The organism is Enterobacter sp. 5-4 (genome assembly GCF_000612205.1).
Classification (GTDB): domain Bacteria; phylum Pseudomonadota; class Gammaproteobacteria; order Enterobacterales; family Enterobacteriaceae; genus Enterobacter; species Enterobacter roggenkampii.
Map to the genome: position 1 here is coordinate 1 of NZ_JFHW01000007.1, position 55,476 is coordinate 55,476.

The 55,476-nt window shown below is 54.6% G+C and carries 54 protein-coding genes and 4 pseudogenes (1 of these 58 only partly in view); 35 read left to right on the forward strand and 23 right to left on the reverse strand.

What is annotated here, in order from left to right; genetic code table 11:
- The 3 genes and pseudogenes from AA74_RS1000000123545 to AA74_RS0102610 all read left to right on the forward strand — a co-directional run.
- A pseudogene (locus tag AA74_RS1000000123545) lies at positions 1 to 411 on the forward strand (hypothetical protein); the annotation flags it as partial.
- A gap of 215 nt (positions 412 to 626) precedes the next feature.
- Entirely contained in the window at positions 627 to 1,046 is a 420-nt protein-coding gene (locus tag AA74_RS0102605; protein WP_025910812.1) for a translesion error-prone DNA polymerase V autoproteolytic subunit, read from the forward strand.
- A 2-nt stretch (positions 1,047 to 1,048) separates the two neighbouring features.
- Positions 1,049 to 2,317, forward strand: coding sequence for a Y-family DNA polymerase (locus tag AA74_RS0102610; RefSeq protein WP_025910814.1), 1,269 nt, complete (start codon positions 1,049 to 1,051; stop codon positions 2,315 to 2,317).
- A gap of 376 nt (positions 2,318 to 2,693) precedes the next feature.
- On the opposite strand, the gene AA74_RS1000000123320 is transcribed toward AA74_RS0102610, so the two are convergent.
- Both AA74_RS1000000123320 and AA74_RS0102615 read right to left on the reverse strand, forming a co-directional pair.
- Complete coding sequence (locus AA74_RS1000000123320) at positions 2,694 to 3,032, reverse strand: hypothetical protein (RefSeq protein WP_126296580.1); 339 nt, start codon at positions 3,030 to 3,032, stop codon at positions 2,694 to 2,696.
- A gap of 173 nt (positions 3,033 to 3,205) precedes the next feature.
- Positions 3,206 to 3,433 carry a hypothetical protein gene (locus tag AA74_RS0102615; protein WP_025910815.1) on the reverse strand — a complete coding sequence of 76 codons (228 nt, stop codon included), beginning with the start codon at positions 3,431 to 3,433 and terminating at the stop codon, positions 3,206 to 3,208.
- A gap of 148 nt (positions 3,434 to 3,581) precedes the next feature.
- Between AA74_RS0102615 and AA74_RS1000000123605 the strand changes: the two genes are divergently transcribed.
- On the forward strand, positions 3,582 to 3,746 hold the full coding sequence (locus AA74_RS1000000123605; RefSeq protein WP_213758942.1) for a YnfU family zinc-binding protein: 165 nt from the start codon (positions 3,582 to 3,584) through the stop codon (positions 3,744 to 3,746).
- 248 nt (positions 3,747 to 3,994) lie between these two features.
- On the opposite strand, the gene AA74_RS1000000122620 is transcribed toward AA74_RS1000000123605, so the two are convergent.
- A complete protein-coding gene (locus tag AA74_RS1000000122620; RefSeq protein WP_045370991.1) occupies positions 3,995 to 4,213 on the reverse strand; it encodes a cold shock domain-containing protein in 219 nt (72 codons plus the stop codon).
- Between the two features lie 287 nt (positions 4,214 to 4,500).
- Here AA74_RS1000000122620 and cspF point away from each other — a divergent pair, with 287 nt between their 5' ends.
- Positions 4,501 to 4,713, forward strand: coding sequence for a cold shock-like protein CspF (gene cspF, locus AA74_RS1000000122625; protein WP_071998355.1), 213 nt, complete (start codon positions 4,501 to 4,503; stop codon positions 4,711 to 4,713).
- Between the two features lie 51 nt (positions 4,714 to 4,764).
- Here the strand turns inward: cspF and AA74_RS0102620 are convergent, their stop codons facing one another.
- Positions 4,765 to 5,439, reverse strand: a complete 675-nt coding sequence (locus AA74_RS0102620) for an SOS response-associated peptidase (protein ID WP_023344259.1) — start codon at positions 5,437 to 5,439, stop codon at positions 4,765 to 4,767.
- A gap of 312 nt (positions 5,440 to 5,751) precedes the next feature.
- A pseudogene (locus tag AA74_RS1000000123640) lies at positions 5,752 to 5,841 on the reverse strand (hypothetical protein); the annotation flags it as partial.
- A 151-nt stretch (positions 5,842 to 5,992) separates the two neighbouring features.
- Here AA74_RS1000000123640 and AA74_RS1000000122635 point away from each other — a divergent pair.
- Complete coding sequence (locus tag AA74_RS1000000122635; protein WP_071998356.1) at positions 5,993 to 6,709, forward strand: YnfC family lipoprotein; 717 nt, start codon at positions 5,993 to 5,995, stop codon at positions 6,707 to 6,709.
- Here the strand turns inward: AA74_RS1000000122635 and AA74_RS1000000123325 are convergent.
- Both AA74_RS1000000123325 and AA74_RS01000000121980 read right to left on the reverse strand, forming a co-directional pair.
- Positions 6,674 to 6,915, reverse strand: a pseudogene (locus tag AA74_RS1000000123325) (transposase); the annotation flags it as partial. The gene AA74_RS1000000122635 and the pseudogene AA74_RS1000000123325 overlap by 36 nt on opposite strands.
- Positions 6,916 to 6,969: 54 nt before the next feature.
- A complete protein-coding gene (locus tag AA74_RS01000000121980; RefSeq protein WP_084832007.1) occupies positions 6,970 to 7,338 on the reverse strand; it encodes a hypothetical protein in 369 nt (122 codons plus the stop codon).
- Between the two features lie 286 nt (positions 7,339 to 7,624).
- Here AA74_RS01000000121980 and AA74_RS0102630 point away from each other — a divergent pair, with 286 nt between their 5' ends.
- A complete protein-coding gene (locus tag AA74_RS0102630) occupies positions 7,625 to 8,140 on the forward strand; it encodes a GNAT family N-acetyltransferase (protein WP_025910819.1) in 516 nt (171 codons plus the stop codon).
- Between the two features lie 33 nt (positions 8,141 to 8,173).
- Here the strand turns inward: AA74_RS0102630 and AA74_RS0102635 are convergent, their stop codons facing one another.
- A complete protein-coding gene (locus AA74_RS0102635; RefSeq protein ID WP_021240261.1) occupies positions 8,174 to 8,584 on the reverse strand; it encodes an ASCH domain-containing protein in 411 nt (136 codons plus the stop codon).
- Positions 8,585 to 8,871: 287 nt separating this feature from the next.
- Between AA74_RS0102635 and AA74_RS1000000123330 the strand changes: the two genes are divergently transcribed.
- From AA74_RS1000000123330 to AA74_RS1000000123645, 7 genes are all read left to right on the forward strand, one after another.
- Positions 8,872 to 9,081, forward strand: coding sequence for a hypothetical protein (locus AA74_RS1000000123330; RefSeq protein WP_126287803.1), 210 nt, complete (start codon positions 8,872 to 8,874; stop codon positions 9,079 to 9,081).
- Between the two features lie 203 nt (positions 9,082 to 9,284).
- Positions 9,285 to 10,808 (forward strand): cyclic diguanylate phosphodiesterase, encoded by a 1,524-nt coding sequence (locus AA74_RS0102640; protein WP_025910822.1) that lies wholly within the window; start codon positions 9,285 to 9,287, stop codon positions 10,806 to 10,808.
- Positions 10,809 to 10,903: 95 nt separating this feature from the next.
- Positions 10,904 to 11,257 carry a DUF1294 domain-containing protein gene (locus AA74_RS01000000121985; protein ID WP_032667215.1) on the forward strand — a complete coding sequence of 118 codons (354 nt, stop codon included), beginning with the start codon at positions 10,904 to 10,906 and terminating at the stop codon, positions 11,255 to 11,257.
- A 178-nt stretch (positions 11,258 to 11,435) separates the two neighbouring features.
- Complete coding sequence (locus AA74_RS0102650) at positions 11,436 to 11,885, forward strand: hypothetical protein (protein WP_021240258.1); 450 nt, start codon at positions 11,436 to 11,438, stop codon at positions 11,883 to 11,885.
- Positions 11,886 to 11,924: 39 nt separating this feature from the next.
- A complete protein-coding gene (locus AA74_RS0102655) occupies positions 11,925 to 12,122 on the forward strand; it encodes a hypothetical protein (RefSeq protein ID WP_025910825.1) in 198 nt (65 codons plus the stop codon).
- 2 nt (positions 12,123 to 12,124) lie between these two features.
- Complete coding sequence (locus tag AA74_RS0102660) at positions 12,125 to 12,547, forward strand: GFA family protein (protein ID WP_008501278.1); 423 nt, start codon at positions 12,125 to 12,127, stop codon at positions 12,545 to 12,547.
- Positions 12,548 to 12,615: 68 nt separating this feature from the next.
- Positions 12,616 to 12,693, forward strand: a complete 78-nt coding sequence (locus AA74_RS1000000123645) for a hypothetical protein (protein WP_223239581.1) — start codon at positions 12,616 to 12,618, stop codon at positions 12,691 to 12,693.
- A 338-nt stretch (positions 12,694 to 13,031) separates the two neighbouring features.
- Here the strand turns inward: AA74_RS1000000123645 and ompC are convergent, their stop codons facing one another.
- Together ompC and nifJ are read right to left on the reverse strand one after the other, a co-directional pair.
- Positions 13,032 to 14,192 carry a porin OmpC gene (gene ompC, locus AA74_RS0102665; protein WP_008501279.1) on the reverse strand — a complete coding sequence of 387 codons (1,161 nt, stop codon included), beginning with the start codon at positions 14,190 to 14,192 and terminating at the stop codon, positions 13,032 to 13,034.
- A 388-nt stretch (positions 14,193 to 14,580) separates the two neighbouring features.
- The gene (nifJ, locus tag AA74_RS0102670) at positions 14,581 to 18,105 is read right to left on the reverse strand and encodes a pyruvate:ferredoxin (flavodoxin) oxidoreductase (RefSeq protein WP_025910830.1); all 3,525 of its coding nucleotides are present in this window, start codon (positions 18,103 to 18,105) and stop codon (positions 14,581 to 14,583) included.
- 272 nt (positions 18,106 to 18,377) lie between these two features.
- On the opposite strand from nifJ, the gene AA74_RS0102675 reads away from it, so the two are divergent.
- Positions 18,378 to 18,644 carry a DUF333 domain-containing protein gene (locus tag AA74_RS0102675; RefSeq protein WP_008501281.1) on the forward strand — a complete coding sequence of 89 codons (267 nt, stop codon included), beginning with the start codon at positions 18,378 to 18,380 and terminating at the stop codon, positions 18,642 to 18,644.
- Here the strand turns inward: AA74_RS0102675 and hslJ are convergent, their stop codons facing one another.
- The 4 genes from hslJ to AA74_RS0102695 all read right to left on the reverse strand — a co-directional run bounded on the left by hslJ (position 18,645) and on the right by AA74_RS0102695 (position 21,747).
- The gene (hslJ, locus tag AA74_RS0102680; RefSeq protein WP_008501282.1) at positions 18,645 to 19,082 is read right to left on the reverse strand and encodes a heat shock protein HslJ; all 438 of its coding nucleotides are present in this window, start codon (positions 19,080 to 19,082) and stop codon (positions 18,645 to 18,647) included.
- 126 nt (positions 19,083 to 19,208) lie between these two features.
- Positions 19,209 to 19,337 carry a DUF2474 domain-containing protein gene (locus tag AA74_RS01000000121990; RefSeq protein WP_008501283.1) on the reverse strand — a complete coding sequence of 43 codons (129 nt, stop codon included), beginning with the start codon at positions 19,335 to 19,337 and terminating at the stop codon, positions 19,209 to 19,211.
- Complete coding sequence (gene cydB / locus AA74_RS0102690; RefSeq protein WP_025910833.1) at positions 19,337 to 20,347, reverse strand: cytochrome d ubiquinol oxidase subunit II; 1,011 nt, start codon at positions 20,345 to 20,347, stop codon at positions 19,337 to 19,339. The genes AA74_RS01000000121990 and cydB overlap by 1 nt, the downstream gene beginning before the upstream one ends.
- Positions 20,347 to 21,747: a cytochrome ubiquinol oxidase subunit I gene (locus AA74_RS0102695; protein ID WP_008501285.1), complete on the reverse strand. Its 1,401-nt coding sequence runs from the start codon at positions 21,745 to 21,747 to the stop codon at positions 20,347 to 20,349. The genes cydB and AA74_RS0102695 overlap by 1 nt, the downstream gene beginning before the upstream one ends.
- 391 nt (positions 21,748 to 22,138) lie before the next feature.
- On the opposite strand from AA74_RS0102695, the gene AA74_RS01000000121995 reads away from it, so the two are divergent.
- From AA74_RS01000000121995 to AA74_RS0102740, 9 genes are all read left to right on the forward strand, one after another.
- Positions 22,139 to 22,327: a hypothetical protein gene (locus AA74_RS01000000121995; protein ID WP_008501286.1), complete on the forward strand. Its 189-nt coding sequence runs from the start codon at positions 22,139 to 22,141 to the stop codon at positions 22,325 to 22,327.
- Positions 22,328 to 22,409: 82 nt separating this feature from the next.
- On the forward strand, positions 22,410 to 23,819 hold the full coding sequence (locus AA74_RS0102705; RefSeq protein WP_021240253.1) for a PLP-dependent aminotransferase family protein: 1,410 nt from the start codon (positions 22,410 to 22,412) through the stop codon (positions 23,817 to 23,819).
- Positions 23,820 to 24,090: 271 nt separating this feature from the next.
- A complete protein-coding gene (gene ydcS, locus AA74_RS0102710) occupies positions 24,091 to 25,236 on the forward strand; it encodes a putative ABC transporter substrate-binding protein YdcS (RefSeq protein ID WP_025910840.1) in 1,146 nt (381 codons plus the stop codon).
- 17 nt (positions 25,237 to 25,253) lie between these two features.
- Positions 25,254 to 26,267, forward strand: coding sequence for an ABC transporter ATP-binding protein (locus tag AA74_RS0102715; RefSeq protein ID WP_008501289.1), 1,014 nt, complete (start codon positions 25,254 to 25,256; stop codon positions 26,265 to 26,267).
- A gap of 1 nt (position 26,268) precedes the next feature.
- Positions 26,269 to 27,213: an ABC transporter permease gene (locus AA74_RS0102720; RefSeq protein WP_025910842.1), complete on the forward strand. Its 945-nt coding sequence runs from the start codon at positions 26,269 to 26,271 to the stop codon at positions 27,211 to 27,213.
- Complete coding sequence (locus AA74_RS0102725; RefSeq protein WP_023292290.1) at positions 27,203 to 28,009, forward strand: ABC transporter permease; 807 nt, start codon at positions 27,203 to 27,205, stop codon at positions 28,007 to 28,009. Before AA74_RS0102720 ends, AA74_RS0102725 begins: the two co-directional genes overlap by 11 nt.
- A 24-nt stretch (positions 28,010 to 28,033) precedes the next feature.
- Positions 28,034 to 29,458: an aminobutyraldehyde dehydrogenase gene (patD, locus tag AA74_RS0102730; protein WP_021240249.1), complete on the forward strand. Its 1,425-nt coding sequence runs from the start codon at positions 28,034 to 28,036 to the stop codon at positions 29,456 to 29,458.
- 182 nt (positions 29,459 to 29,640) lie between these two features.
- Positions 29,641 to 29,814 (forward strand): GhoT/OrtT family toxin, encoded by a 174-nt coding sequence (locus AA74_RS01000000122000; RefSeq protein ID WP_013096478.1) that lies wholly within the window; start codon positions 29,641 to 29,643, stop codon positions 29,812 to 29,814.
- 86 nt (positions 29,815 to 29,900) lie between these two features.
- Positions 29,901 to 30,656, forward strand: a complete 756-nt coding sequence (locus tag AA74_RS0102740; RefSeq protein ID WP_025910847.1) for an alpha/beta fold hydrolase — start codon at positions 29,901 to 29,903, stop codon at positions 30,654 to 30,656.
- Between the two features lie 70 nt (positions 30,657 to 30,726).
- Here the strand turns inward: AA74_RS0102740 and AA74_RS0102745 are convergent, their stop codons facing one another.
- Genes AA74_RS0102745 through AA74_RS0102755 form a run of 3 tightly spaced genes read right to left on the reverse strand, consistent with a single transcriptional unit; the run spans position 30,727 to position 37,236 of the window.
- Positions 30,727 to 32,904: a virulence factor SrfC family protein gene (locus AA74_RS0102745; RefSeq protein WP_025910849.1), complete on the reverse strand. Its 2,178-nt coding sequence runs from the start codon at positions 32,902 to 32,904 to the stop codon at positions 30,727 to 30,729.
- Complete coding sequence (locus AA74_RS0102750; protein ID WP_025910851.1) at positions 32,901 to 35,882, reverse strand: virulence factor SrfB; 2,982 nt, start codon at positions 35,880 to 35,882, stop codon at positions 32,901 to 32,903. Before AA74_RS0102750 ends, AA74_RS0102745 begins: the two co-directional genes overlap by 4 nt.
- Positions 35,883 to 35,886: 4 nt before the next feature.
- Positions 35,887 to 37,236, reverse strand: coding sequence for an SrfA family protein (locus AA74_RS0102755; protein WP_025910876.1), 1,350 nt, complete (start codon positions 37,234 to 37,236; stop codon positions 35,887 to 35,889).
- A gap of 283 nt (positions 37,237 to 37,519) precedes the next feature.
- Between AA74_RS0102755 and AA74_RS0102760 the strand changes: the two genes are divergently transcribed.
- Both AA74_RS0102760 and AA74_RS0102765 read left to right on the forward strand, forming a co-directional pair.
- A complete protein-coding gene (locus tag AA74_RS0102760; protein WP_023327585.1) occupies positions 37,520 to 39,118 on the forward strand; it encodes an ABC transporter substrate-binding protein in 1,599 nt (532 codons plus the stop codon).
- 100 nt (positions 39,119 to 39,218) lie between these two features.
- Entirely contained in the window at positions 39,219 to 39,452 is a 234-nt protein-coding gene (locus tag AA74_RS0102765) for a YdcY family protein (protein WP_023292296.1), read from the forward strand.
- 3 nt (positions 39,453 to 39,455) lie between these two features.
- Here the strand turns inward: AA74_RS0102765 and AA74_RS0102770 are convergent, their stop codons facing one another.
- Complete coding sequence (locus AA74_RS0102770; protein ID WP_023292297.1) at positions 39,456 to 39,905, reverse strand: DMT family transporter; 450 nt, start codon at positions 39,903 to 39,905, stop codon at positions 39,456 to 39,458.
- Positions 39,902 to 40,420: a GNAT family N-acetyltransferase gene (locus AA74_RS0102775; protein ID WP_023292298.1), complete on the reverse strand. Its 519-nt coding sequence runs from the start codon at positions 40,418 to 40,420 to the stop codon at positions 39,902 to 39,904. The genes AA74_RS0102770 and AA74_RS0102775 overlap by 4 nt, the downstream gene beginning before the upstream one ends.
- A 148-nt stretch (positions 40,421 to 40,568) precedes the next feature.
- Between AA74_RS0102775 and AA74_RS0102780 the strand changes: the two genes are divergently transcribed.
- The 3 genes from AA74_RS0102780 to AA74_RS0102795 all read left to right on the forward strand — a co-directional run bounded on the left by AA74_RS0102780 (position 40,569) and on the right by AA74_RS0102795 (position 43,174).
- Complete coding sequence (locus AA74_RS0102780) at positions 40,569 to 41,144, forward strand: helix-turn-helix domain-containing protein (RefSeq protein WP_021240241.1); 576 nt, start codon at positions 40,569 to 40,571, stop codon at positions 41,142 to 41,144.
- A gap of 65 nt (positions 41,145 to 41,209) precedes the next feature.
- Positions 41,210 to 42,250, forward strand: coding sequence for an NADP-dependent oxidoreductase (locus AA74_RS0102785; RefSeq protein ID WP_025910883.1), 1,041 nt, complete (start codon positions 41,210 to 41,212; stop codon positions 42,248 to 42,250).
- A 255-nt stretch (positions 42,251 to 42,505) separates the two neighbouring features.
- On the forward strand, positions 42,506 to 43,174 hold the full coding sequence (locus AA74_RS0102795; RefSeq protein WP_021240238.1) for a GntR family transcriptional regulator: 669 nt from the start codon (positions 42,506 to 42,508) through the stop codon (positions 43,172 to 43,174).
- A gap of 119 nt (positions 43,175 to 43,293) precedes the next feature.
- Here the strand turns inward: AA74_RS0102795 and pqqU are convergent, their stop codons facing one another.
- A complete protein-coding gene (pqqU, locus tag AA74_RS0102800) occupies positions 43,294 to 45,408 on the reverse strand; it encodes a TonB-dependent receptor PqqU (RefSeq protein WP_025910885.1) in 2,115 nt (704 codons plus the stop codon).
- Between the two features lie 241 nt (positions 45,409 to 45,649).
- Here pqqU and AA74_RS0102805 point away from each other — a divergent pair, with 241 nt between their 5' ends.
- Positions 45,650 to 46,711 carry a YncE family protein gene (locus AA74_RS0102805; protein WP_025910888.1) on the forward strand — a complete coding sequence of 354 codons (1,062 nt, stop codon included), beginning with the start codon at positions 45,650 to 45,652 and terminating at the stop codon, positions 46,709 to 46,711.
- 92 nt (positions 46,712 to 46,803) lie between these two features.
- On the opposite strand, the gene ansP is transcribed toward AA74_RS0102805, so the two are convergent.
- Both ansP and AA74_RS0102815 read right to left on the reverse strand, forming a co-directional pair.
- The gene (gene ansP / locus AA74_RS0102810) at positions 46,804 to 48,300 is read right to left on the reverse strand and encodes an L-asparagine permease (protein WP_008501774.1); all 1,497 of its coding nucleotides are present in this window, start codon (positions 48,298 to 48,300) and stop codon (positions 46,804 to 46,806) included.
- Positions 48,301 to 48,604: 304 nt separating this feature from the next.
- Positions 48,605 to 49,519 (reverse strand): LysR family transcriptional regulator, encoded by a 915-nt coding sequence (locus AA74_RS0102815; protein WP_008501773.1) that lies wholly within the window; start codon positions 49,517 to 49,519, stop codon positions 48,605 to 48,607.
- A gap of 108 nt (positions 49,520 to 49,627) precedes the next feature.
- On the opposite strand from AA74_RS0102815, the gene AA74_RS0102820 reads away from it, so the two are divergent.
- On the forward strand, positions 49,628 to 50,026 hold the full coding sequence (locus tag AA74_RS0102820; protein WP_025910892.1) for a cupin domain-containing protein: 399 nt from the start codon (positions 49,628 to 49,630) through the stop codon (positions 50,024 to 50,026).
- On the opposite strand, the gene AA74_RS0102825 is transcribed toward AA74_RS0102820, so the two are convergent.
- A complete protein-coding gene (locus tag AA74_RS0102825; RefSeq protein WP_025910894.1) occupies positions 50,023 to 51,558 on the reverse strand; it encodes a methyl-accepting chemotaxis protein in 1,536 nt (511 codons plus the stop codon). The two genes, AA74_RS0102820 and AA74_RS0102825, sit on opposite strands and share 4 nt — an antisense overlap.
- Positions 51,559 to 51,898: 340 nt before the next feature.
- Here AA74_RS0102825 and AA74_RS0102830 point away from each other — a divergent pair, with 340 nt between their 5' ends.
- The 4 genes and pseudogenes from AA74_RS0102830 to AA74_RS1000000123650 all read left to right on the forward strand — a co-directional run.
- Entirely contained in the window at positions 51,899 to 52,438 is a 540-nt protein-coding gene (locus AA74_RS0102830; RefSeq protein ID WP_025910896.1) for an AAA family ATPase, read from the forward strand.
- A 110-nt stretch (positions 52,439 to 52,548) separates the two neighbouring features.
- Positions 52,549 to 53,550 (forward strand): LLM class flavin-dependent oxidoreductase, encoded by a 1,002-nt coding sequence (locus AA74_RS0102835; RefSeq protein ID WP_025910898.1) that lies wholly within the window; start codon positions 52,549 to 52,551, stop codon positions 53,548 to 53,550.
- Positions 53,547 to 54,668: an amidohydrolase gene (locus AA74_RS0102840; protein WP_025910900.1), complete on the forward strand. Its 1,122-nt coding sequence runs from the start codon at positions 53,547 to 53,549 to the stop codon at positions 54,666 to 54,668. Before AA74_RS0102835 ends, AA74_RS0102840 begins: the two co-directional genes overlap by 4 nt.
- 16 nt (positions 54,669 to 54,684) lie before the next feature.
- A pseudogene (locus AA74_RS1000000123650) lies at positions 54,685 to 55,476 on the forward strand (NtaA/DmoA family FMN-dependent monooxygenase); it runs 1,472 nt beyond the window's last position.

Sequence of the window (55,476 nt, forward strand, 5' to 3'; positions counted from 1 at the left end):
AAAATCTTCACTGATGGTAAGTATGAAACTAACGACGAATCAGAAGGCGTCACGGTCACTCGTCTGGATGTCGGGCAATATCTTATTGGAGGCTGTAAAGCACTCAATTCAGACGCTGCATGGGGAGGTATCGACGGAGGGTTTGAGATTCCCACAGACAGGAATAAGCAACCGCTTATATGGCTGGACTACGAGGTTAACGCAGACGGCTCTGTGCTGGTAAAAACCTATCACCGCGAACATCCTTCTGCGCCAGCATTTGCCAGGAATGAGCGTGATGGATTGGCAGATGGCGAGCCGGTTGACATCCCGGCTGACCAGTTCGTCAGCGTTCGTGTAGAAATGCCAGCTGACAGCATCTGGAATCAGAAACAAACGGAAGAGGCTTTAAAGCATGAACAGGGCTCATAAAAAAAACCGCTGTCCATCGTGTGCAAGAATGGGCGGCGGCTTAAATCTGCTCACTAAGAGCCACTGGCATAAAATTTACAAAATTCATAATTCGAATCGGCATAGAAACTTAGAAACGAAACGGCGAAACATTAAGCAGTGATGGGATGCCCGTATCTTGCGGACACTTACAAATAAAACTACTGTATATAAAAACAGTATTTGAGGTGTGTGCAATGGAATTCATCAGGCCAACAGAACTGAGAGAAATTATCGCTCTCCCGCTTTTCAGTGACTTAGTACAGTGTGGTTTCCCAAGTCCCGCGGCTGATTACGTTGAACAGCGTATCGATCTCAATGAGTTACTTGTCGCTCATCCGAGCTCCACCTATTTCGTCAAAGCCGCAGGTGATTCAATGATCGAAGCCGGGATCAGCGATGGTGATCTGCTGGTGGTGGACAGCTCGCGCACAGCTGAGCACGGTGACATTGTCATCGCCGCTGTGGAAGGGGAATTTACTGTTAAACGCCTGCAGCTACGCCCGACAGTCCAACTCATCCCAATGAATAGCGCCTACAGTCCGATTGTTGTAGGCAGCGAAGATACGCTGGACGTTTTCGGCGTTGTTACTTTCATCGTCAAATCGGCGAGCTGAGTATGTTTGCGCTCTGTGATGTGAATTCGTTCTATGCATCTTGCGAGACCGTATTCAGGCCTGACCTGAGAGGGCGCCCGGTTGTCGTTCTCTCGAATAATGACGGCTGCGTAATCGCGCGCAGCGCCGAGGCCAAAGCCGCCGGAATTACCATGGGAGAGCCTTTCTTTAAGCAAAAGGATCTATTCCGGCGCGCTGGGGTTGTTTGCTTCAGCAGTAACTACGAGCTGTACGCAGACATGTCGAACCGGGTAATGACAACGCTGGAGGAAATGAGTCCTCGCGTCGAAATTTACAGTATCGATGAAGCTTTTTGTGACCTGACGGGTGTTAGGAACTGCCGGGATCTGACTGACTTTGGCAAAGAGATCCGCGCTACGGTTCTGAAGCGTACGCACCTTACCGTTGGCGTTGGCATTGCCCAGACAAAAACACTCGCTAAACTCGCCAACCACGCCGCAAAGAAATGGCAGCGGCAGACGGGCGGGGTAGTGGACCTGTCCAATATCGACCGTCAGCGCAGATTGTTGGCTCTGGTACCAGTAGAAGACGTATGGGGCGTCGGAAGGCGTATCAGCAAGAAGCTTAACGCCATGGGCATCAAAACGGCTTTGGACCTCTCAGAACAAAGCACCTGGATTATCCGCAAGCACTTTAACGTGGTACTTGAGCGAACGGTCAGGGAGCTGCGCGGCGAGCCATGCCTCGAGCTGGAGGAGTTTGCACCAGCTAAGCAGGAAATCGTCTGCAGCCGGTCTTTTGGTGAACGCGTCACAGAATATGAGCAGATGCGTCAGGCCATCTGCAGCTATGCGGCCCGTGGTGCTGAAAAGCTTCGTGGTGAGCACCAGTATTGCCGGTTTATCTCTGCGTTCGTGAAAACCTCTCCCTTTGCGCTTAACGAGCCGTATTATGGTAACAGTGCGTCCATCAAGCTTCTTACCCCCACTCAGGATTCACGCGACATCATTAACGCCACGGTAAAGTGCCTGGACAAAATCTGGAAAGACGGACACCGTTACCAGAAAGCCGGCATTATGCTGGGTGACTTCTTTAGCCATGGTGTGGCCCAGCTCAACTTATTCGACGAGAACGCGCCGCGCGCTGGTAGCGATAGGTTGATGGAAGTTCTGGATTATCTGAACGCGAAAGATGGAAAGGGAACACTTTATTTTGCCGTGCAGGGCATACAGCAGCAATGGCAGATGAAACGGGATATGTTATCTCCACGATATACTACGAGGTATTCAGACCTAATAAAAGTCAGATGATTCTTTAAACGGTATATTCATTCGAACCTAATTATCGGCTATGAGTATTAAGAGTAATATGTCTACTACTATGCTTTTGTAATGTAAATAAGCCCCTGCAATTATACAGGGGCTTATGGATATGATGCCGGGTGCCTCCCGGTGAGTCATTGAGCTAACCACTCGTGACTCGCTGCTTCAGAAATTCACGATGAGCCGCTTGATATACAAATCATCAGGTTAGTTAGCCCTGCCGCTGAGGAGGATTCATCATAAAGCCGAATGTAACAGCAATGCTTAGCAAATGATACAAAATTTACTGATGTGCCTCATGATTTTCTTTCGCAGTTTTCACGGTCACGGTATTTTCAGATGGTGAAGGTTAAAATATCGATGTTCATTTTTTTACTTTAAGTCTTGAAACAAAGGTTAAGGTTTTATCTTCTGGGCAAATCATTAGAAAAATTGCTGTGGGAGACTCTTCTAAACGTGTAATTCCATGCAGCATCTGGTAGAGTCTTTTTTTTAGTTTTTCTGCTCCATCTTTTTCAGACTCCCACTCTAAAACTGCCTGACCCTCTGAACCAATGAATGCATGGGATGGTAGTTTAACGCCTCGGTTTGACTTACTTGAATAGTTTCGGTCATGCAAGAGACCTAAGATAAGAGGGTTGATATTATTATCTGAGAATGGGGCTTCAATAACTATTAATACTGTGTAATGTAGGATTTTCATGGAAGCCTTATGGTTGCTTCAGCAATAAAGTCATATTGCCATGGCGTTGGATGTACAAGTCTTAATTATAAATGTTTGTGTGGGGGTAAAAAAAGGCCTGCGTTAAGCAGGCTATAATAATTAAACGTAGTTATAATAATGATTTCATGAATGTTGGCGTTGAATCCCAAGCGTCAAAGATACTTCTGCGCCGCATCTAATATTTCCTGAGAGGTAAGCTCTCGATCTGAAGCCACATAGACCACTTCATGGTCACCTGTTAAAGAAGGAAAACCTGCTGACATTATCTGAAGGTTTATCACTTCTCCATTAGGATATTCTTCGCGTATTGATGTCACACCTTTAAGCACAGTGATAACTTTACTTGGCTTACCATTAAAAAAAATGATTACTTTTTTCATATATCACCATGTATTTTGAAGGCTTTTAGCCCCTGCAGGTGTTCGAAAGGGGGCTGTTTGTTCATTTTTTTTGCCTCTTTCGAAATTAAAACAAGCATTATACTGACTTAACGTGTACTGTAACGGTCCATTTGAACTGGAGAAGTCTATGTCAGCACGTAAAAACACTCAATTCCGCCGAAATTATTTAGTAAAATGCCCTTGTCCAAACTGCTCAAAAGATTCCGAACATAGTTACAATCGTGTACAAAAGGGGGCTCAATTGGTGTGCCCATACTGCTGTGCTTTATTCAAATCTCCCCAGCGCTTCTAAAAAAATTAATAAAAAAATAAGAAGTGATGCTTTTAGAGGCTGCCTAACCTCTTACGCACTTTAATATTTTATAAGCAGTTAGCTTCTGCTTTGAGACTGTTCATGCAGCAGTCCTGCATTTCATCACATCGGTCAGCAAACTTGATGGTAAGTAAACATGCTGGCCTGTTGTAATGATGTGCGTAACCGAACAATCACCTTCCACTGATAAAGTCATGCTGGCTTAAGTTAAGTCAACCATCTAAAAATTATCTATCGCAAAGTGTTACATTGGCAGCGATTGGACCTTTAGTTCCAGCTATGATAGCGAATTTGACTTTTTGTCCTTCAAATAGAGTATTAAATGTTTCTCCCAGCAGGGAAGAAGTGTGAACAACAACATCTTTACTTCCATCGAGTGGGGAGATAAAACCAAACCCCTTATCTTCGTTAAACCACTTAACAAGACCTATGATTTTAGATGACATACAAACTCCGTTTGAACATTTCAACTGACAAGCAAGCTCATGATAAGAAACGTATGCTGGTATATGTATGGACTCAAGAGGAGGAGGTATCAGAGATAACACCTGGTTATGAGAACGGCTTTTGGAAAAGTTAGATTCATCATCGCAACGAATCAGTCAAACCATTAAGGCACGTGTTGAAAGATTAAGCAAATTTTATTTTAGCCTTCCGGAAGGCCAATGAGCTAGGATTAGCTATTATTAACCAATCCTGTATAGTCAAATCTGGATTGCCATTAGGAAAATATTTGTCTCGTAAAATGACAGGAATTGTCAAAAGTTTTGACGTAAAGAGCGGAAAGGGATTGATTATCCCATCAGATGGCAGAAAAGATGTTTTTTTACATATTTCTGCATTAAGAAATAATGAAAGCCAAACGTTAAAGCCTGGCGTTCGTGTTGAATTTTATCGTATAAATGGGCTTAGTGGTCCGATGGCTGCAAATATATTTCTTTCTTAAAGTGAGATAATATTGAACCAAATATAAAGTACACATCAAAAGTACATCAGATTATATATCTATTTGTTCTATCAATTTTCTCCCCTGATTTTTTACATTTCCTACTTCACGGGTCACAGCATGCCAGATAAACATCTCAGCTGGTACAGAGCCGTCAGATACAATCTCTTCCGCTTCTTTCCCTCCAACGTCCTGGCGCATCCATTCCCGGGCCGCTTCTGGCGATAGGACCAGGGGCCGGCGGTCGTGAATATCCACTAGGCCTTTGTCAGCGGCAGACGTTACTATCAGAAAACCTTCTGCCTCATCGCCTCGCTCAAACGGTGTGCTGCCGATAGCCGCCATAAAAATCGGCTGACCGTCTGCCCGATGGATAAAATAAGGTTGTTTCTTGTCACCTTCTTTCTTCCATTCGAACCATCCATCTGCAAAGCAGATCGCCCGGCCATGTTGCCACAGAGGTTTAAACATTCTGCTTGCGGCCGCGGTTTCGACGCGAGCGTTAATCAGTGGCGGCTTATCCCACCATCCGGGCGCATAACCCCAAAAAACCGGATCAAGATGCAGCTGCTCGTCGCGTTCGCTCAACAGCAGCACTTTGGTGCCGGGCGCGACGTTGTATCGGCCAATAGGTTCAGGGTCGTATGCGATGTCGCGATCAGCTTCATCGGACAGGTAAGCCAGGTATTCTTCACGCGTTTGAGCTTGTGCAAAACGCCCACACATAGAAACCTCCAGCCAGATGTCAGACTTAAAGTATAGGGCAGGGAGAAGAAGAGGGCGCACTGGCTAGTGTTAGGGGCAAATTTAGGGGCAAAAATGCGAAATAGGGACAAAAAAAGGGCATTAAAAATGTAGTTCTGGGTAGCTTTAGGGAGAAGTTATTATGCTATAACTAATTGAATTCAATGGTAAAGCAAATGATATCAATGAGTTGGCAAAATCAGCGTAGCTTATTCAGGTTGTATTGCTCTTTTTTGTTAATCTCTTGATTCTGTTGCATTGAATACTACCTTCGGAGCCAGCAGGGGCAAAAATTGTATGCCGCGTATGGTACGGATTCCGGCGGCGAATGCCAGCACGTTTTACTGCTGCGTGAAATCTGGCGCCGATACGTGATAAAGGGTAGCGTTCAGACGTTTGGATACGATAGCGACTTTACGGCAAACGGCGCAGTTGTGGCGCAATCATCTCCGCCAGTATCAATGTTGAAGATTAGCAGTAAGCATGCTGTAATGAGTTTACTTAATTTGAGGGTAACTTGAGCTAAGATTTAAATATGATAAAAACTTCTACTCTTTTCCTTTGTACTTCCTTATTTTCAAGCATGGCTTTTGCAGAAAATCACTACATACCTCTACTTTATAACTTATCGACTATGTTTGATTTCAATCCAGTTAAGGGGACTGTTAAATCCTTAGATACTGATGTTGAGGAGAATGGAAAAATTACTTATAAAATCTCCATCAGACTGAATAAAAATGGTTGTGTTGATAGCTTAAACCTTGATAATGTTTCTTCTGGACATGAAACCATTCTAAAATATACAAATGGAAGTCTTATTGGCCATAGAGATGGCAAGCCTTTCTCAATACAACTTGATGAAAAATGTCACATTTTGAGTAAAAATGAAAACGGTGACGAGTTGCGTTACACTCTTTACCCGAATGGATTAATTAAAGACACCTATTTTTTAGGCAAAAAAATATCTGAACATTTTTATGATGAAGACGATAATTTGACGCGCTCTGAATTTTATAGTTCAGAAAGCGTTATGTCTAAAAATGAAATATCTTATGTTGATAAAAAAAGAAAGCCTCTTGATTATAAACTAATAAACTCATCAGTTTTCTCGGAGGGTTATACAGCAACCAGTTCTTGTCATTATAATGAAATGCTTGTGCCTGAAATATGTAATGCCACAGTACAGAACGCAGGTAATCCGGCGCCGAAACCAGTTTCAATGACAGCGCAAACGAAAGTTGAATTCTACTAGATTAAAACGATTCCAATAAGCTACCTCCGGCGTCAGGTTATTCAGGGATTCATGAGGACGCTCGCTGTTGTATTCATTCAGCCAGCGTTCAGTGATTTCCCGTGCTTCATTCAGCGTTCAGAACAGGTAAAAATCCAGGATTTCTGTCCGGTACGTCCGGTGAACCGTTCGATAAACGCATTCTGCGTCGGCTTACCCGGCTTGACTTGCTGATCGGATAAACCATTACAATGTTCATCTGCGGTTGGGCTTGATAATGGCTAACTCCATTTAAACGACGCGTTTTCTTTATTGAATGTTATTGATGCATTACTCCATTCCTTGCCATCAAGTAACATTTCCACACACTGGGTAGGGTAGAGGTCATCGGCTGGCTGGAACCGCTCATATTCGGAGTCAGGGTTAAGCATCACATCATGATTAACGTTGACTATCCATCCATCGGGGTTTTCAGGATCGGATTGGCGAGTGCATAGCAGTCTGGCCTGGTAGAAGTCATCCGGGAGCCCTTCCAGCATGCAACCGGTAGCCCACTGGATAAGCTGTTCATTTGAATATTTCTGAGGAGCGGTATGTGTTTCTTGCTGTTTGCTTATTAATCGCTTAAATGTGTTCAGAAAGGGGAACATGTCATTTTCCTTTAGCTTGTAAGTTAGGCATTGTAGGGCAATTAGCGAGATTAGATCCATTCAATGGTTAATATCACCGCTAGCGCATAACGCCATTGATTTTCCTTCCATGGGATAAAGCAGACATTATTTGATATAAAATCTTCGACAAGACGTAAACCAAAGCACAAGCCCAGCGCCACCCATGATCCCTGTGTGCCAGAGCGGAAGTAACTTACATTGTGCTAGGGTGTTTTATCGGGACGAGTTCAACGAAGGTACTGGCTGAATGCAAGAGGAATTTAAGATGAATGTAGAAACGGTCCGCTTAATCCTGGAACCCTACAATGATTCACATTATGAAGGCTTAAGGGTAATGGATAGTGATGCAGAGGTGATGCGCTATATCAATAAGGGTGTCGTTAAAACGCCCGAAGAAACCTGGGAGGGCATCAGAAGGGTGCAGACTCGCTGGGATAAGTATCACTTCTCGTGGTGGGCTATCAGAGAGAAATCTTCTGGTGCGATCGTTGGTGCAGCATGCCTCCAGCACCTGGCAAACGTGGAGGGGGCACCATTAGAGATTGGCTGGCGCCTCGTGCCTGAACACAATGGCAAAGGCTATGCTACAGAGGCAGCGAAAGCGATCGTTGATTACGCTGTAGAACGGGTGGGAGCATCTTATCTGGTGGCCGTGGCCGATCCAGAAAATATCGCATCGCAGCGTGTAATGAAAAGGTTAGGTATGTCTTATAAAGCCATAGAGCGGCATTACGATACGGAATGCGTTGTGTATGAGCTTAACATGAGTAAGCCTGCTTAATTAAGCGACACATCTCTGCCACTTTATCTCAGCTTACAGCACCTCAACCAATTCAAATTCTTCTGCGATCAGTTCCATATCTTCAGAAAAATGGCCTTCGCGGAAGAAAAATCGCTGATGTTCTTTCCGCCAGTATTCAAGGCTTAAATCACCTTCACCCTCTTTGCGAGCGAATTCCTCATTAACATCGCAAAAACGCACCAGTCGCATGGAAACCAGCCGGATCACACAGACCGGGACATTCTGACCATCAAGGATTATGTTGTAGCTTCCTATCCGTGGAGCAGAGACATCCTGCGAGTACGAGGCAAAAGATCCGCAGGTGGCCGTTTTGAGCCCTTTTTTAATCAGGTCCGCAAGCGCGTTCGCCAGTTCCGGGCTGTCACCCATTTGCCAGGCCGCTGCGCCTGGGTACTTCGTTTTTAATTCTTCAACCTTAACCATTCAAATCCCTTCTCAATCCTTGACCATAAGAAACATAATAGCGGTTTTAGCATAAACTCCCTCGATATTTGAAGCGTAATCGGCTTTCCTTCTACTTTTGTACACAGGCTGCCTGGAATACAAAGGGTTGCATGCATTGGTTGTGTAAATATATTCTTATGGGGTATCTGTGTGGTGAATCTGCTGCCTGCACCCCGGCGCGTGACGTTATAATCAGTAACGAGTCATCGGGATGCTATCGGCACCACGCATTTTCTGTAACTTTTATCCCATTGGAAGGGGTTAGCGTGTTCAAGCTTAATACATCTCTACTGGCGGTTTTGCTGCTGTCAGGCTGTAGCTCCGATCTGGTTCTCAACCCACCTAAGCAACCTGAATACAAGTCGATGCCTGAAATAACGCAGTCTGTGACGCCATCACAACAGCGTGCAATCATGGCTGGCGAGCGGCCTGACTGGTCAGAAAGAACGCCGGTCAAGACAATAAAGCAATACTAATAAGCACTTAACAACCAGGGCTGCCGTTCGGCGGCCTTTTTATTTACCCATTTGAGAAGGTGCAAAGATGGAGCCTGGTTTGCGGGAAAATTTCTGACGGCGGACATGGTATTTCTTTCTTTATCAACCATGCTTAAGGCGAAGATAATTCAATCACTTCAGCATCACCGAAGCGGCAACGTCACTCGAGTCGAGAATCCTGAATGCGCCACGCACCTATCTCCATAGCTGCAGCCACGGCAATTTTTGTGCTGGGCGTTTTTATCATCAATATCCAGGTCTGGTACTCGGCGCGGGTTGACAGCCTTGCCGGGGCGCACTACGTCGTCAGGAATATGCACGTCATTCTTACAGAAGCGCATCATGCGACCCAGGTTGCAATGCGGCTTGCTGAGAATGAGTGTGATGCTGAAGGACAGTATCGGCTCGGCACTGAAGCGGCATTACAACCCCATCTGAGAACGATCGTTATTCTGAAAAAAGATGTGGTCTGGTGTTCCTCCTTGCCGGGAAACCGCGTGTTGTTGGTTAACGGGTCAGCGCTGCCTGAAGCGCCATTGTTACTTGTTCCATCGAAAAGTACGGTCAACGGCCTGCCGGTTCTCTTATACCAGACAAATCATGCCGGAAGCCGAATCATGGTGAGCATCAGCGACAGCCATATCCGGGATGCGCTGAATATGCCACTACGTGGCGTGGCGTATTCGCTGCTGGTCGGCAATCGTCGTTTAGGCCAATCTGGCGATGTCTTGACGGCAGCCCATTCAAACAACGATGTTCTGACGGTAAAAGACGTTGATTATGCCTTCGCGATTCAATTTAACGCTCCGCCTCTTTTTAGCCTAACGCGATTATTCGACCAGGCCGGTGGAGTGGTGTTATTTCTGCTGCTCGTTTCCTCTCTTTCTGCTTATCTTCTGCTGCGATATCTGTCTAAGGATATTTCGCCGGAAGAATCGCTGCGGACTGCCATCTACAGAAATGAAATTATTCCCTATTACCAGCCCGTCGTGAGCGGAAAAGAGGGCACCTTGCGCGGTGTAGAGGTGCTGGCAAGATGGAAGCATCCGCAATCCGGGTTTATTTCTCCCTCGTCATTTATTCCTCTTGCTGAAAAAACAGGGCTAATCATTCCCTTAACCCAAAGCTTAATGCGTCAGGTTGCAACGCAGATGAATGCAATTTCTACGCTGCTGCCGGAAGGATTTCATGTCGGGATTAACTTCAGTGCGTCTCATATCGTTGCCTCTACCTTTTTTGAAGAGTGTCTGAATTACAAGCGCAGCTTTGTTCAACAGGATCTTAATCTCGTTGTGGAGGTGACCGAGCGTGAACCTCTCCACGTAGATGAACATCTCGTTAAGACCCTGAATGCGCTACATGAAATAGGGTTTGCCATTGCCCTGGATGATTTTGGAACGGGATATTCCGGTCTGTCCTACCTGCAGGATCTGCACATCGATTACATTAAAATCGACCAAAGCTTTGTTGCCAGAGTGAATGCCAATGAGGATTCCACCCTGATCCTGGATTCGGTACTGGAACTGGCAAAAAAACTGTCAATCCGTATTGTGGCGGAAGGGGTTGAAACCCAGGAACAGCTTGATTACCTCATGCGCAATAACATCACGTTTTTACAGGGCTATTTCTTCTACAAACCCGTTCCTTTTAAGGAGTTGATAAAAATTCTGTTATCGAAGCCAAAGGTTAAAGTGAGGGTGGAGTGACGTTTGTCCCGTTGTCAGCAATTCCCGCCCGATACATTCATAAGTAGCGTATAATGCGGCGTCGAAAACCGCTCAACTCTTCTCTGGCCAGTACTATGACCCTCAATCGCGTTTGTTATTTACTCCTGCTCTTTGCTGCGATCGGCAGTCTTTTTACCTCGAGCCCTTTGGCTATGTGGTTTCTGCTGATCAATATGCTGACATTGGTCATGTATGGCGCCGATAAAATAGCGGCGCGGAAAGGCATGCGCAGGGTTCCGGAAGCCACGCTGCTGGTATTTGGCGTAACGGGCGGCTGGCCTGGCGCGATTGTGGGCCAACAGCTCTTTCGCCATAAAACACAAAAGCAGCCGTTTAAAACCTACTTTTTCTTAAGCATTGTCGTCAGCATCGCCGTGATGGCGGCGGTTTACCATTTCTCGCCTGTTTCTTCTTTATGGTCGTTTTGACATCAAGTTAACCTGAGTTTTTCAGATGCCAGCACTACGTTGATAAGAACGGTCATTCGGATAGTGCGTCGTGAATAAATCCTCTATCACTGCCAATAGTAGTAGGACTATTCTTAAGTTGTTGCTGTTTTTTGCACAATCTGAATAATACGTGCAACAACACGGACGGCAACATCCCATGAAAATAGTCTCTATTACGCTGGCAGCGCTGGTGCTTTATTCTGCACCTGCCTGGTCCGCTTTTCAGGAGCGGGAATATAATACCTGGTATATGAAAAATGCGGTGCTTTATGATATGACGCAGACCTCGGAAGGTTTTCCCGTCATGGTGAGCGTATCCCAGCCTGGGAGAAAATCCGCTAATTTGCTGGTGTCATATATTACGGAAGGCCGCTGTGGTGAGAATAATCTACCGCTTAATGTGAATGGTAAAGTGCTGCCCGCCAAATATAATTGTGTCCAAATAGGAAAGAACAGAATTGAACATTTTTCAGTGGTGGATGCGGACAGCGTTAATGGCATGGTGACGCATCTGAAATCTGATTTCACTATTCTCCTGCAAAACGATATCAAAATTTGGGCAGCAAATATCAAAGCGCCAAAATACGGGCTAACCCCGCGCTTTTAAAATCATGCTACGCTTGTTTGTTGTATCAGGAGCATGAGTATGAAGAACAAAGACGAACAAACAGGATTAGTGGGGCTGGCGATTGGGGCGGCCGTTATTGGGCTGGTTTTTGCCCAGAAACCAATCGATCGCGACAGCATTGTTGATGAGCTGGTCAGGCTCGGCAGGCAGAAAGGCGATGGTGTAGAGGATGAGGTTTTCGTCAAGGCTGCTGACCTGGTGAGGAAGGGGATCTAGCCATGGCTGATATTCGTCATGCGCAGTGCCATTGTGGCGCGGTGGCCTTTACCGTTGCGCTAACGGATGGCCTGAATACCGCGCGGCGCTGCAGTTGTTCCTTTTGTCGCATGCGGGGTGCGGTCGTCGTCTCTGCGCCGCTGTCAGGGATTACCGTGACCAAAGGTGAGGATAAGCTCACGGAGTACCGCTTCAATACGGGAACGGCACGGCACTTTTTCTGCTCGGTGTGCGGAATTTACACGTTCCATCAGCGGCGTTCTAATCCAAACGAATACGGCGTGAATGTGGCCTGCTTTGATAACGTCTCACCGTTCGATTTCCCTGAAGTGACGGTGATGGACGGGGTTAACCATCCCTCGGATGGAGATAGCGGGGTGTTTGGCTACCTCTCTTTTCGCAAGAAAGGAACAGGTCAGGCGTAATTGCCGCCTGGCCACTCTGTAATTAGCCTGGCTATAGTGGAGGGTGGTTATCTGAAACAGGAGAAACTATGCTTTGTGTTGAAAAAGACGATCCGCGTGAGGCCCCTGAATCAGGTGATAAAAAGCCTCAACCCGTGAAAAAATAACGCAATCTGTGCGTTTTCCCGCCACCGGCACTGCTGGTGGCTTTTCATTTCTCAGGGAATAATGTTAACCGCCATCCAGGTGGTTCAACACAGCACTGAGATGCCCGACAATATCAGCAAAATCAAAAATTAACGCCATCCAGATGAGCGCTAAAAGAGTTAGTACGACAACGGATACACGACCAAACAACGCTGTTATCCTTAGTGATGGAAAGGCTATCACCTGAGTTTAAACAGCTTTACCTCAACTTACCCTCAACCACGTGATTTCAGAACCTGCTTTTTGTGACGAACGTCAAGAGATGGGTGAGCCCGCATACTGATGCGGGCTCTGGCAATCAGAACTGGTAAACCAGACCCAGTGCCACGACATCATCCGTGCCGATGCCGTTGTTTTTGTAGAAGCTGTCATCTTCATCCAGCAGGTTGATTTTGTAATCAACGTAGGTGGACATGTTTTTGTTGAAGTAATAGGTTGCGCCGACGTCAGCGTACTTAACCAGATCCTGGTCGCCCTGGCCGTTGCCAAGGTCCTTGCCTTTAGACTGCAGGTAGGAAAGGGACGGACGCAGGCCGAAGTCGAACTGGTACTGTGCGGTCACTTCGAAGTTCTGGGTTTTGTTGGCAATACCGCCGCCTGAAGTGCTGTCACTGGAACCGTATGGCGTCATATTGCGGGTTTCAGAGTACATTGCCGCCAGGTAGATATTGTTAGCGTCGTATTTCAGACCCGCGGTCCATGCGTCCGCTTTATCGCCGCCAGCATATTGAGATGCTGCACCGGTGCCTGCGATCACCTGGTCATTAGTACGATCTGAAGAGGTATACGCTGCACCCGCAGTAATCCCCATGCCAAAGTCATAGGTTGTGGAGATACCGAAACCGTCACCGTTTTGGTTACGAATGTTGTTATCAGAACGGTTGTTCGTTCCTTCCTGAGAACAACCATTTTCGTCACAGTTGCTGCCTTCATTTTTGCCCTGATACTGCAGCGCAAAGTTCAGACCCTGCACCAGACCATAGAAGTCGGTGTTACGGTAGGTTGCTACGCCATTGGCGCGGCCGGTCATGAAGTTGTCGGCTTTGGTGTAGGAGTCGCCGCCGAACTCAGGCAGCATATCGGTCCAGCCTTCCACGTCGTACAGTACGCCATAGTTACGACCGTAATCGAAGGAGCCGTAGTCACCCACTTTGATACCGGCGAAGGCCAGACGCGTCCAGGACTGGTTATCAGACCCTTCGGTGTTATTGGCCTGAATGTTGTATTCCCACTGTGCGTAGCCAGTCATCATGTCGTTGATCTGGGTTTCGCCTTTGAAGCCCAGACGCATGTAGGTTTGATCCCCGTCAGCGCCTTTATCATCGGAGAAATAGTGCAGACCATCTACTTTTCCGTACAGATCTAATTTGTTACCGTCTTTATTATAAATCTCTGCTGCATGAGTTGCGCCAGCCATTAACAGAGCCGGAATCATCAGGGCCAGTACTTTTCTTTGCATTTTGATATTCCTTTGCGGTTGTTTTTATTTAATTACCTGTTGAACTTTCCGAATGCGAAAGTTGTCTCATGCTAAATCACTCCCGTGTAAGAGTAATAAATTATAATTGTTACGAACTAAGTAAAATCTAAACTGAATACATCAACGGTAATGGTCATTGGTTTGGTGAATGCTTTAAGGCTAAACATAATAAATTAAAATTATTAATCAGGTATGAATTAAGCTATTCTTGATGGCGTTATATGCCTTTAAGATTATTTATCCATAATTCGCATGAATAATATTTAGGGAACTAAATAGATATTTAATGATTATCTGGATTCGCCCGGTGTGAATACACCGGTTTTTTTTATGGCAAAAAAATGCCCGGACGCGCCGGGCAGAGAGACTAGTCGCTGGTCGATTTTTCGGCTTTACCCGCCAGCTGCGCCAGGAAGTCATACCGTTTTTGCAGATCTGCCGCAGCGTCTTTCCATAGCTGTTCGGCCACTTCCGGCTGCTGCGCGTTAAGGCGACGGAAGCGCTGTTCCTGCATTAACGTCTCGGCCAGAGCATCTGACGGCGGACGCGAATCCAGCGCCAGCGGTAATTTACCCTCGTCCGCACGGCGCGGATCGAACCGGTACAGCGGCCAGAAGCCGGTCGCGGTTAGCTGTCGCATCTGATCGTGGCTAAGAGCCAGGTCGTAGCCATGCTCTTCACACGGGCTGTAGGCAATGATCAGCGACGGGCCGGGATACGCTTCCGCCTCCTGGATCGCCTTCACCGTCTGGTTAAGCTGTGCCCCCAGCGAGATTTGCGCGACGTAAACGTGACCGTACATCATCATGCTCACCCCGAGATCTTTGCGTGCCTTGCGTTTCCCGTGCTCACCGAATTTCGTGACGGCACCCAGCGGCGTGGCTTTCGACGCCTGACCACCGGTGTTGGAATAACACTGCGTATCCAGCACCAGGATATTGACGTTTTCGGTCAGGCTTAGCACGTGGTCCAGCCCGCCAAAGCCGATGTCATAAGCCCAGCCGTCGCCGCCAATCAGCCAGATCGATTTTTCGACCAGGGCGTCCGCGTCGGTCAGCAGCTGTTCAGCGCCCGCCACGCCCTGAAGCGCCTGACGCAGCTCTGCAACCTGCTCACGACGTACCTCTGGCGTCGCGTCGGCGTGAAGCGCGTCATTGAGCCCGGCGGGGATCTGCCCGGCAAACTGCTCCAGCAGGCGCATCACGCGCGCGCGGTGCTGGTCAACGGTCAGGCGGAAGCCCAGACCAAATTCGGCGTTATCCTCGAACAGCGAGTTGGCCCACGCGGGACCGCGGCCGTTGGCGTCAGTGGTATACGGCGTAGAGGGCAGGTTGCCGCCATAGATAGACGAACAGCCGGTGGCGTTGGCAATCAGCATCCTGTCACCGTACAGCTGGGTAAGCAGCTTGATATACGGTGTTTCACCGCAGCCCGAGCAGGCGCCGGAGTATTCAAACAGCGGCGTGATCAGCTGCGAAGTGCGAATATCAATGCGTTCCAGTTTGCTGCGATCGATTTCCGGCAGATTCAGGAAGAAGTCATAATTCACTTTCTCTTCTTCGACGTGCTCCAGACGCGACATCATATTGATGGCTTTAATCTCCGGGTTCTGCCTGTCTTTCGCCGGACAAACCTCGACGCACAGGTTACAGCCGGTGCAGTCTTCCGGCGCGACCTGCAGAACGTATTTCTGTCCGCGCATATCGCGGGATTTTACATCCAGGGAATGCAGGCTGGCCGGGGCGGCCTCCATCTCTTCCGGCGACACCACTTTGGCGCGAATGGCAGAGTGCGGGCAGGCCGCCACGCAGTGGTTGCACTGAGTACACAGATCTTCTTTCCAGATGGGGATCGCTTCGGCGATGTTGCGTTTTTCCCAGCGGGTGGTGCCCATCGGCCAGGTGCCATCCGGCGGTAGGGCAGAGACGGGCAGGGCATCACCCAGCCCGGCCAGCATCGCCGCCGTCACGGTCTTCACGAAATCAGGTGCCGCATCAGACACCACCGGAGGGCGGTTCGGGCTTGCGGCGTTGACCGGCTGCAGCGGGACCTCAAACAGCGACTCGCGCGCCAGCGCGAGCGCCTGCCAGTTACGTTCGACCAGCTCCTGGCCCTTGCTGCTGTAGCTTTTGGCAATCGCGCCCTGCAGTTCCGCCAGCGCGCTGTCGCCCGGCAGGATATTCGTCAGATGGAAGAAGGCCATCTGCATAACGGTATTGATACGCGCGGCAAGGCCACATTCGCGGGCAATTTTCGCCGCGTTAACCACATAGAAACGGGCTTTTTTCTGGTTCAGCACCGCCTGCACTTCCTGCGGCAGGCGCGACCAGACTTCATCCGCGCTGTATGGCGTATTCAGGAGGAAAATACCGCCAGGTTTCAGGCGCTCGGCCATCTGGTACTTATCAATGAACTGCAGCTGGTGACAGCCAACAAAATCAGCCTGAGAAATTAGATACGCAGAGCGTATGGGCTGTTCGCTCACCCGCAGGTGGGAAACGGTCAGGCCGCCGGCTTTCTTGGAGTCATAGACGAAGTACCCCTGGGCGTACCACGGCGTGGAGTTCCCGATGATTTTGATGTTGTTCTTGGTCGCGGAGACGCTGCCGTCACTGCCCAGACCATAGAACAGCGCCTCGAGTTTGGCGGTCGAGGGCAGGGTGTTTTCCGGCAACGACAGGGACAGATTCGTCACATCATCATAAATGCCGACGGTAAAGCGCGGCTTGGGCTTCGCTTCGCTGAGCTCGTTGAAGACCGCCAGCACGCAGTCCGGTCCGAACTCTTTGGAGGACAAACCGTAACGCCCCCCGATCACGCGCGGCAGCGTTTCACGTTCGCCATGATTAAAGGCCTCGGCCAGGGCGGTCATCACATCCAGATACAGCGGTTCCGCCTGCGCGCCCGGCTCTTTGGTGCGATCGAGCACCGCAACGGTACGCGCGCTTTCCGGCAGCGCAGAGAGCAGATGTTTCGCCGAGAACGGCCGATAGAGACGCACTTTCAGCACGCCAACTTTTTCGCCGCGCGTCAGCAGCTCATCAACAACTTCCTCGCAGGTGCCAATGGCCGATCCCATCAGCACAATGACCCGTTCCGCCTGCGGATGGCCGTAATACTCAAAGGGTTTGTATTCCCGACCCGTTGCGGCAGCAAAGTCATTCATCGCCTGTTCAACATGGTCGTAAACCGCGTTGTACCACGGGTTGGTGGCCTCGCGGGACTGGAAATAGGTATCCGGGTTCGCCGACGTGCCGCGAATCACCGGGTGTTCCGGATTCAGAGCGCGGGCGCGATGCGCGTCAATGTCCGCCTGCGGAAGCAGATTCAGAATTGTCTCGTCAGCCAGCGGGACGATTTTGTTAATTTCGTGAGACGTACGGAAACCATCAAAGAAATGAATAAACGGCACCCGGCTTTTGAGCGTGGCGATATGCGAAATCAGGGCAAAGTCCTGGGCTTCCTGAACGCTGCTGGCGCACAGCATCGCGCAGCCGGTCTGGCGAACGGCCATCACGTCAGAATGATCGCCAAAGATAGAGAGCGCGTGGGTGGCAACGGTACGCGCAGCGACGTGCAGAACGAAGGGAGTCAGTTGTCCGGCAAGTTTGTACAGCGTCGGGATCATTAATAACAATCCCTGGGAAGAGGTAAACGACGTGGAAAGCGCCCCGGTCTGAAGCGCGCCGTGCACCGTGGCAATTGCACCGGCTTCAGACTGCATCTCAACCACTCGCGGGACATCGCCCCAGACGTTTTTTAACCCGTTACCCGCCCAGGCGTCCGCCTGCTCAGCCATGGTAGAACTTGGCGTAATCGGGTAGATGGCGATAACTTCACTGGTGCGAAACGCGACTGAGGCAACTGCACCATTACCGTCAATAGTTTGCATAGGACAACACCCTTACATTGCGCAAAAAAATAGGGGTCTGTATTACGGCAACAAACCCTGAATATTATCTGTGTATTCTAGCAAACGGGGGATTTTTCGATTTTCGCTTTTGTGTCCTCGTTATTCCTGCCATCAATGTGTAGATCAAACTTTTGGCAGAAAAATTGCGAGAAATTGTTTCAGGAGCGCATAAATACGCACTTCCGCTCTCGACGACACGGGATGGGATGCCTATTATGCATAGGTTTCGCATTATTCATGGGGGAGAGAGCATGCGCTCAGCATTTTTGGTAGGGTGTGCCGCATTATTGTTGTCGGCATGCAGCAGTGAACCTGTCCAGCAGGCAACGGCCGCGCACGTGGTGCCGGGTATGAAAGCCGCGATGTCCAGCTCCGGTCAGGCCAACTGCGCGATGATTGGCGGTTCGCTGTCGGTAGCTCGCCAGCTTGATGGTTCAGCTATTGGGATGTGCGCCTTGCCAAACGGCAAACGCTGTAGTGAACAGTCGCTTGCCGTTGGAACCTGCGGTAACTACTGATTATTCTGCACGCTTAAACATCAGCGTTTTATCGGCTGTCGCCAGCGTTAACTGGTCTTCAGTCAGGTCGACCTGCGCGCCTTTGCGCAGCATGTCGCCGATGGCCTGATCCAGCTCGTTAAGCTGCGGCTCACTACAGAGCTTGCGCGTCATGGCCAGCGTTTTCACCTTCAGCTCGCCTTCGGACAATTTCCCCTGTCCGTTGAAGCGGTTACACATCTGGCCAGAAACGCTGATGTTATTCACCAGACTGATATCTGGCAGTGCGCTAAAACCGATCTCAGGTTGCGTTGTCGCGGTCTTCACGGCCTTACCGTCCACACTTTCCAGCACAAAGCGGTGGTTCTTAAGTTGCTCCGGCTGAACGGAGGCTTTACCCGGATTAACGCAGCCGGTAAGGACAAGACTGATAACACTTAACGCAATGAGCTTTTTCATTTTTCTTCTCAAACTATAAACACCGTGAATCTTTTTCCAGTGTAACGATACTCTGCCATGCGTTAATGGGGTTTATCTGAAAGTGCGGGGAGGAGCCGGGCAACGCAGCGGTTGCCCGGGATGACGTTAATGTGATTTAAACCCTGCCGCCGTCATCAGCATACGGAAGAGCATACTGACCGCAGCCAGCGCCAGTACGCTGCCGCCCCAGATAATGGCCAGCCACAGTAATCTTTTCCAGACCGGTTGTTGCATCAGTGATAACCCTCCCCATGCCGAACTTTGCCGCGAAATACGTAGTAACTCCAGAAGGTGTAGACCAGGATAACGGGAATGATCAACAGCGCGCCGACCAGCATAAAGCCCTGGCTTTGCGTCGGTGCGGCGGCCTGCCACAGGGTGATTGACGGTGGAATGATGTGCGGCCAGATGCTGATCCCAAGCCCGCTAAAGCCGAGGAAGATCAGCCCCAGCGTCAGGATAAACGGTCGGCTATGGCTGTCGGGATTATTCAGGCAGCGCCACTGATACAAACTAAAAATCACCACCAGGGCCGGGACGGGCAGCAGATAGAACAGGTTCGGCAGCGTAAACCAGCGCGCCGCGATGGCCGGCTGCGCCAGCGGTGTCCAGAGGCTGATCGCCGCAATAAACGCCAGCAGCACGATTAACAGGGTTTTCGATACCTGACGCATCCGCTGTTGCAATGCATTTTCGCTTTTCATTACCAGCCAGGTCGAGCCTAACAGCGCGTAGGCCACCACCAGGCCCGCGCCGCAAAACAGATTAAACGCGGTAAACCAGTCAAAGGGGCCGCCGGTATAGGCCCGGCCGGTGACGCTAAAGCCGTTAATGACGGCGCCCACCGTCACGCCCTGGGTAAACGTCGCCAGAATGGAACCGCCTATAAACGCCTTATCCCAGAAAGGACGGTGTGCTGGCGTGGCTTTAAAGCGAAACTCAAACGCTACGCCACGAAAAATAAGACCGATCAGCATTAATGTGAGCGGAATGGTGAGGGCATCGATAATCACGGCGTAGGCCAGCGGAAAGGCGCCGAACAGGGCGGCCCCGCCCAGCACCAGCCAGGTTTCATTCCCGTCCCAGACCGGCGCGACGCTGTTAACCATCACATCGCGATCGTCGGCGTTCTGCGTGGCCGGGAACAGAATGCCAATCCCCAGATCAAAACCGTCCATCACGATATACATCAGCGTGGCAAAGACGATGATCACAAACCAGATAATGGAAAGATCGATACCCATTACGGCTGCTCCTTATGTTCAGTTGTGACGGCAGAAAGCGGGCGCGCCGGACGTCCGTCGGACTCGGTGGCGAAAGATTCATGCGGCTGCGGGCCTTTTCGGATGAGGCGCACCATATAGCTGTAACCCACGCCAAATACCGAAGTGTAAACGACGAAGAAGGCCAGCAGGCTCACGCTCATATGCAAATCGCCATGGGCAGAAACCGCATCCTTCGTGCGCTGGAGCCCATAGACCACCCACGGCTGGCGGCCCACTTCGGTGGTGATCCACCCGGCCAGAATAGCAATCAGCCCGGAGGGCCCCATCAGCAGGGCAAACCACAGGAAAGGACGGGAAGAATAAATGCGCTTTTTATAGCGCAGCCAGAGTGCCGTTACCCCAAGCAGCAGCATCAGCATGCCCAGGCCCGCCATAATGCGGAACGACCAGAAGACGATGGTGGAATTTGGGCGGTCTTCCTTTGGAAACTCTTTGAGCGCCGGAACCTGTTTATCCAGACTGTGTGTCAGAATAAGGCTTCCCAGCGCCGGGATCTCCAGCCCAAAGCGGGTGCGCTCCTGTTCCATATCCGGCCAGCCAAACAGCAGTAGCGGGGTAGGCTCGCCCGGTGGATTTTCCCAGTGACCTTCAATGGCGGCAATTTTCGCGGGCTGGTGCTTTAAGGTGTTCAGCCCGTGCATATCGCCCACCATGGCCTGGAGGGGCGCGACAATCAGCGTCATCCACAGCGCCATTGAAAACATTGCCCGGATGGCGGGGGTATTATTCCCGCGCAGCAGATGCCATGCCGCGGATGCGCCAACAAACAGGGCGCTGCTCAGGAACGCGGCTATCGACATGTGCAGCAGGCGGTAAGGGAAGGAGGGGTTAAACACCACCGCGAACCAGTCTACCGGCACCACCTGACCGTTGACGATCTCATAGCCCTGCGGGGTTTGCATCCAGCTGTTGGAGGAGAGGATCCAGAAGGTGGAGATAATGGTCCCCAGTGCCACCATGCAGGTGGAAAAGAAGTGCAGCCTCGGCCCGACTTTATTCCAGCCGAACAGCATCACGCCGAGGAACCCGGCTTCGAGGAAGAAGGCGGTAAGCACTTCATAGGTCAGAAGCGGGCCGGTAATACTGCCCGCAAACTGCGAAAAGCCGCTCCAGTTGGTGCCAAACTGGTACGCCATCACCAGCCCGGAGACCACGCCCATGCCAAAATTGACGGCAAAAATCTTCGACCAGAAATGGTATAGCGAGCGCCAGACCGGATTTTTTGTTTTCAGCCACAGCCCTTCGAGCACGGCAAGATAGCTTGCGAGACCAATGGTGATGGCCGGGAAAATGATGTGAAAGGATACGGTAAAGGCAAACTGTATCCGCGCAAGGTGAAAAGCATCTAAACCAAACATGCACAGCCTCAATGTCAAACGGTGTGCTGTTATGGTATAGGGGCGAAGATCGGACGAGCAGACGCAGAAAAGCGAATTTTAACCATAACAGTTGGCGTAAATTTCACGCTTTGGCCATCTGATATACCTCGCCGTTGTGGAATAAAAACATTCTTTTTATGAATTTTCCGCATTAAACCGCTTGCTTTGTCGTCAGCGTCGTGCGTTAATGGCCTTCTGGTTTTGAGTCCAAATAAATATCTGACGTAGTTTTATAAAGCAGTTCTCATCACGTTGTGCCTCTCCGCAGCCTCTCTTGGGTCTTTATCTACATTCCGATTCGTTTTGTTTAAAACCATTATGCCCAATCGGCCCATTAGTAATTTACGTTTTTACGTTTCAGGAGAAACCTATGACTTCATATATTCATTTTCGCTGCCCATGCTGTCATGGCTCGCAGTACCGTACCTCAGCCTTTGATGTGTCTGAGAAAAACCCGTTTGGCGCGAAATGCATTTTTTGCAAATCGTCGATGATCACGCTCGACCACCTGGCCGCCGCGCGTTCCGCTCAGAGCCACGTGACCGAATACCGTAAGTAAATCATCTTCCAGACTATAACAGTTCGCTAAATCTTCTCTTTTTCTCCTGCTGATATACACTGTCGGTCTTAAGGAGAATCTGATGAAAAAATACCAGCGTCTGGCGCAACAAATTATCTCGCAGATTGAGCTTGGCGTATGGCTGCCGGGCGATAAGCTGCCTTCCCTGCGAGAGCAGGTGGCAAGCAGCGGCATGAGTTTTATGACCGTTGGCCACGCGTATCAGATGCTGGAAAGTCAGGGGCGCATTGTCGCCAGACCGCAGTCGGGCTATTACGTTGCCTCGCGCCCGACCGCACAACAGCCTGCGCCACCCGCTCAGGTGATGCGTGACGAAGCGGTGGATATCAATACCTACATCTTCGACGTCTTACAGGCCAGCCGCGACCCGTCCGTTGTTCCTTTTGCTTCCGCGTTTCCCGACCCCAGGCTTTTCCCGCTTCAGCAGCTCAACCGTTCGCTGGCAAACGTCAGCAAAACCGCGACGGCGATGAGCGTGATTGAGAACCTGCCGCCGGGAAACGTCGATCTCCGCCACGCCATTGCCCGCCGCTACGCGCAGCAGGGGATGAACATCTCCCCGGAAGAGATCGTGATCACCGCAGGCGCGCTCGAAGCGCTGAATCTTAGCCTTCAGGCGGTAACCGAGCCGGGTGACTGGGTGATTGTCGAAAACCCCTGTTTTTACGGTGCGCTGCAGGCGCTGGAACGCCTGAAGCTTAAAGCGTTGTCGATTGCGACGGACGTTCGCGAGGGGATCGATCTCAATGCCTTAGAGCAGGCGCTGAATGAATACCCGGTTAAAGCCTGCTGGATCATGACTAACAGCCAAAACCCGCTCGGCTTCACGCTGAGCGCGGAGAAAAAAGCCCAGCTTGTCGCCCTGTTAACCCAGCATAATGTCCCGCTGATTGAAGATGACGTCTACAGCGAGCTCTATTTTGGACGTGAAAAGCCGCTCCCGGCGAAAGCGTGGGATCGTCAGGACATGACGCTACACTGCTCGTCCTTTTCAAAATGTCTGGTGGCCGGTTTTCGCATCGGCTGGGTGGCGGCAGGAAAACACGCGCGGCGCATTCAGCAGCTGCAGCTGATGAGCACGCTTTCAACCAGTTCTCCCATGCAGCTGGCGCTGGTGGATTACCTGGCGACCAAACGCTACGACGCCCACCTGCGCCGCCTGCGGCGTACGCTGGCCGAGCGAAAGCAGCAGGCCTGGCAGTCACTTCTTCGCCATATGCCTGCGGGCGTCAAAATTCACCATAACGACAGCGGCTACTTTTTATGGCTGGAACTGCCGGCACAGCTGGACGCGGGGCTGCTGAGCGAAAAGGCCTTAACGCACCACATCAGCATTGCTCCCGGAAAAATGTTTTCCACCTCTGACGCGTGGACGCCGTTCTTTCGTTTTAATACCTCCTGGGCCTGGGGAGAGCGGGAAGAGCAGGCGGTCATTCAGTTAGGAAAATTAATTAGCACGATGCTGGAATAATCCTTTTTCCGTTATTTAAATAATCAATTCTTATCCTGATGACGGCGCTGCGACTATTTCGCGGTGACCCGTCATAGGAAATCTGCATACCGTCTCTCGCGCTTAACCCCTTGTCTATAATCCAGTTAACGGGGAATGCGCCCTCGGTCACACCTTGATGAAATTTCCTGAAGCCGAACGGTGCGGCGCATTTGCGCGGTCTACGTTTAATAAGGGAGATATTTTTACGGCACGGCTGCCGCTAAATTTCATTGCGACAGGAGTAACTCTTATGAGCAAAAAATTTGCCCGCAGCAGCCTGTGCGCGCTCGGCATGACTATCATGGCCGCGCAAGCCGCAGAACCACCCAAGGCCATTGGCGACGGGGAAGGTCGACTGGATATTATCGCCTGGCCGGGATACATCGAGCGGGGGCAGACGGATAAAAACTACGACTGGGTCACCCAGTTTGAAAAAGAGACCGGGTGTGCGGTCAACGTCAAAACGGCGGCCACGTCGGATGAAATGGTCAGCCTGATGGCGAAAGGGGGATATGACCTGGTGACCGCCTCAGGTGATGCCTCCCTGCGGCTGATCATGGGCAAACGCGTCCAGCCGATTAACCCCGATCTTATCCCCAACTGGAAAACCCTCGACGAGCGGATTGTGAAAGGGGAATGGTTTAACGTCGGCGGTAAAGTCTACGGCACGCCGTACCAGTGGGGGCCAAACCTGCTGATGTACAACACCAAAACCTTCCCGACGCCGCCGGACAGCTGGAGCGTCGTCTTTACCAAACAGGATCTGCCGGACGGTAAAACCAATCAGGGACGCGTGCAGGCGTATGACGGCCCGATTTATATCGCCGATGCGGCGCTGTTCGTCAAAGCGACCCAGCCGCAGTTGGGTATCAAAGACCCTTACCAGCTCACCGAAGCACAGTATGCCGCCGTGCTGAAAGTGCTGCGCGACCAGCATGCGCTGATCCACCGCTACTGGCATGACACCACCGTCCAGATGAGCGATTTCAAAAACGAGGGCGTGGTGGCCTCCAGCGCCTGGCCGTATCAGGCGAATGCCCTGAAGGCCGAGAACCAGCCCATTGCCACCGTCTTCCCGAAAGAGGGGGTGACAGGCTGGGCGGACACCACCATGCTCCACGCGCAGGCTAAACACCCGATGTGCGCCTACAAATGGATGAACTGGTCGCTGACGCCGAAAGTGCAGGGCGATCTGGCCGCATGGTTTGGCTCCCTGCCCGTGGTGCCGGAAGGGTGTAAAGCCAGCACGCTGCTGGGCGATAAAGGCTGCGAAACAAACGGTTATAATGAGTTCGACAAAATCATGTTCTGGAAAACCCCCATCGCAGAAGGCGGCAAATTTGTCCCTTACAGCCGCTGGACGCAGGATTACATCGCCATCATGGGCGGTCGTTAATTGCCCCGGAGCAGAACATGACGTACGCAGTCGAGTTTAACAATGTTTCCCGTCTGTACGGCGACGTCCGGGCGGTGGATGGGGTCACCATTGCGATCCGCGACGGAGAGTTTTTCTCCATGCTGGGGCCTTCGGGCTCCGGCAAAACCACCTGCCTGCGTCTGATCGCCGGTTTTGAACAGCTGTCAGGCGGGACGATTTCCATCTTCGGCAAAGAGGCGAGCGAACTGCCCCCCTGGGAACGGGACGTGAACACCGTCTTTCAGGACTATGCGCTGTTCCCGCATATGTCGATCCTCGACAATGTCGCCTACGGGCTGATGGTCAAAGGCGTCGACAAGAAAAAACGCCATGCCCAGGCCCGCGATGCTCTGGAAAAAGTGGGCCTGAGCTTTGCCATCGCCCGCAAACCGTCGCAACTTTCCGGCGGCCAGCGTCAGCGTGTCGCCATCGCCCGCGCGCTGGTAAACGAACCGCGCGTCCTGCTGCTGGACGAGCCTTTAGGGGCGCTCGATCTCAAGCTGCGGGAACAAATGCAGTTCGAGCTGAAGAAGCTTCAGCAGGAACTCGGCATCACCTTTATTTTTGTCACCCACGATCAGGGCGAGGCCCTTTCCATGTCGGATCGGGTGGCGGTGTTCAATAACGGGCGCATCGAGCAGGTGGATACCCCACGCGATCTCTACATGCGTCCGCGCACGCCGTTTGTCGCCGGTTTTGTCGGCACCTCCAACGTTTTTGATGCGGGCCTTGCGCAAACGCTTTGCGGCATGGAGGGCACCTTTTCCCTGCGCCCGGAGCATATTCGCCTTAATGAACAGGGTGACGTTCAGGTTCAGGGCGTCGTGCAGGCCGTTCAGTATCAGGGGGCTGCCACGCGTCTGGAGCTGAAGCTCGCCGATGGCGCCAAACTGCTGGTGAGCCAGGCTAACTTCAGTGACGCCTCGCCGCTGAGCGGCATTGCGCCGGGGCAGGCGGTCATGGCGTCATGGTCACGCGATGCGATGATCCGCCTTCACGAGGAGAGGTGAAATGGATATGAGCGTTGCGCATCCTCCCGCCCCGCGCGGCCGTCTGAGCCGCATGACGGCCCTGTTCTGGCGACAGCCGTCGCTCGGTCTGTTCCTGCTTCTGCTTGCGCCGCTGATGTGGTTTGGCATCGTCTATTTAGGTTCGCTGCTGACGCTGCTGTGGCAGGGGTTTTACACCTTTGACGATTTCACCATGGCGGTCACGCCGGATCTCACGCTGGCGAACATTCAGGCGCTCTTCAACCCGGCAAACTACGACATCATCCTGCGCACGTTAACGATGGCGATTGCGGTGACCATTGCCAGCGCCATCCTCGCATTCCCGATGGCCTGGTACATGGCGCGATACACCAGCGGCAAGTGGAAGGCTTTCTTCTATATCGCCGTGATGCTGCCAATGTGGGCGAGCTACATCGTCAAAGCCTACGCCTGGACGCTGCTGCTGGCGAAGGACGGCGTGGCCCAGTGGTTTCTCAGCCATCTCGGACTGGAGCCGATTCTGACCTCAATCCTGACGCTCCCGGCAATTGGCGGCAACACCTTGTCCACCTCCGGGCTGGGACGGTTTCTGGTCTTCGTGTATATCTGGCTGCCGTTTATGATCCTGCCCGTCCAGGCGGCGCTGGAACGCCTTCCGGCCTCGCTGCTGCAGGCCTCAGCCGACCTTGGCGCGCGTCCTCGCCAGACTTTTCGCTATGTCGTTCTGCCGCTGGCCATTCCGGGCATTGCGGCGGGCTCAATCTTCACCTTTTCTCTGACGCTGGGGGATTTCATCGTTCCACAACTGGTGGGGCCGCCGGGCTACTTCATTGGTAACATGGTCTACTCCCAGCAGGGCGCTATCGGCAATATGCCGATGGCCGCCGCGTTCACACTGGTGCCCATCGTGCTGATTTCTCTTTATCTGGCGTTCGTGAAACGTCTGGGAGCATTCGATGCACTCTGAACGCGCACCGCTGTTCCTGAAAGTGGCAGCGTGGGGAGGCGTCATCTTCCTGCACTTCCCGCTGCTGATCATCGCGACCTATGCCTTCAACACCGAGGACGCCGCCTTCAGCTTTCCGCCGCAGGGGCTGACGCTGAAGTGGTTTAGCGTGGCGGCGGGGCGCGGCGATATCATCGAATCCGTGACGTTGTCACTTCAGATTGCCGCGCTTTCTACCGCTATAGCCCTTGTGCTTGGCACGCTTGCTGCAGCAGCGCTGTGGCGAAGCGCGTTTTTTGGCAAGAATGCGATCTCTCTGCTGCTGCTGTTACCGATTGCGTTACCGGGGATCATCACCGGCCTGGCGCTGCTGACGGCTTTCAAAACGATTAACCTGGAGCCGGGGTTTTTCACCATCGTGGTCGGACACGCCACCTTCTGCGTGGTGGTGGTGTTTAACAACGTGATTGCCCGGTTCAGACGCACCTCCTGGAGCCTGGTGGAAGCGTCGATGGATCTCGGGGCTGACGGGTGGCAAACCTTTCGCTATGTAGTGCTGCCCAATCTGGGTTCCGCGCTGCTGGCCGGGGGAATGCTGGCGTTTGCCCTGTCGTTTGACGAGATCATCGTCACAACGTTTACGGCGGGACACGAGCGCACGTTACCGCTGTGGTTGCTCAACCAGCTCGGGCGTCCACGCGACGTGCCGGTCACCAACGTCGTGGCTCTGCTGGTGATGCTGGTGACAACTATCCCCATTCTTGGAGCCTGGTGGCTAACCCGCGACGGCGAAAACATTGCCGGCAGCGGGAAATAACAGTGAATTCAACAGGAAAATGCTATGCAAAAACATCTGCTGATAAACGGTGAGCTGGTTGCCGGAGAAGGTGAAAAACAGCCGGTTTATAACCCGGCCACCGGAGAGGTGCTGCTGGAGATTGCTGAGGCGTCAGCGGCCCAGGTCGACGCGGCGGTGCTGGCGGCTGACCGTGCTTTTGCGGCGTGGGGACAAACAACGCCGAAAACCCGCGCCGAGTGCCTGCTGAAGCTGGCGGACGCGATTGAAGCGCACGGTGAGGCGTTTGCCCGGCTCGAGTCCCTCAACTGCGGCAAGCCGCTGCACTGCGCGCTGGGGGATGAAATTCCGGCGGTGGTCGACGTTTTCCGTTTCTTTGCCGGGGCCGCCCGCTGCCTGAACGGTCTGGCAGCGGGCGAGTACCTTGACGGCCACACGTCGATGATTCGCCGCGATCCGGTGGGCGTGGTGGCCTCTATCGCGCCGTGGAACTACCCGCTGATGATGGCAGCCTGGAAGCTGGCCCCCGCGCTGGCGGCAGGGAACTGCGTGGTGATAAAGCCCTCTGAGATCACGCCCCTGACCGCGCTGAAGCTGGCAGAGCTGGCAAAAGATATCTTCCCGGCGGGCGTTCTGAACGTGCTGTTTGGTCGCGGGAAAACGGTCGGCGACCCGCTCACCGGGCACGAGAAGGTCCGCATGGTTTCGCTGACCGGTTCGATCGCGACCGGGGAACATATCATCGGCCATACGGCGTCCTCGATTAAACGCACCCATATGGAGCTGGGCGGCAAAGCGCCGGTGATCGTGTTTGATGATGCCGATCTGGATGCGGTGGTTGAAGGGGTGCGGACGTTTGGCTTCTACAATGCCGGGCAGGACTGTACGGCAGCCTGCCGCATTTATGCCCAGAAGGGAATCTATGCCCAACTGGTAGAAAAACTGGGTGCCGCAGTCGCCAGCCTTAAAATGGGGGCGCCTGAAGACACCTCGACCGAACTGGGACCGCTCAGCTCGGCCGCCCATCTGTCACGCGTCTGTCAGGCCGTCGATGAGGCGAAAGCGCTCGGCCATATCCGGGTTGTCACCGGCGGGAGCAAAAAAGAGGGGGCGGGCTACTACTTCCAGCCAACCCTGCTGGCGGGGGCAAAACAGGACGACGCCATCGTTCAGCGCGAGGTGTTTGGCCCGGTGGTGAGCGTCACCGAGTTTGATGACGAGGCGCAGGTGCTGGCCTGGGCAAACGACTCGCAATACGGCCTGGCGTCATCGGTCTGGACCAAAGACGTGGGGCGCGCCCATCGCCTGAGCGCGCGCCTGCAGTACGGCTGCACCTGGGTGAATACCCATTTTATGCTGGTGAGCGAAATGCCGCACGGCGGCATGAAATTATCGGGCTACGGGAAAGATATGTCGGTCTACGGGCTTGAGGATTATACGGTTGTCCGGCATGTCATGATCAAACACTGATCCGCTTAGCCTGGCCGCTTGCGCGGTCAGGCGTTCTCTTTGCCCGCCAGATGTGTTACGTAAGATACTCAATTGTTATTAGCCATAATTTTTAAGTGGTTATTCTGTAACGAAAAAACTTGATCTGTGTCAACATATGACGCATATTGCGTGCGGTTATTTTTTCGGCTCTGGTATACAGAATGACGTTGTATCAAAAGATGTTGGTTTTTTACGCAATCATGGCTTCCATCTGCGCGTTAATCACCTGGTTCCTCTCAAAAGACCGCAAACGTATCCGCCTGCTGAGCGCTTTCCTGGTGGGGTCAACCTGGCCAATGAGCTTTCCCGTTGCGCTGCTGGTCTCGCTTTTCTGAAGCACGCTTCCAGTTTTAAAAGATGAACATAGCATTCCTGATGTGATAACTGTATAAATACACAGTGCATCGTAAAAGGAGTGCTTATGAACAGTTTTTACTCGCAACAGGCCGGTTGCACCGTGCGCTGGCACGACTTGCCCGGCTCCGGCGATCCCGTGGTGTTCATTCACGGGCTGGGCTGCGCCGCTTCCTATGAATATCCCCGCGTCGTTTGTGACCCGCTTTTTGGCGCGCGCAGAGCGATTCTCATCGACTTGCCCGGCAGCGGCTACAGCGATAAGCCTGAGCACTACAGCTATAAAACCACCGACCAGGCGCACGTTGTGGCGGAGCTGATTGACCATCTTAAACTGGATTCCTTCTGGTTATACGGCCACAGCATGGGCGGCAGTATTGCTATCGAAACGGCGGGGCTGCTGGCTACGCGCGTGAAGGGACTGATGGTGTCAGAACCCAATTTTCACGCGGGTGGGGGGATGTTCAGCCGGTCAATCGCGGCGCAAAGCGAGCAACAGTTTCTGGAGCAGGGTTATGACGCCATGCTCAGCGCAGAAAAAACGGCGTGGGCAGGGTGCCTGCAGAGCAATGCGGCTTATGCCGTCTGGCGCGGTGCATCCAGCCTGGTGGCCGGCGTTGAACCGGAATGGGAAGCGCAGTTTCTGTCACTTCCTTGCCCGGTAACGTTGATTTTTGGCGAGCTCTCTCTGCCGGATGACGATGTGGAAAATCTGCAACAGAAAGGCGTTGAGGTAAAAATTATCCCTGCGGCGGGGCACTCTATGTCGTGGGAAAACCCCTCTGCGCTGGCGCAGGCATTAGCCGGGTGTATGACGATGTGATTATTGTGCAATTTATCATCGTGGCGAAATGTAGGCCGGGTAAGCGCAGCGCCACCCGGCAAGAAGGCGGCTACATTATTAAAGCACGTAGTGCCTGACGAGCGTCAGGCTGAACATCATGCGGGTGATGGTAATCAATGTTCTCGATCGCGCGGCTATAGAGTGCGACTAGCCAGTCGTAAACGTACGCGGTAGCCGCATGGACCGGCTGTTCACCCAGACGCGTCAGGCGGGGCTCGGCGCTGCTCACCACCGGGGTGACGAAGATGGCCTGCCCCTTGCGGATGCGGCTTGCCGGGCGCGTCGCCACGGGCGTCTTGTCGTAACCCAGCCAGCCAATGAAATTGCCCATCACGGCATGCAGTTGCGCAGCGCTACTCTTATCCGCTTCGACAATTCGCTGCAGCTGCTGAGGCAGATCCAGCCGGTAGCTGGTGACCACCAGCACATCCGCAATTTGCTGCAATACCGCAGGATCCAGCCCAAGACGGGCGGCTGTCGCCTCGTTGCGGCTCCACTGGCGCAGATGATTTATCCAGACTTTGTGCGCCAGGCGCGCTTTGTCTTTGGTCTGGTACAGACCTGCGCTTTCCTGGGCGTTCTCGGCAAACAGGTCAATGGTATCCGTAAATAGCCCGTTAACCTGCTCCTCGCGCGGCTGCTGAACGGCCAATAGCGTTTCAAAGGCCTTCAGCGGCGGCAGCAGGCCTTCAAGCAGCTCGCCGTGGCGGGCGGCACTGCTTTGCAGCGTGCGCACCATGTTTTCTGCCTGAGTGCGTCGGATACCTGGCTCCTCAACCAGCGGTGCCAGGTAGCTTTGCATCATCGCCGAGAGCTCCAGACGCAGCGCGTTTTTGAGCGTGCCGAGACGCTTCTGTCGCTGCGCGGGCAGCGTGGCCTGAGACAGCCACTCAATGACGCGCTGCATGCTGTGGCTGTCCAGAGCCTGCAGCGTGCCCCAGCGCAGGCCGGGCTTCCCGAGCAGATGCTGTACGGCTTCATCGAGATTCTGCCGGGTGGTAAAGCGAGCGTCGTGCGGGGTGATCGCCCATACCAGACCCGGCAGGGCAGATTCTTCCGCAGGCTGCGTCTCCCTGACCCAGTTCATTAACACTTTTGCTTTTTTGGCCGTCTGTTCGTGCTGCGCCGTCGCGTTGCAGATGACCAGCACATCCGGCTGGAGCTGTTGACGGTAGTGCTCAAGCAGCCACTGGGATTTTGCCTGGCGTAGCGGATCGGCATGGCGGTCTTCAAACACCGGGATATCAATGATATCGACATTATCCAGCGCGCCGTTCTCAACCGGAAGTACCAGCTCGCGGGTCAGGAAGGCCAGCACATCGACGGGGAGGCTGATGGCGTTCAGCATCTCACCGTTGTTCAGCGGATGGAGAAGCGTCTCTTGCGTATTCTGCAGCGCTACCGAGCCGTCGTGCGTCAGGAACCCTTCGCCAGGCAGCCCGAAGCTGTCCACCAGCAGGCTAAGGGGGGCCGCAATCTCGCTGGCATGGCTGGTCTGGTGCAGCACATGGGCCAGATTTAACCACTGCTGGGTCAGTTCCTGCTGCTCGCCCCACAGCAGCGACCAGACGCTGGCGCGGGTGCTGAGATCGAGCGAAGGCACCAGTTGGGCGAACTCGTGCCACAGGGCATCATCAATTTGCTGTTTCGCGGCGGGTACCGTGCTCTGCCAGAAGCGGGCAATCGCCCCCACGTCCTGCGCCGTGATGCCGGGCACGTTCTGCGGCTGGCGCAGACCGCGCCATTTCTCCAGGCGGGTTTCGATGACCGCCTTATCCACCGCGCGCATCTGCGGGTGCAGCGTCGTGCGGGCAATAAACAGCTGCACCAGCTCGGCCTCGGTGACCAGACTCAGGCGCAGCGGAAACGCCTCGTCAAGCGCTTCCGGGGTTTCCCCGGTGAAGCGGACGGCCATGTTGGTCAGGGCATGTCCCGGATTGATATGCGAAAAATAGTCAAAGGTGCGCTGGCCTGGCGTCACGTTCAGGCGTCCATTGCCGCTGCCGCACAGCGACAACAGCAGGTGCGCTTTCGCGCTCTGCGAATGGCCGTAAAGCCCGATGCTGCTCAGGCGGGTCATGGCGCGTTCAATGGCCTGCTCGCGCGCCTGCGCCGCGTTGATGCGGGCAAGCAGGGCGTCGGCATCGTTATCCAGCACGGGGGCGTTCAGGCGCGTCTCGTTGATCCACCCGATTAAGGCCTGAGTGGTGGTGGTCGTCGCTGTCATTTCAGGTATACGCTCCCGCTGTCGATCCAGTAGTGGCTGCCGCTGTGTCGGCGGTCGGCCAGGGTATTCAGTTTGAAGGTTAAGGCGTCAGGCGCCACCGGCGTGCCGTCCTGCAACCAGGCATCGCTCAGCTCGAAGGCCTCCGGGCCTTCATGCTTGCTGCCGCCGCAGAGTTTGAGCCGCACGTTCAGCACGCCGTCGCCGGCAATCGCTTTTGCCAGTTCGGCCGAGTTAATGCTGAGCGTGTAGAGCGGCGTGGCCGGCCAGCGCGCGTTCGCCAGCTGGCGGAAGCCGAGGGTGACGTTACCGCGCAGCGGGAAGTGCAGACGCGCGTCAAGCTTCGCGCCGGGTTTATCGAGATCGATATCCTGATACCAGACGTTTTCCTCGCGCAGGGTATTGACGGTGTTATCCAGCACGCCCAGATAGCGCACGGTGGAATACGCGCCAATGTCCGCGGCCTTAAAGTTGAAGCGCGGCAGACGCAGGTCAAGCGCCAGGCTGCAGAGCATGGCCCCCACGGCAGCGGTCGATTTCGGGTTGCCAATGCGCCCCTGCTGGCTGAACGGATACCACTCATGCACCTGGTATTTATCCAGCCAGACGATGCGGTTGACCGGCACCGGCTGCAGGTGGCGAATCAGCGCCTGAACGCCAGGCAGGCAGCCCGGGCGTCCGGTGATCAGCAGAATGTCGCAGCTATAATGGGAGATCGCCTCACACACCGCGTGGAGCGGGGAGGCCAGCGTAAACTGCCCGGCCAGCATCGCATCCTGCATTTCGCGGAAATTGACGTGCAGCGGCACGGCGAAGAGGTCAAAAGCGTCAGAACCCGCAGGCAGGGCATGGTCGATCGCCTGCTGCAGATAGTTCATCACGTTGCGGGTCGGCTTCTGCGGCAGGAGATCGCCAAAGGTGGCGTGCAGACCAGCCAGCGGATCGTCAACGTCGCTGGACTCCCACCCGGCAAGAATCGCATGGCCAAGCGGCATAAACAGCTGCAGCGCCGTCTGCTGGCGCAGTACGGCCTGGGTATCAATGCGCCCGGAGTCACCGAACAGCGAGGCCATCAGCAGCGAGGCATCCGCGATACCGGATTTCTGCAGCTGCGTTTGCAGAGCGGGCAACACGTAGCGCTGAATCACGTCCAGAAGCGTATCGTCGCCCGCGACCTTAAACCCTTCGCGGAACAGCAGCTGCGGGGTGATTTTGACGTTATTGCCGGAACCGTCGTCCAGCTGGTAATGGGTGATCGCCATATCCGTTGTGCCGCCGCCGATGTCGATGGACGCGACGCGTAACGCCCGTCCCGGCTGGCTGCCCGGCTCAGGCTCACGGTCCGGACGGGCAAGGGAGGCGAAGAAGGCTTCGGTCTGGCCGCCAAAGCGGGAGATGGCTTCGTTATACAGCCAGACCAGCTGACCGCAGCTGGCTTCATCCCACTCCATCTGGATTTCAGGTACCGGCACCACGCTTTTTTCTTGCTGTTTGCGGGTGACAAAATCCTCATCCTGCGGGTGCCATCCCATCGCTTTCCAGACAATCGCGATGGCTTCAAACATGCGGCGACGGAAGATCTCGCGCTCCTGCTTTGGCATGGCGGAGGGCAGCGTCAGGATCAGCGTGCGCAACTGGCGCGGCGAGGCAGGGAAGCCCAGGCGCAGGCGCGTGGCGACGCTGTTGATCTGCCCCAGCGCCTGTGCCAGCAGCTCGCACAGCATATGGGTCATCAGGGTGCTGCGGCTGTATTGCGGCGAGAAGACCGGCAGGCGCTCGTCCTGCGGCAGCGTGAAGAGCGGCTCGCCGTCATCGTTCATCAGGTTCATCAGCGGGAACGCGGTGGCAAGCGGTTCACGCTGGGTCTTGCTGTTCATCTGGCTAAAGCGCCAGTCCTGCACGACCGGGGTTTCATCCCACAGGTAGCGACGCGGGCTGGAGATACCGCTGTTGCCCTCGGTGCCCAGACGCTGCATCGCCAGCTTGCGGGCTTCATCACCGACGCGGACAATCGACGGCCAGACAAAGGCATCTTCGCGACCGCTTTCCACCGAGAAGTGCTGCTTGCCAAAACGCGCTTCCGAAAACTCGAGACGGCTGGTGAACAGCGGTTCGTTCAGGAACTGCGGCTCGCTGAGCGAGCGGACCTGCAGCTCGGCGGTCTGGCGCAGCCCATCGTTGGCATCGCCGTGGTCTTCAATAATGACGCCGCAGGTGTGGGTATTGCCCACGTCGAGGATCAGGTCGACCGGAATGGCAGGCGTGCTGAGCGTATGGGTGACAAATTTCACTTCCGGCACGGTGAGCTGTTCACCGAGCATGGTCAGCAGGTTGAGCCAGTGGGCCTGATACTCAAAGCTGCGCATCGCCTGCTGCAGGTCGCGTTCAGAGCGGTTCTCAACGCCGTCGGCATACTGGGTAAACGCCTCGCGCAGCCAGCCGTCAATCCAGGTCTGATCGAGGAAGCTGTCTACCTCGTTATCGCGCCAGGCCAGCGCGAAGCGGGTGCCGTTCAGAATATCGTTTTCCACCGGAGAGAGCGCGGACGTGGCATGGTCGGCAATCTGGCTGTCAAGCGCGAGGGTCACGCGGTGGGTATTGCCTGCCGTGTCGGGGGTCTCAAGCTTGCGCACCTGAACGCGGGCCCAGTTATCCGGCCCTTCCACAAACGTCCGCGGCGGGTTGAAGCGCAGGAAAGGAACCGGAAGCCAGACGCCATCCAGTACCGTCAGCGACTGATGCAGCGGGATAGTGGTTTCCGGCTTGACCACTTCAGGCTGGCCGCCGTTCATGCCCGGCAGGGTATAGCGACCGTTGACCAGGTCGAAATCGAGGCGCAACAGCGGGCCGTTCGCGGTTTTACGTACGAAGCGCCCGTTGCTGGCGGAGTCCTGCGGCGTCAGACCGAAATCGAGGAACTGCACGCCGCTGTTGGCAATAAGCGTGACGCTTTGTTTATAGTCGCAAAGATTTACCAGCATAGGATCAGGCACCTGCTTTCTTGAACGTCAGTGGGACGACGGTGTTGGCATCATAACGGGCGCGACATTCTGCGATATCGCTGGTGCCTGCTTTACAGGCCACTTCCGGCATCGGGTAGCGGGAACCGTCGGTGCAGCGGGCAGTACCGCGACTCTTAATCATCAGCTCGCCATTGCTGTGCAGCCCGGAGAAGACCTCCGCGCGGCAGACAATGTTGTCGCCGTGGACAACGCGGGCGAAACCTTTGTTGTTCTGGATTTGATAGCGCAGCGACGGCGGCTTGCCGGTGACCGGATCCTTCACGTCGAGGATGGCGCGCCAGGTGCCGTTCAGGAAGCGCGTCGATCCCGCTTTCACCTGATTCGCTTCCATCACCATGGCGTCTTTCGGAATGGCGACAATCACCACCGGAGCGGGTTGTGGTGCAGCTTCACCCGGAGCCGCTTCTTTTTCTTTGATGGCCACGACCTCAGCCTGATGCAGCGGTAACTTCATCGCCAGCGGTTCAACCGCCTTGATCGGCTTTGGCGCAATCTCCACGGGTTCAGGTGCGGGCGCCGGGGCGGGCTCAGCGGAAGGCGCCTGTTTCGGCCACAGCAGCGGGGCGGCAACGGCGGCAACGATCACGGCGGCAACCGGCAGAGTCCACAGGGGAACGCGGCGCTTTTTCACGACGTTCGCCGGAACAGGTTCCTGGACAGGTTGCGCAACGACGGGGGCCGGTTCGGGCTCATACAGATCCTCCGGCGTAATACGCACCACCGTGGACGGGGCGATCAGCGGCTCGTCCGCATGCTCAAAGGTCATCACCGGCTCTGGCTCAGGCTCGGGTTCAGGATCGTCAATCACAACGGGGGCTGGCTCAGGGATCAGCGATTCACGCAGGCAGTCGAGGACATCGTCGCGCGCGTTCTCGTTGAGGTTTACAAATCCCCAGAAGCTGATGACCGGCTTTCCGTCCACCAGGAAGAGGAAGTTTTCGCCCGGAAACTGAAATGCCTTCGACAGCAGAGAGCCAAAAAGCTGTTGCGCGGTTTTAGGCGACTGCAGGCATTTCTTGCTTAATGACTCGACGCTGGCGAGCGTGTTTTCCAGATAGCGCAGGGCGCGATAGCGATCATCTTCATCGGCCGCTTTCCAGCTGGTTACGCTCCCTTCAACCGGGGAATACCAGTCCACGCGGTCGCCGCTGTCGTTGACCTGAGGAATCGCCAGACAGTCGACGATGGCCTGTTGTTTGCGCAACCGGAGCGCTTCCCGGATTTGCAACGCTGATTCGAAAACGGCTTGTCCGCCGCCGCCAACGGCCTGAAAATCATCCAGATTACCGCTGCGTAAAAGAGTTTTTGCCACGATTTGATCCCATATACTTCTTCACACCATTACTTTAACGAACCGAGGACGCAACCAAACGGAGGAAGAGACGCTAAAAGCGCCGATTTCTTGCGGCATAGAAAGTGACGGTTGTGCTTGACGAATAATGGCACTTAAGACAAATCGTCTTTCTGGCTGCTGGCGGTTAAAACAGCAAAAACCGCGGCTTTAGAATAACCTGATAGTGTTTCGTTATTTGCCAGGTCAAAACGCCTGTGCTGTTATTACTGTCCTATATAATAAAACTGTCAGGGTTATAACCATGTCTACAGGGAAAACACTGCTCGCCCTTGCGCTGAGCGCGCTGTTACCAGCCGGTGCCGCATGGGCGGCAAACAACGACACCCTTATTTATTGTTCAGAAGCCTCCCCCGAGTCCTTCAACCCACAAATCGCCAGCTCTGGCCCGTCTTTTGTGGCCAGCTCTCAGGTGCTGTATAACCGCCTGATCAATTTCGACCCGGTGAAAAATACTCCGGTGCCGTCGCTGGCGGAGTCCTGGACAATCTCCCCGGACGGCAAGACCTATACCTTTACCCTGCGTAAAGGGGTGAAGTTCAACAGCAACAAATACTTCAAACCGACGCGCGATTTTAATGCCGATGACGTTATTTTCTCGGTCATGCGCCAGAAAGACCCTAAACACCCGTACCACAACGTGTCGCAGGGCAACTACGAATACTTTAACGATGTGGGTCTCGATAAGCTGATCCAGGACGTGAAAAAGGTCGATGACTACCACGTCCAGTTCACCCTCAGCGAACCCAACGCTGCGTTTCTGGCCGACTGGGGGATGGATTTCGCCTCGATTCTCTCCGCGGAATACGCCGACGCGATGCTGAAAAAAGGCACGCCTGAAAACGTGGACACCTGGCCGATTGGTACCGGGCCATACGTGCTGCAGCAGTACAAAGTGGATTCGCTGATCCGCTACGTCGCGAACCCGAACTACTGGGAAGGCGAGGTGCCGACGAAGCATCTCATCTTCTCCATTACGCCAAACGTGGAAACCCGCCTGGCGAAGCTGCAGACCAACGAGTGCCAGATTATTCCTGCGCCATCCCCGGTTCAGTTTGACGCCATCAAAAACAACAAAGACCTGACGCTGCACGCCGTCGATGCGCTGAACGTCGGTTATCTGGCGTTTAACACCGAGAAAAAACCGTTTGATAATGTGCTGGTGCGTCAGGCGCTCAACTACGCGACCGACAAGAAGGCCATCGTTAATGCGGTCTTTATGGGATCGGGCACGGTGGCAAAATCGCCGATCCCGCCAAATATGCTGGGCTTCAATAAAGACCTGAAGGACTACAGCTACGATCCTGAAAAAGCGAAAGCCCTGCTGAAGCAGGCGGGTCTGGAGAAGGGCGCGGAAGTCACGCTGTGGTCAATGCCGGTGCAGCGTCCGTATAACCCGAATTCGCGTCGTATCGCGGAGATGATCCAGAGCGACTGGGCAAAAGTCGGCGTGAAGGCCAAAATTGTCTCCTACGAGTGGGGCGAATATCTCTCCGGAATGCGTAAAGGCGAGCATGACTCCGCGCTGTTTGGCTGGATGTCCGACAACGGCGACCCGGACAACTTTGCCGATGTACTGCTCGGCTGCAACAGCATTAAAACCGGCTCAAACGCCGCGCGCTGGTGCGATAAGGGGTATGATGCCCTGGTACAAAAAGCGAAGCTGACCAGCAGCCCGGCCGAGCGCGCGAAGCTCTATGGCCAGGCGCAGGAGATTTTCTATCAGCAGGCGCCGTGGATTGCGCTCGCAAACGGGAAAACGTTCTACGCGACCCGCAGCAATGTGAGCGGGTACAGCGTAAGCCTGATGGGCAGCGATTTCTCAAAAGCGAAGCTGAACTAAGCCTTTTTAGCCGGGTGGCGGCTCCGCCTTACCCGGCCTACATTTGGCACCTGTAGGCCCGGTAAGCGTAGCGCCACCGGGCACATAATGAGGAGTGACAATGTCACATTTAAACGAAGTTATCGCCCGCGTCGATGCCGCCATCGAAGAGAGCGTGATTACCCACATGAACGAACTGCTGATCGAATTAAGCGATGATGCAGAGCTCAGCCGTGAAGAGCGCTACACTCAGCAGCAGCGTCTGCGCACCGCGATTTCGCACCACGGTAAGCAGCATAAAGAGGAGATGGACGCGCGTGAGGAACAGCTGACGAAAGGCGGCACCATACTGTAACCATCAAAACTGGCGTCGCGCCACCAGCCAGGCCCCGACCACCAGCATCACCGCGCCGCACACCGGGCCGATCAGGGCGCGCAGCGGGATGCCCTGGCTCCTCAGCACGTCCAGCACCAGCCCGCCAATCAGCTGGCTTGCCACCAGTACGGCGATGGTCGTCGCCGCGCCAACGTTCTGATAGCCGCTGATGCTGGCAAACACAAAAAACGACCCCAGCAGTCCCGGGATAAGCGTCCACCAGCGCACCGTTGCGGCGAGCTCGCTGAACCCGGCGACGCCCTGTTTCAGCAGCAGAATGCTGACAAACAGCACGATGCCGACCAGCGAATTCAGCAGCATCGCGATAAGAATGGTGGAGGAGGACTGGGTGATACGCACCATCAGGGTGTTTTGCACCACCAGGCCAATACCCGCCGCCACCAGAAACGCCAGCGTCAGTGACTGATTCATGGGATCGCGTCCGGGTCGCTGCGCTCGTCCAGCTGCAGCTGCATAAAGGTTAAGTCCAGCCAGCGGCCAAACTTGGTTCCCACCTGCGGCATTTGTCCCGTCGTCACAAAGCCGAGCGTTTCGTGGAGGTGTATCGAGGCATGGTTTTGCGCTTCAATCCCGGCCACCATCACGTGTTTACCGATGGCGCGGGCCTCGTTAATCAGCGCCTTCATCAGCGTGCGGCCAATCCCCTTGCCCTGATGGGCCGGGTGGACGTAGACCGAGTGCTCAACCGTATGACGGAAGCCGTCAAAGGCGCGCCAGTCGCCGAAAGAGGCGTAGCCGGTGATTACGCCGTCTTCCTCGCTCACCAGAACCGGGTAGCCCGCAAGCGAGCGCGCCTCAAACCAGGCGATGCGGTTATCGGTATCGACGGTTTTATCGTTCCAGATCGCGGCAGTGTGCAGCACCGCGTGGTTGTAAATCTCGCCTATCGCAGCGCAGTCTTCTTTGCAGGCATGACGAACGATCATGATGAAGCCTCTGTGTGTTGTTCACTATAGTATTACGTTATCGCTACGATATTACACAACTGTATCGCCCGATCGCTACGGCATAAGCCATATTTTTTTGTTATCAAAAGCCCATTGAATTGCCGTTCATACACTATAGTATGACGTCATGAACACCATAACAGACACAATGAATCAACGGATTAGCGCAAGAATTCGCCTTGAACGCGAGTCTCGCGGGTGGTCCCTGAGCGAGCTGGCGGACCGGGCAGGCGTCTCCCGCGCCATGATCCATAAAATCGAGCGCGGGGACAGTAGCCCGACAGCCACCTTGCTTGCCCGCCTGTCGGGCGCGTTTGGCATCAGCATGTCAACGCTGATTGCCCGGGCCGAGATGCAGGAGGGCAAGCTGCTGCGCCTGGCAAATCAGCCCGTCTGGCGCGACCCGCAGACGCACTACCTCCGCCGCCATGTTTCCCCCCGTACCGATCTGCCCATCGACCTTGTTCAGGTTGAACTGCCTGCGGGCAGCGATGTTCCGATGCCGGCCTCTTCTTACGCGCTGGCGCGTCAGCTTATCTGGCTGCAGTCCGGTGAGCTGGTGTTTCAGGAGGGCGATACGCGCCACGAGATGCGCGCCGGAGACTGTCTTGAGCTGGGGCCGCCTAATGACTGCCGGTTCATTAACGAGACGAACGAAACCTGCATCTATCTGGTTGTACGCCTCAATCAGTCTGGCTCGTAATGCTAATGCGATAACGCCGAACGTGAGCCAGGCTGTAATGACATTTGTACCAGAAGGAGATCCTGATGAATCACTCTGTTTCGCATAACCGCCGCTGGGTGCTGGCCTCTCGTCCACAGGGCGCACCGGTAGCGGAAAATTTTCGTCTGGAAACGCAGCCTGTTCCGGAACCAGGGGCGGGGCAGCTTTTGCTTCGTACCGTCTGGCTGTCGCTGGATCCTTATATGCGGGGTCGCATGAGCGATGCGCCATCCTATTCGCCGCCGGTTGAGCTCGGTGCGGTGATGGTGGGGGGAACGGTCAGCCGCGTTGAACAGTCAAACCATCCCGACTTCAAAGCCGGTGAATGGGTGCTGGGCTACAGCGGCTGGCAGGAATATGAACTCTCGGACGGCAGCGGCCTGGTGAAGCTGGGCGAAAATCCGTCTCATCCTTCCTGGTCGCTGGGCGTACTGGGTATGCCGGGCTTTACCGCCTATATGGGGCTGCTGGATATCGGGCAACCGAAAGCGGGTGAAACGCTGGTGGTGGCGGCGGCGACCGGCCCGGTTGGCGCGACGGTTGGGCAGATCGGCAAAATCAAAGGTTGCCGGGTGGTCGGCGTCGCCGGTGGCGCAGAGAAATGCCGCCATGCCGTTGAGGTGCTCGGGTTTGACCTGTGTCTGGATCACCACGCCGCGGATTTTGCCGACCAGCTCAAGCAGGCCTGCCCGAACGGCATTGATGTCTACTATGAAAACGTCGGCGGGAAAGTGTTTGACGCCGTGCTGCCCCTGCTGAACACCTCCGCGCGCGTGCCGGTGTGTGGCCTGGTGAGCGGCTACAACGCGACGGGCTTGCCTGACGGGCCGGACCGCCTGCCGCTTCTGATGGCGACCCTTCTCAAGAAACGCATTCGGATGCAGGGCTTTATCATCGGCCAGGACTATGGACATCGCATCCATGAGTTCCAGGAAGAGATGGGGCGCTGGGTGCAGGAGGGAAAAATCCACTATCGCGAACAGGTCACGGACGGGCTGGAAAACGCCCCCGAGGCGCTCATTGGCCTGCTGGAAGGACGAAACTTCGGCAAAGTCGTGATTCGCGTCGCGAGTGACAATAAATAAAGCGCAATATGGCGGGGGTTCCCGCCATATTTATTTGTGAAGATACGATATATTGTCTTTAATTACTGGACATGACTTTTCGCGCCATCATCCCCGATGAGCCCGAAAACGATAAAAAAAATGACGTTTACTTTTTTTGCTGTTTTTTGTACTTCCCACCACCAGGCATGACGATACAGGATATATCGTACCGGCGCCGTTTTATTAAAACTGGCGTTTAAAAATAGCATTAAGTTTTAGCTACAGGAATTCCACATGCTTGATTTGGATCACTTAGAAAAAGCCCAAAGGGTTAGCCTTACCATGCAGGTTGAACACAGTTTGAAAGGGGCGTTAATTACAGGCTCTCTCAAACCAGGAGCACGACTGATTACGAAAGAGATTGCTGATAAATTAGGCACCAGTATTACGCCGGTCCGCGAAGCGCTGTTGCGCCTGGTCTCCTCAGGCGCGCTTCACGCCACGCCCGCACAGGCATTTCTGGTCCCTGAAGTGACGCTGGAGCGTTATAACGAGATTAACGCCATCAGAAAACAGCTTGAGCCAATGGCGGTCGCCGCAGCATGCCAGAAGATGTCAGACGGCAAGCTGGAGGCGTTGCGCAAAATGTCAGAGGCTTTCCATGAGGCCATGCGCAATGGAAACGTTCAGCAGGCATTGCATGCGAATCGTATCTTCAGGTTTACGCTTTATCAGTATGCGGAAATGCCTACGCTTAATGCCTTAATTGAACAGCTATGGGTCCGCATCGGGCCCTGCATGAACTACCTGCATCACGAACTTAACGACATCAAAACGGCAACGTATCACTATGACGAGCTGCTTTCGGCCCTTGAGCGGAGAGATGTTGATGCGAGCCAGAAGGCGATTGATAAGTTGATTGATGAAGCAGATTCTCTTTTACAGCGACAATATTTTAACTGAGAGATTATTTATTAGAGCGACTATATACCGCCGCTAATTATTTATCTGGTGAATAACTCCTGATGGCTTAATGCCATCAGGAGGGTTATTTCATTTATAAAATAAACTTTTCTTTTTGCTTACTCGAAGCGATAAGAGACCGACAGTCCGACGCCATAGTTACGGCCTGGTGCAGGCTCGTAATAACGACCGTTGGACTCGTTGACAATTACCGAGCCCGCGTACTCTTTATCGAATAGGTTATCGACGCGGCCAAAGACGTCCATTCCCCAGTTGCCGTAGTTAAATTTATACCCGGTATTCAGCCCGACTACCGTATAGGACGGCGCTTTCGCGGTGTTTTCGTCGTCGGCCATGATATCGCTCATGTAGCGCACGTCTGTCCCCGCATACCAGCCTTCCTCCGGCTGCCAGCCAAACGAGGCGAAGCCCATGTTGCGCGCAATCCCCGGCATACGGTTACCGTTACAGTCTGCGTCGCTGCAGACGTTAGTCCGGTAGGTGGCATCCAGGTACGTCCAGGCCATCTTCAGCTTCCAGTTCTCCGCGAACTGCTGATCCAGGGAAATTTCGACACCCTGACGACGGGTTTTCCCGGCATTTTTATAGGTTGTACGGCCGCCGGAACTGGAGTCCACCACGATCTCGTCATCCGTATCGGTGCGGAACAACGCCGCCGTCAGCAGGCCGTTGCCGATGCGGGTTTTGCTGCCCACTTCATACGTATTATTCGTGGACGGCTTCAGGCCAATATTCAGACCGCCCTGGTTATCGGCGCGATAGGAGAGCTCGTTGATGGTTGGCGTTTCAAAGCCACGCCCTGCGGCAGCGTAGAGGTTCCACGCATCCGTCACCGCATACTTCACGGCGCCCGCCGGGAGCCACTTGTGGTAGCTCGCGTCACCGCTGTCATCGCCGTTGCCCGGCGTAACGTAGTGGTCGTTGGAATCAAACCAGACCGAACTGTAGCGGACACCCGCGTCGACAGAGAGTTTCTGCGTCAGCTGCCAGCTCGTTTGCAGATAAGGATCGACGTTCCACATCAGGTTGCGTTCGTCACGACGTTTATCGCCTTTGACGCCGTAGTCCGGCACGCCGTTGCGCATCACGAAGTTCTCGTATCCGCGACGGTCTTCGCTCATGTTTTCGTAGTTCAGACCGGTGGTGAAGGTCACCGGAACCAGCAGCTCGCCGCGGTGTGTCCAGCGAGTGTCCACGCCCTGATAGTGGCGCTGCATATCAATCACCCCGCCGGAGTGAGTGGCTTTTAGCTGCGGCTGATACGGAATCGACTGGTACTGCGTCATTTCACGCTCGCCGGCGTACATCATCACGCTCAGGTCGTCCTGAGCGCTGAGCTGGCGATCGTAGCGCAGGCCGGCCTGGGTCTGCTTGATGGTCTTACGGGTGTTGTACTGATCGCCGCGCGGCGACTGACGCGGGTTGTCCCGCCACTCCTGGTAATTCAGTCCACCCGGATCGTTGGCCTTCATATCCACGCTGTTGAAGATCAGCGTCAGCTTGCTGGCGTCGTCAATGCGTACACCCAGTTTGGCGTTAGCGAGATTTTTCCGCGCGCCGCTGTGGTCGCGGTAGCCTTTGGTGGTGAAGCGGGTGGTGGAAACGGTGTAATCCACGTCACCGGCGTGGGTGCCGTCACCCATCGCGCCGGTGGCTTTCATGCCATAGCGCCAGGTCCCGTAACTGCCGTAATAGCTGCTGGCTTCAATGGTCGGCGGCTGCTGCCCGGTCTGGGTGTTGATGTTGATTACGCCGCCAGAGGCGTTGCCGTACAGGGCAGAGAAGGGACCGCGCAGCACTTCAACGCTCTCCACGCTGGAAAGGTCGATGTTGGAGGTCTGACCCTGTCCGTCCGGCATGGTGGCTGGAATACCATCGACGTACATACGGATACCGCGCACCCCGAAGGTTGAGCGGGCGCCAAATCCGCGCATCGAAAGCTGGAGATCCTGGGCGTAGTTTTGACGGTTCTGAATTTGCAGCCCGGGTACGCTGCCAAGGGATTCAGACAGGTTAATGCGGGGCGCGGCCTGGCGCATATCGTCGCCATTGACGACGCTGACCGCGGCCGGAGTATCGAGCTCCGATACGGTTTGCGGCGTGGCGCTGACGATCATGGTCTGTTCCTCTGCACTCACGGCGGTGAGCGGCGCAAAAATAACAGGAACCAGCAGCAGCGGGAGAGAAGCCTTACGGGCAGAAATGATTTTCATGAATAAAACCGGTTGTGGTGTATAAACGAACCAAATGGAACATGTCCATATATGTTAAAGGTTTTGTAAAAGTTTTGAAAACTATAACCGCACATTGCGTTAATGGAAGGCGAAGCGGGAAAGAAAAACTCCACATTTAACACATTAATGATTACTATTCTCATTATCAAAAGACAATGCCATGACGTTGTCTGCCGGAAGTGATGTCAGCCCAACCCCACTTTTCAGAAAAGGAATTGATATGTCTTTACGTCAACTGTGCTCGCCGCGTCTGAGCCTGTCGCTGCTGTCTGCCACTTTACTGCTTGCCGGGACGTTCCAGGTGCATGCCGCCGAAGAGGTACTGCGTAAAGCGGTGGGCAAAGGGGCGTATGAAATGGCCGTGAGCCAGCAGGAGAATGCGCTGTGGGTGGCAACCTCGCAAAGCCGTAAAACCGACAAGGGCGGGGTTGTCTACCGCCTTGATCCGGTCACGCTGGACGTGACGCAGGCAATCCATAGCGATCTGAAACCCTTTGGTGCCACCTTTGACAAGGCGACTCAAACGCTGTGGTTCGGCAATACGATCAACGGCGCGGTAACCGCGATTGATGCAAAAACGGGTGACGTAAAAGGGCGACTGGTGCTGGACGGGCGTCAGCGCAGCGAAACCGTCAAACCGCTGCAGCCGCGCCAGCTGGTGGCGGACGACGCGAGCAACACGATTTACATCACCGGTGTCGGTAAAGAGAGCGTGATTTGGGTGGTGGATGGCGCCACGCTGAAGCTGAAAGAAACCATTGCCAATACGGGCACCTACAGCACCGGCCTGGCGCTGGATGCGCAGGCGAAACGTCTGTACACCACGAATGCGGACGGCGAACTGGTGACGATTGATACGGCCAGCAATAAAATTATTGCCCGTAAAAAGGTGAAGGATGACGGTAAAGAGCACTTCTACCTGAACCTGAGCCTCGACACTGCCGGTCAGCGCGCGTTCCTGACCGATTCAAAACAGCCGGAAGTGCTGGTGGTGAGCCTGAAAGACGGTAGCGTGATCGAGAAAATCGCCGCGCCGGCATCCCTGGCGGTCCTGTTTAACCCGGCCCGCAATGAAGCCTACGTGACGCACCGTGAAGCCGGTAAGGTGAGCGTGATTGACGCGAAATCGTATAAGGTCACTAAAACCTTCGACACGCCGGTCTACCCGAACAGCCTGGCGCTCTCTGCGGATGGCAAAACCCTGTACGTGACGGTGAAACAAAAATCCACCCGCCAGCAGGAAGCCACCCAGCCTGACGATGTGATGCGTATTGCTCTGTAAGATGGGATTGCCCGGTGGCGCTGCCGCTTACCGGGCCTACAAAACCATGAAATGTAGGCCGGGTAAGGCGAAGCCGCCACCCGGCTTTTTTATTAACGCGAGGTCTCTTCTACCAGCGGGGCGTCGTGTTTTTCATCGTCAGGATGAACCGGCGCGGTGCTGTGAATTTCATGAACGCGTTTACGCACGCCGAACCAGCCCGCAATCAGCAGAACGGCCAGCAGCGGAATGGTCGCGATGGTGTAGGTGCCGTTCGGGTAGTCGAACGCCATCAGCACCAGCACGCTGAACAGGAAGAGCAGGGTGAGCCAGGAGGTCACCGGCGCGCCAGGCAGCTTAAAGCTGACGTCAGCGGCTTTGCCTTCTTTAATCGCTTTGCGCAGACGCATCTGGCAGACCACGATAAAGCCCCAGGACGCGATAATCCCCAGTGCCGCCACGTTCAGAACGATTTCGAATACCTGAGACGGCACCAGATAGTTCAGGAACACGCCGAAGACATAGACCACCAGCGTCGCCAGAATACCGGCGTACGGCACGTGCTGCTTGCTCATCTTGGACATGAACTTCGGTGCGGAACCGCCCATGGACATGGAGCGCAGGATACGACCGGTCGAGTAGAGGCCGGAGTTCAGGCTGGAGAGCGCTGCGGTCAAGACCACGATGTTCATGATGCTGCCCACGTACGGCACGCCCAGCTTCGAGAAGAAGGTCACGAATGGACTCTGGCCCGCCTGATAGGCGTTCCACGGCAGCAGCAGCACCAGCAGCACCACGGAGCCGACGTAGAAGAGACCGATACGCCAGATCACGCTGTTGATGGCTTTTGGTACCATCGTCTGCGGATCTTTACATTCACCTGCTGCGGTGCCCACCAGCTCGATGGAGGCGAAGGCGAACACGACGCCCTGAACCAGCACCAGCGCAGGCAGCAGACCGTGCGGGAAGAATCCGCCGTTATCGGTTATCAGGTGGAAGCCGGTGGCATTGCCATCCAGCGGCTTACCGCTGCCGAGGAAGACGGTACCCACGACCAGGAACACCACGATGGCCAGCACTTTAACCAGCGCAAACCAGAACTCCATCTCCGCGAACCACTTCACGCCGATCATGTTCATGGTGCCGACAATCGCCAGCGCGCCAAGCGCAAAGACCCACTGCGGCACATCGCCAAACGCGCCCCAGTAGTGCATATACAGCGCAACGGCGGTGATGTCGACGATACCGGTCATCGCCCAGTTGACGAAGTACATCCAGCCCGCCACGTAAGCGGCTTTTTCACCGAGGAATTCACGGGCGTAAGAGACGAAGCTGCCGCTGGAAGGGCGATGCAGTACCAGCTCGCCCAGCGCGCGGAGAATGAAGAAAGAGAAGATCCCGCACACCAGATAGACCAGGGCGAGAGCCGGGCCAGCCATCTGCAGACGTGCACCCGCACCTAAAAACAGACCCGTTCCGATAGCGCCGCCGATGGCGATCATTTGAACCTGACGGTTGCCCATCGCTTTGTGGTAGCCCTCTTCGTGGGAGTTCAACCAGCGACGTTTAGCAGCGTGATGATCGGCTGCGCTTTTATTGCTTGTTTTCATTGAGTTACCTGTTTGCCTGTCTGAACCATTATCGTGATAGTCCTGCCTGGCAGAGCGCAATACAAACGATTGCTTCTGCGCAAACACATGTCGCCTTCCCAGTCATTCTGCGTATGGATAAGGCGAAACATGGCGAGGCATCCTACCTGCAATTCATAAGCGACGCAAAATATAACCGTGCCGAAAGTGATGCACGTCGAAGGAAATCGTGTGGTCAGAGCAGACGGGGATCACAACACGCTGAAACGTGATGAGTTTTTAGTCAAAACAATGGCGGGGTTGATTATTTAATCATCAGATTCTCTTAATTATTACCAGATGGTATAAATTTTTGCTGCTGCAGGGCATCGAGAAGTAACCTGAACGCGGTTGTGTGCTGCCGACGGCTCGGATAATAGAGGTGGTATCCTTCAAACGTGGGGCACCACGATTCAAGGACCCTGACCAGCCGTCCCTGATTCAGAGCGTCCAGAACCGAGGACTCGGGCACGTAGGCTAATCCGAGACCATTCTCCGCGGCGTCGATGCGCTGCGACAGGTTATTGAGCGTAAGCTGTCCGTCAACCCGCACGCGAAGCTCGCGCCCGTCGCGCTCAAATTCCCAGTCATACAATCCCCCTCTGGTGGGCAGGCGGAGATTGATACAGCGGTGTTCACCCAGCTGCTCCGGCACGAGCGGCACGCCAAAACGAGCCAGGTAATCCGGGGAGCCGACGACCGCCATGCGCATGTCCGGCGCAATCCGCACCGCAATCATGTCTTTTGCCACCTGTTCACCCAGGCGAACCCCCGCGTCGAAGCGGCCATCGACGATATCTGTCAGGCCATTGTCGACCGTCACTTCGACGTTAATGTCAGGATATTGCAGCATAAAAGCCTTCAGTACTGGCCAGAGGACGGCGTCCATCGCGTGCTCGCCGGCGACGATGCGGATAGCGCCTGCGGGTTTGTCGCGGCTGCTGCGAAGCGCCGTGAGTTCCTGTTCGATCTCCAGCAGATGCGGGCTGAGGCGCGAAAAAAGCTGCTCACCCGCGGGTGTCGGAACCACGCTGCGGGTTGTGCGGGTTAACAGGCGAACGTCTAATCGTGCTTCAAGCTTGCGCATCGCATGGCTCAGTGCCGATTGCGAGACGCCCAGCTGCGCCGCTGCGCGCGTAAAGCTGCGCTCGCGGGCCACCACCATAAAGGAGAGCAGATCGTTGAAATTATCTTTTAGCATCGCGGTTCTATTTATGAGTTTCAGTCATGTGTCCTATCTGATTATGCACCCTAATGCTGCGGAGTGCTTTGCGCTACTGTTAACGCAACAGTCAACGAGGAGCATAAGATGAAAATTATCCGTAGCGGTTCATTACCTTCAGTACGAGGACCGGAAGCCTGGTTCACCGGGGCTGTTCGCATTGACGCGCCCTTTCAGGCGACCGAACCTGCCAGCGTCGGCGGGGCAACCGTAACCTTTGAGCCGGGCGCGCGCACGGCCTGGCATACGCATCCCCTGGGACAAACGCTGATTGTGACGCAGGGTCCCGGCTGGCTACAGGCGTGGGGCGAAGAGGCGGAAATACTGAATCAGGGCGATATCGCCTGGATCCCATCCGGCGTGAAGCACTGGCACGGCGCAAGTGCGCAAACGGCGATGACGCATATTGCCATCGCCGAAGCGGTAAACGGCAGCCCGGTAACATGGCTGGAAAAAGTGACCGACGAGCAGTACCCGAACGGCTAACCGCCAAAAACGGCAATTGCCTGCTGCAGGCGCGTCGTCCGCTGCGTCAGGTGATTCGCGGCGTGAGTGACGTTATCCACCATCCCCGTATTGCTCTGGGTCATTGCGCCGATACGGGAGAGGGAGGCGTTGATGAGCGTCAGCGCCTGGGTTTGCTCCTGCGTGGCGAGGCCAATCTCCTTAATCAGGGTGGAAACCTGCAGAACATGGTCGATCATAACCGTCAGCTGTGATTCGGTTTGTCCCACCTTCTCCACGCCAGCGTTGACGCTGGCAACGTTTTTCTCGATCAGCGCTTTGATCTCTTTCGCCGCCGTCGCGGAGTGCTGCGCAAGATTGCGCACCTCAGCTGCGACCACGGCAAAGCCGCGGCCGGCTTCACCCGCGCGCGCCGCTTCCACGGCGGCATTCAGCGCAAGAATATTGGTCTGGAAGGCAATACGATCGATAACGCTGATAATATCGACGATCTGGCCGTTATCCTGCGAAACGGACTGCATCATACCAATGGTCTCTTTCATCATCGCTTCACCGCAGTGGGCGCTGTCGCGGGTGCGATCCGCCATCTGAATCGCCTCGTTCGCGGTTTCGGCCGTCTGCTTCACGGCGCTGGCGATCTCTTCCACCGCAGATGCGGTTTGCTGCAAGAAATCGGCGGTTTCTTCAGAACGCGCCTGCAGCGCCGCGCCTTCTTTCGCGACCTGCTGGCTGATGGTGCCAATACCGCTGATTTGCGCCCCGACATCATCAACCAGCGAGTTCAGGTTTAAACCAGACTGATTCACCAGGCGCATCATCAGCCCGATATCATCGATTCTGTCAAAATGGTAATAGTCCGTTTTACGTCCTGAAACCACGCGCTGCATCTGTTGAACAATGGATTTTACCGGCCGGGCGATCTGCGCATGGAGATAACAGGACAGCGCAGAAAAAAGCAGCACCAGAGTGGCGGCCTGAACGAGACGATCGCGGAATAAATACATCGCCAGGCAGGAAAGTAACGCCGTCGCAGTAATACCAAGCTGAATTCGTTTTCCGGTACTGAGACATTTAAAGAGCGACAAAAAGGAAAATATACCGCGCCGAACGAACAGTCCTTTATAAAAACGATGATGTTTTAATTCATTATTACGCACTTTTGCATACAGATTTTCACTGGCCGCGATCTCCTCCCGTGAGGGGATATTGCGCACCGAAATATAGCCGGTCAGGGATTCCCCCTGCCAGACCGGCGTCACGTTGGCCCGCACCCAGTAGTGATCGCCATTATGACGACGGTTCTTCACCAGACCTGTCCAGGTCTCGCCCTGCTGGAGGGTAAACCACATGTCGCCAAACGCTTCGGCAGGCATGTCGGGATGGCGGATGAGGTTATGCGGCTCCCCCAGAAGATGCTCTTCTTTATATCCGCTGGCTTCTATAAAAGCCGAGTTAGCATAGGTAATATGACTTTTTGTATTGGTGGTGGACATTAACGTCGAACCGGCGTTAAGCAAATACTCGTTTTGTGTAACGGGGGTGTTACGCCTCATGAGTAACTCCATGATGTTGTGCAAGAATAAAAATCCGGAAAGCGCTCCGGCAAGATAAGTATGATTATTTTAATAACGGCCTGGATATATTCTCGCTGAAATTGAGACTCTCCGAAATACCCGGCATTCATTATTTTTAATCTGTTAATGTTGTCGAATGTAATAAAATTGAAAATATTTTAGTGGGTGTTATTTTGAATCGGCTTAAATAAATGACATAAGCCAAACTGCAAGAGGGAGATCGTCTCTCTGGAAAAATTGTCATGCTGAAATAGCGTTTCGTTAACAGGATGAAAACGCTATCATTTGGTCACATTTTCGTAAATACAGGGAGGCTGAGGTGAAAATTAACGTCATCGGTACCAGCGGGAGCGGAAAAAGCACGCTGGCGAAGCAGATTGCGACTGCGCTGTCTATTCCCTGTATCGAGATGGACAGACTCTACTGGCAGGCTAACTGGCAGGGCACGCCGGACGACGAGTTTCAGGCAAAGCTGGCGCAGGCGCTACAGGCTTCGCCAGACTGGGTGCTCGACGGTAACTACAACCGCACGCGACCGCTGAAATGGCGCGATGTCGATGTGGTGGTGTGGGTGGATTACGGGTTTACCCGCACCCTCTGGCAGGCCGTCACCCGAGCAATAAAGCGGGCCTGGCATAAACACGAGCTTTGGCCGGGAACGGGGAATAAAGAGAGTTTCCGGCGCGCGTTCTTCAGCAGAGAATCCATTATCATCTGGACGATGAAAACCTGGCGTAATAACCGTACGCGCTATGAAGCCGACCTGCAAAACCCGCAATATAGCCATATTCGCTTCGTCCGCATTACCCGTCGGGAGCAGGTGGAAACGCTGATTGCCTCCTTAAAATCTTATTCTTAGCAGGGTTTTATATATCTGTTTTCCGGCAAACTAAATGTAAATTAATTGTTTCTCAGAGGTGAAATGCGCCTTTAATAATGTCGACATGTTAAGTCAAACGAGAACGCAACATGTCATGGCGAATCAGCATTCTGGATAAAAGCCCCATCGCTGAAAACGAAACGGCTGCCGATGCACTGGCGCGTACCCTGGCGCTGGCGCAGCAGGCAGAAAATCTGGGCTATCACCGCTTCTGGATTGCCGAACACCACAACACCCCACAGCTTGCCAGCCCTTCGCCGGAGCTGCTGATTGCCTGGATCCTCGGGCAAACCACGCGCATTCGCGTCGGGTCCGGCGGCGTAATGCTCCAGCACTACAGCCCTTATAAAGTCGCCGAGAACTTCAACGTGCTGGCCGCGCTGGCGCCTGGCCGCGTCGATCTCGGCGTTGGAAAAGCCCCCGGCGGATTACCGCTCTCAACCCGCGCGCTGCAGCAGGGCCTGAATCAACAGGAAAAGGGCAGCTTTGCCGAACAGCTGGCCCAGCTCGACCGCTGGATCCGTCCTGAGCATCACGCTATTGAAGAGGCCGTCCGCGCCACGCCGCTGCCGCCGTTGCCTGCTGAGGCTTTCCTGCTGGGCGCGAGTACCGAAAGCGCGCTGCTGGCCGCCAGGCTCGACTGGCACTTTGTGTTTGCCGCACACCTGAACGGTGACCCGGACCTGCTGCGCGAGGTGGTATCGACCTGGCGTGAGAACAGCGCGCGGGACGTGATAGTGGCGGTGCAGGCGATTGTCGCGCCGACGCAGGCCGAGGCAGACGCGCTAGCGCAGAAGGTCGAAGTGTGGGGCGTTGAGCTGGCAAACGGGCAGCGTGTCACCGTGGCCAGCGAAGAGCAGGCCTACGCGTTTGCGCGCCAGGCGGGCAGTGAGCCGGTGCGCATTGCACGTCGCGCGCAGTCGCTGCTGGCGGGCACGGCTGAGTCGGTAGTGGAACAGCTCAACGCGCTGCACCAGCAGTGGGGCATTGACGAATTTATCATCGACACGCCGGTGGCGGAGGGGGCTACGCGCGTCGCGTCGCTGCGTCTGCTTGCCGGGGCGCGTCTTAACAAGGAGGTCACCGTATGAGTTTTGGCGAACAACTGATTGCCTGGCGCCGCGAACTGCACCAGAACCCGGAACTGTCCGGCCAGGAGGTCGAAACCACCGCGCGCCTGCGCCAGTGGCTGACGAATGCCGGGATCGCCCCGCAGCCTTACGACCTGTCGACCGGGCTGGTGGCGGAAATCGGAACGGGCAGCAGGCTGGTTGCGCTGCGCGCCGACATTGACGCGCTGCCGATCGAGGAGCGCAGCGGCGTACCGTTTAGCTCACAGCATGCAGGGGTGATGCACGCCTGCGGGCACGATATTCACACCAGCGTCATCCTCGGCGCCGCGTTAAAGCTGAAAGAGCGGGAGGCCTCGCTTAACGGCCGGGTGCGCATCCTGTTTCAGCCTGCTGAAGAGAACTTTGGCGGTGCGAAGAGCATGGTGCGCGCCGGTGCCCTGCGCGATGTCAGCGCGATTTTCGGTATGCACAACGAGCCCGGCCTGCCGGTCGGTGAATTCGCCACCCGCGGCGGGCCGTTCTACGCCAACGTCGACCGCTTTGTGATCCGCATTACCGGTAAAGGCGCGCACGCCGCACGTCCTCATGAAGGCAACGACGCCATCGTGCTGGCAAGCCAGCTGGTAACGGCGCTGCAAAGCGTCGCCAGCCGCAACGTCAACACGCTGGATTCGGTGGTGCTGAGCGTGACCCGCATCTCGGGCGGTAACACCTGGAACGTGCTGCCGGAAAGCGTCGAGCTGGAAGGCACGCTGCGTACCCATCGCACGGAAGTGCAGCAGAATGTGAAAGCCCGCGTGGGTGAAATTGCCGCCGGGTTTGCCAGCGCCTTCAGCGCGCAGATTGATATCACCTGGTATGCCGGGCCTACCGCGCTGGTGAATGACGAGCGCTGGGCTGATTTTGCCACCTCGGTCGCGCGTGAGGCCGGATATGAAACCCGGCACGCGGAACTGCATATGGGCGGGGAGGATTTTGCGGTCTATCTGCAGCAGATCCCGGGGGCGTTTGTCAGCATCGGCAGCAACAGCCCGTATGGTTTACATCATCCGTCGTTTAATCCCGATGAAGCCTTAATTGAGCCCGCCGCCCGCTATTTTGCACAGCTTGCGGAAAAAGCCCTGCAACACGTTTAATTCAGGAGAGGTAAAGATGTCTGCAACCCGACAACTGCGGCTGGGCACCATTCTGCATGGTGCATCCGGGAATATGTCCGCCTGGCGCCATCCTGCGGCGATTGCCGACGCCAGTATTAACTTTGACTTCGTGAAAGCGACGGCGTTAAAGGCCGAGGAAGGGAAGCTCGATTTTCTCTTCGTGGCCGATGGTCTCTATATCAACGAGAAATCGATCCCCCATTTTCTGAATCGGTTTGAACCGTTAACCGTGCTTTCCGCACTGGCCAGCATTACCTCGCGCCTGGGGCTGGTGGGAACCTTATCCACCTCCTACAGCGAGCCCTTTACCACGGCGCGCCAGTTCGCCAGCCTCGATCACCTGAGCAATGGCCGCGCGGGCTGGAACGTGGTGACCTCGCCGCTGGAAGGGTCAGCAAAGAACTTTTCCCGCGAAAAACACCCCGAGCATGCGCTGCGCTACCGGATTGCCGATGAGTATCTCGACGTGGTGAAAGGGCTGTGGGATTCCTGGGAAGGGGACGCGTTTATCCGCAACAAAGAGAGCGGCCAGTTTTTTGACCCGGCCAAACTGCATACGCTCGATCACCACGGTGACTTCTTCCAGGTCGCCGGTCCGCTGAATATTGGCCGCACGCCGCAGGGTCGCCCGATTGTCTTTCAGGCCGGGGCGTCGGACGACGGGAAAAAGCTGGCGGCGAAACATGCCGACGCCATTTTTACCCACCACGAGACCTTCGACGAGGCAAAAGCCTTTTACCGCGACGTAAAACAGCAGCTGGAAACAAACGGTCGCCGCGCGTCGGAT

What these genes read in the sequence shown, in the direction of transcription:
- AA74_RS1000000123605 (WP_213758942.1), top strand. Translation starts at nt 3,582, where the DNA reads ATGTCAGCACGTAAAAACACTCAATTCCGCCGAAATTATTTAGTAAAA.
- AA74_RS0102840 (WP_025910900.1), top strand. Translation starts at nt 53,547, where the DNA reads ATGAGTTTTGGCGAACAACTGATTGCCTGGCGCCGCGAACTGCACCAG.
- AA74_RS0102715 (WP_008501289.1), top strand. Translation starts at nt 25,254, where the DNA reads ATGACGTACGCAGTCGAGTTTAACAATGTTTCCCGTCTGTACGGCGAC.
- ansP (WP_008501774.1), bottom strand. Translation starts at nt 48,300, where the DNA reads ATGAAAACAAGCAATAAAAGCGCAGCCGATCATCACGCTGCTAAACGT.
- AA74_RS0102620 (WP_023344259.1), bottom strand. Translation starts at nt 5,439, where the DNA reads ATGTGTGGGCGTTTTGCACAAGCTCAAACGCGTGAAGAATACCTGGCT.
- AA74_RS0102825 (WP_025910894.1), bottom strand. Translation starts at nt 51,558, where the DNA reads ATGAGGCGTAACACCCCCGTTACACAAAACGAGTATTTGCTTAACGCC.
- AA74_RS0102630 (WP_025910819.1), top strand. Translation starts at nt 7,625, where the DNA reads ATGAATGTAGAAACGGTCCGCTTAATCCTGGAACCCTACAATGATTCA.
- AA74_RS0102805 (WP_025910888.1), top strand. Translation starts at nt 45,650, where the DNA reads ATGTCTTTACGTCAACTGTGCTCGCCGCGTCTGAGCCTGTCGCTGCTG.
- AA74_RS0102605 (WP_025910812.1), top strand. Translation starts at nt 627, where the DNA reads ATGGAATTCATCAGGCCAACAGAACTGAGAGAAATTATCGCTCTCCCG.
- AA74_RS1000000122620 (WP_045370991.1), bottom strand. Translation starts at nt 4,213, where the DNA reads ATGTCATCTAAAATCATAGGTCTTGTTAAGTGGTTTAACGAAGATAAG.
- AA74_RS0102770 (WP_023292297.1), bottom strand. Translation starts at nt 39,905, where the DNA reads ATGAATCAGTCACTGACGCTGGCGTTTCTGGTGGCGGCGGGTATTGGC.
- AA74_RS0102725 (WP_023292290.1), top strand. Translation starts at nt 27,203, where the DNA reads ATGCACTCTGAACGCGCACCGCTGTTCCTGAAAGTGGCAGCGTGGGGA.
- AA74_RS0102650 (WP_021240258.1), top strand. Translation starts at nt 11,436, where the DNA reads ATGAAAATAGTCTCTATTACGCTGGCAGCGCTGGTGCTTTATTCTGCA.
- AA74_RS01000000122000 (WP_013096478.1), top strand. Translation starts at nt 29,641, where the DNA reads ATGACGTTGTATCAAAAGATGTTGGTTTTTTACGCAATCATGGCTTCC.
- AA74_RS0102745 (WP_025910849.1), bottom strand. Translation starts at nt 32,904, where the DNA reads ATGACAGCGACGACCACCACCACTCAGGCCTTAATCGGGTGGATCAAC.
- AA74_RS0102610 (WP_025910814.1), top strand. Translation starts at nt 1,049, where the DNA reads ATGTTTGCGCTCTGTGATGTGAATTCGTTCTATGCATCTTGCGAGACC.
- hslJ (WP_008501282.1), bottom strand. Translation starts at nt 19,082, where the DNA reads ATGAAAAAGCTCATTGCGTTAAGTGTTATCAGTCTTGTCCTTACCGGC.
- AA74_RS0102675 (WP_008501281.1), top strand. Translation starts at nt 18,378, where the DNA reads ATGCGCTCAGCATTTTTGGTAGGGTGTGCCGCATTATTGTTGTCGGCA.
- AA74_RS0102795 (WP_021240238.1), top strand. Translation starts at nt 42,506, where the DNA reads ATGCTTGATTTGGATCACTTAGAAAAAGCCCAAAGGGTTAGCCTTACC.
- AA74_RS01000000121990 (WP_008501283.1), bottom strand. Translation starts at nt 19,337, where the DNA reads ATGCAACAACCGGTCTGGAAAAGATTACTGTGGCTGGCCATTATCTGG.
- AA74_RS0102720 (WP_025910842.1), top strand. Translation starts at nt 26,269, where the DNA reads ATGGATATGAGCGTTGCGCATCCTCCCGCCCCGCGCGGCCGTCTGAGC.
- AA74_RS0102615 (WP_025910815.1), bottom strand. Translation starts at nt 3,433, where the DNA reads ATGAAAAAAGTAATCATTTTTTTTAATGGTAAGCCAAGTAAAGTTATC.
- AA74_RS0102640 (WP_025910822.1), top strand. Translation starts at nt 9,285, where the DNA reads ATGCGCCACGCACCTATCTCCATAGCTGCAGCCACGGCAATTTTTGTG.
- AA74_RS0102705 (WP_021240253.1), top strand. Translation starts at nt 22,410, where the DNA reads ATGAAAAAATACCAGCGTCTGGCGCAACAAATTATCTCGCAGATTGAG.
- AA74_RS1000000122635 (WP_071998356.1), top strand. Translation starts at nt 5,993, where the DNA reads ATGATAAAAACTTCTACTCTTTTCCTTTGTACTTCCTTATTTTCAAGC.
- patD (WP_021240249.1), top strand. Translation starts at nt 28,034, where the DNA reads ATGCAAAAACATCTGCTGATAAACGGTGAGCTGGTTGCCGGAGAAGGT.
- AA74_RS01000000121995 (WP_008501286.1), top strand. Translation starts at nt 22,139, where the DNA reads ATGACTTCATATATTCATTTTCGCTGCCCATGCTGTCATGGCTCGCAG.
- AA74_RS0102660 (WP_008501278.1), top strand. Translation starts at nt 12,125, where the DNA reads ATGGCTGATATTCGTCATGCGCAGTGCCATTGTGGCGCGGTGGCCTTT.
- AA74_RS0102835 (WP_025910898.1), top strand. Translation starts at nt 52,549, where the DNA reads ATGTCATGGCGAATCAGCATTCTGGATAAAAGCCCCATCGCTGAAAAC.
- AA74_RS0102740 (WP_025910847.1), top strand. Translation starts at nt 29,901, where the DNA reads ATGAACAGTTTTTACTCGCAACAGGCCGGTTGCACCGTGCGCTGGCAC.
- AA74_RS0102820 (WP_025910892.1), top strand. Translation starts at nt 49,628, where the DNA reads ATGAAAATTATCCGTAGCGGTTCATTACCTTCAGTACGAGGACCGGAA.
- AA74_RS01000000121980 (WP_084832007.1), bottom strand. Translation starts at nt 7,338, where the DNA reads ATGTTCCCCTTTCTGAACACATTTAAGCGATTAATAAGCAAACAGCAA.
- AA74_RS0102760 (WP_023327585.1), top strand. Translation starts at nt 37,520, where the DNA reads ATGTCTACAGGGAAAACACTGCTCGCCCTTGCGCTGAGCGCGCTGTTA.
- ompC (WP_008501279.1), bottom strand. Translation starts at nt 14,192, where the DNA reads ATGCAAAGAAAAGTACTGGCCCTGATGATTCCGGCTCTGTTAATGGCT.
- AA74_RS0102655 (WP_025910825.1), top strand. Translation starts at nt 11,925, where the DNA reads ATGAAGAACAAAGACGAACAAACAGGATTAGTGGGGCTGGCGATTGGG.
- AA74_RS1000000123320 (WP_126296580.1), bottom strand. Translation starts at nt 3,032, where the DNA reads ATGAAAATCCTACATTACACAGTATTAATAGTTATTGAAGCCCCATTC.
- AA74_RS1000000123645 (WP_223239581.1), top strand. Translation starts at nt 12,616, where the DNA reads ATGCTTTGTGTTGAAAAAGACGATCCGCGTGAGGCCCCTGAATCAGGT.
- AA74_RS0102765 (WP_023292296.1), top strand. Translation starts at nt 39,219, where the DNA reads ATGTCACATTTAAACGAAGTTATCGCCCGCGTCGATGCCGCCATCGAA.
- AA74_RS0102775 (WP_023292298.1), bottom strand. Translation starts at nt 40,420, where the DNA reads ATGATCGTTCGTCATGCCTGCAAAGAAGACTGCGCTGCGATAGGCGAG.
- nifJ (WP_025910830.1), bottom strand. Translation starts at nt 18,105, where the DNA reads ATGCAAACTATTGACGGTAATGGTGCAGTTGCCTCAGTCGCGTTTCGC.
- ydcS (WP_025910840.1), top strand. Translation starts at nt 24,091, where the DNA reads ATGAGCAAAAAATTTGCCCGCAGCAGCCTGTGCGCGCTCGGCATGACT.
- cydB (WP_025910833.1), bottom strand. Translation starts at nt 20,347, where the DNA reads ATGGGTATCGATCTTTCCATTATCTGGTTTGTGATCATCGTCTTTGCC.
- AA74_RS0102695 (WP_008501285.1), bottom strand. Translation starts at nt 21,747, where the DNA reads ATGTTTGGTTTAGATGCTTTTCACCTTGCGCGGATACAGTTTGCCTTT.
- AA74_RS0102785 (WP_025910883.1), top strand. Translation starts at nt 41,210, where the DNA reads ATGAATCACTCTGTTTCGCATAACCGCCGCTGGGTGCTGGCCTCTCGT.
- AA74_RS0102635 (WP_021240261.1), bottom strand. Translation starts at nt 8,584, where the DNA reads ATGGTTAAGGTTGAAGAATTAAAAACGAAGTACCCAGGCGCAGCGGCC.
- AA74_RS0102815 (WP_008501773.1), bottom strand. Translation starts at nt 49,519, where the DNA reads ATGCTAAAAGATAATTTCAACGATCTGCTCTCCTTTATGGTGGTGGCC.
- AA74_RS0102780 (WP_021240241.1), top strand. Translation starts at nt 40,569, where the DNA reads ATGAACACCATAACAGACACAATGAATCAACGGATTAGCGCAAGAATT.
- AA74_RS0102750 (WP_025910851.1), bottom strand. Translation starts at nt 35,882, where the DNA reads ATGCTGGTAAATCTTTGCGACTATAAACAAAGCGTCACGCTTATTGCC.
- pqqU (WP_025910885.1), bottom strand. Translation starts at nt 45,408, where the DNA reads ATGAAAATCATTTCTGCCCGTAAGGCTTCTCTCCCGCTGCTGCTGGTT.
- AA74_RS01000000121985 (WP_032667215.1), top strand. Translation starts at nt 10,904, where the DNA reads ATGACCCTCAATCGCGTTTGTTATTTACTCCTGCTCTTTGCTGCGATC.